The following is a 42764-nucleotide window of genomic DNA, read 5'->3' as shown; positions in this document are numbered from 1 at the left end:
CGCCCTGCTGCTCCCCGAGTTCGCCGAGCCTGCCGCGAATCTCCTCGATGGCAGCAGTCCGGGATGTCCAGGCGGCCGCAAGGTCACGGCATTGCTCGGCCAGAGCCTGCGCATCCTTGCCATGCTGGTCCCGCCACGTGGTGCACGGGCCATCCAGCAGCTCGCCCAGGCGCGCCAGCACGCCGTCACGTTCCGCCTCGGTCGCGCGCAGGCGTTCGGCGCAGCGCTCTGCCTCCAGGGCCAGTTCGCGCTCCTGCTCCGTCGACTGGTCGCTGGCAGCGGCGAGGCCGTCCAGCCGGTCGCGCCGCTCCGCCAGGGCCGATTGCGCCTGCCCGAGCCGGGTCTCGACCTCGGTCAGGCGCGCCAGTTGCGCCGAGGCCTCACGTGCGAGTTGCTCGATCTGGTCCAGGTGATGGGCGCCACTCTCGGCGGGTGGCGATGGGAGCAGGCCTTCGCTCTGCGTGGCGATGGTGGCCAGGGCAACGTCGTGGCGTTCCTGCCAGCGTGCCTGCTCGACCAGGGAAGCTGCCTGCTGGCGCTCCAGTTGCGGGCGCTGCTCGGTGCAGGCGCGCAGCAGGGTGGCCGCTTCGACCGAGCGGCGCTGCAGTGCCTGGAAAGCTTCCTCCAGCTCCGCGACCCGCTGCTGGTCCGCCAGAACGCGCGTGGCCAGGACCTGGTCGGCCGGGGCCGCGGCATGTTCGATGGCACCGCAGACCGGGCACGGCTGGCCGGGCTGGAGCTGCAGGCGCAGATGCCTGGCCGCATCGCCGGCAGCGGCCTCGGACAGGTCCAGGCCGCGCCGGGCCTCGTCCAGCCGGGCGCGTGCCGCCGGCAGCGCCGCCTCGGCCAGGGACTGCTCGCCGGCCGCATGGGTGGCGCTCGCTTCGAGTCTGGCCAGTTCATCGGCCAGCTCGGCCAGGGTCGCGGCGATCCGCTTGGCCTCGCCGTCGGCCTGATCCAGGGCCTCCATTGCCGAGCGGAGCTGGCGGCAGCGGTCCAGCCGTTCCTGCACCGCCGGGCGGTCGATGGCGGCAATCTCGGCCTGAAGGCCGGCGATCCCAGCCGTCTCAGCCTGAACCGCGCCGCGCAGTTCGGCGATCTCGGCGGTGCGCTGTGCGGCCGCCTCGGCCAGGACCTGGCGCTGCCTGGCCAGTTCCGCATTGCGTTCCGCCAGCAGGGCCAAGCGCCGGTCATGTTCCGTGGCGGCCGCCAGATCCTGCAGGACCGGCCCGATCCGGCTGGCCAGCAGATCGAGGCCGGGATGCGCGTCCAGCCAGGTGGTGTGCTCGGCCAGCGCGGCGGTCGCCTCGGCATGAGCGGCGTCCAGGCGCTGGAGCGCCGCTTCGGCCTCGGACCGCTCGGCCAGGCGGCGGGCCTGCTCGGCCTCCGCGGCAACGGCCGCCGCTTCCGCACGTTCCAGCCGCACGTCCATGGCGCGCGCCTCGGCCAGCAACGGTGCCAGCCGGTCGGCTTCGCGCTGGACGTCGGCCAGCAGTTCGGCGGCGTCCCTGCTGGACGCCCCGGCCGCTTCCGCCTCGGCGGTCGCGGCCTCGCATGCCCTGGCGGCTGCCAGCTCCCGTGCCGCCAGCTCGGCCAGCTCGCGGGTGCAGCGTGCCCGCTCATCGAACTGCGGTCGCACCGTCAGCGCGCGCTCGTGGAGTGCCAGGGCCGCCCGTGCGCCATCCTCGGCGGCATGAGCGGCCTCCGCCTGGGCGGCAGCCGCTTCCGCCTCGGCCAGATGCGCGGCGAGCTTTTGGTCCTGCTCGTGCCAGACACGCTCCCGCTCCAGCCCGGCGCGTGCCTGGTCGAGCTCATCCAGCACTGCCTTGGCCGCCGCCTCGGCTGCCTCGGCGGCCTGGCGCTCCTCGGGCGGCAGCGGCACGGCACCGGCGATCCGCTCGTCCAGCAGGGCCAGCGCCTGCTCCTCCTGCTTCTTGCGCCGGAACGCCGCCCTGGACAGCTCGGCATAGATGAAGGTGCCGGTGATCCGCTCCAGCAGCTCGGCGCGCTCCTTGGCATTCGCGCGGATGAAGGTGTCGAAGTCGCCCTGGGCCAGCAGGACCGCGCGGCGGAACTGGTCGAAGCTGAGCCCCACCCGGCGCTCGATCTCGGCCAGCGTCTCGAGCTTCTTGTCGCCGATGACCTGGCCGGTCGCGAGGTCGGTGAGCGTGATGCTCTGGGCTTGCAGCCGGCCGTCCGAGCGGCCCCGCGCCCGGCGGAGCTGCCAGCGCGAGCGGTAGTCGCGGCCATCCTGGCCGGTGAAGTCGACCTCGGCATAGGCCTCGGCCGCACCATGGCGCAGCACGTGGCGGACATCGTTGTACTGGACCTGCTCGCCCTCGCGCTCACCGACCTTCTCCCGGTCGGCATGGTCGAAGCGCGGCAGGCGGTCGAACAGGGCCAGGCACATCGCGTCCAGCAGGGTCGACTTGCCGGCCCCGGTCGGCCCGGAGATCGCGAAGATGCCGGCACTGCGCAGGGGCTCGGCCTCGAAGTCCAGCTCGAAGGGGCCGGCCAGGCTGGTCAGGTTCTGGCCGCGGATGGCGCGGATCCTCATCGCGGCGCTCCTTCCGCCTGCTGAACCTCGGCCAGCAGCTCCTTGAACGCCTGGAGCAGGTCGGGGGCCGGGTCCTGGCCGCCATGCTCGGCGCGGTGCAGCTCGGCGAACACATCGGTCTCGGCGAGTTCGGCCAGCTCGCGTGCCGCCGCCTCCTTCTGGCCCGCCGCGGCCGCAGGGGCTTCGCGGCCGATCCGGACCAGGCGCACCGGCTTGCCCTGGAGTGCCTGGTCGATCCGGCGGCGCAGGTCGGGCTGCGGCCCGTCCAGCCGGACCACCACCTCCAGGAATGGCCGGCGCTCACGGCCGGGATCATCCAGGGTCAGGGCCTGGAGCTCGGCCTCGATCGTCTCCAGAGGTGCGGCACCCTGGGCCGGTACGCGCAGGAACGGGACGAGGCGCGGGGCCTGGACCGGCTCGACCCGGGAGCGACCGTCCGCGTCCAGCTCGACCAGCAGGATGCCGTGCCGGTAGTGGCGCTCGGTGACCGACAGGGGAAAGGGGGAGCCGGCATAGCGGATCTCCGTCGGGCCTTTCAGCCGCTGCGGCCGGTGGAGATGGCCGAGTGCCACATAGGCTGCGTGCGGCGGATAGATCGAGACCGGCACGGTTTCCTCGCCGCCGATCACCACCCGCCGCTCGCTAAGCTCGGAGATCTCGCCGCCGGTGACGTGCAGATGGCCGGTGACGACCAGGGGCAGGTTGCCGCGCTGTGCGTCGGCATGGGCCACCGCCAGACGGTGCAGCCGGGCGATGCCGCTCTCGCCGTCGGCCGGCTCCGGCAGGTCGCCCGGGCGCAGATAGGGGACCGCCACGCACCAGGCGGCCGGCGTGCCGTCGCGGCGGCGCAGCGGAACCGACAGGGCGGCGGGGTCGGGCCTGCCGTCCCTGCGCGGCACGGCGCCGATGATGGTGATCCGCGTGCTGTCCAGGAGGGGGCATGGCAGCTCCAGGCGCGCGGCGGAATCGTGGTTGCCGCCGGTCAGCACGATCTGCAGGCCGGGCACGTCGCGGAGCAGCGAGGCCAGGAACTCGTAGAGCCGCCCTTGCGCGGCGGTGGACGGGTTGACCGTATCGTAGAGGTCGCCCGTCACCAGCAGCACGTCGGCCGCCAGTGCGGTGACCTGCCCCTTCAGCCAGGCGAGGAAATGATCGTGCTCGGGACCGCGGTCGAAGCCCAGGATCTCGTGGCCGAGATGCCAGTCGGACGTGTGGATCAGACGCATGCGCTGCCGGTGGCTGGAGGGATCGGCACTGTCCTAGCGGGATGGCCGGGGACATGGCCAGGGCCCTCCGGAAACGGCAAGGGAGGCACCCGCTTGGCGCAGGTGCCTCCCCCCTTGGTTTTCCGGATCGGTCGCTTCAGTCCGCCGCGGCGAACGCCAGGATGGCCTGGTTGACCTCGGCCGACTTCTCCATGTGGATCAGATGGCCGGCATCGTCGAAGGTCGTGACCTTGACCGAGCCCGGCAGGCCCTCGCCGTGCCTGGCCGGCACGATCTTGTCCTGGGTGCCCCAGATCACCTGGACCGGCACCTTCACCGAGCCCAGCTGGTCACGCAGCGAGAGCGCCTGCTTGCCGCCGGCGAACACCGCGTCGCGCACCTTCTTGAGCGCGGCGTCGACCCCGTCCAGGCGCTTGAACTTCAGGACGTCCTCGACCATGTCGCCGGTCACCATCTCGGGCTTGGCGACCAGCATCTGCAGGATCGGCTCCAGCTTCTTGCGCCGCGACGCCTCGATGAAGCCGTTGATGTACTCCATCGAGATGTCGGGGCCGAGCCCGGCCGGGGCCAGCAGGGTCGCCGAGGCGACCCGGTCCGGGTGGTGCGTCGCCAGGTAGAGCGACACGCCACCGCCCATCGAATGGCCGACCAGATGCGCCTTCTGGATGCTCTTGGCATCCAGGAAGCCCAAAACGGTCTTGGCCTGGCCGGCGATGTCGGCCTCGCCCACGTCCTTGGTCGAGCCGCCATGACCCGGGAGGTCGATGGCGTAGGTCGTGTGCTTCTCCGCCAGGGCCGGCTGGTTGAACAGGAAGTTGTTCAGGTCGCCGCCATAGCCGTGGATCAGCACGATCGGGGCACCCGAGCCATCGCCGATCTGCAGGTAGCGGATGCGCTGGCCGCCCACCTCGACGGTCTCGGGCTCCGGCCCCTTCTCCGATGCCGAGGCAGCGAGCTGCTCGGCGAACTTCGCCTGGAAGTCATCGACGAAGCTGCTGATCTCGGCGTCGCTCACCGAGTCGTCGGCAACCACCCCGAGCAGGGCGCCGACGGGGACAGTCTCCCCGCCGGTGACGAGGATCCTGCGCAGCTTGCCGGCAACCGGGCTCTCGAAGGCGTTGGCGATCTTCGAGGTCTCGATGTCGGCGATCTCCTGGCCCTTGGAGACGGTAGCGCCCTCCTCCACGTGCCAGGCAGCGAGCATTCCTTCCTGCATCGCGAGGCCCCATTTGGGCATCACGATCGTCTGGATCTCTGACATCAGTGCGACTTCCCCGTGACCGAGCGCACGGCCGCCTCGATCTTGTCCATGCTCGGAATGTAGAGGTCTTCCAGCGCCGCCGAGAACGGCACCGGCGCGTGCGGGGCCGTGACCATCTTGATCGGCGCCTTCAGCTTGTCGAAGGCTTCCTGGCAGATCAGCGCCGAGATGTCGGTCGCCATGTTGCAGCGCGGATGGGCCTCGTCGACCACGACCACGCGGCCGGTCTCGGCGGCGGTCTCCAGGATCGTCTCGGTGTCGAGCGGCGAGGTGGTGCGCGGGTCGACCACCGTGCAGGAGATCCCGTCCTTGCTGAGCTTGTCCGCCACGGTGTTGGCGAAGTTCACCATCCGGCCGAACGCGATGATCGTCGCGTCGTCGCCCTCGCGGGTCACGTTGGCCTGGCCGAACGGGATGGCATAGGTCTCGTCGGGGACCTCGCCCTCCATGTCGTACATGGCCTTGTGCTCGAAGAAGATCACCGGATCGTCGTCGCGGATCGCCTGGATCAGCAGGCCCTTGGCCTCGTACGGGTTGGAGGGGAGCGCCACCTTCAGCCCGGGGATGTGGGTGAACATGTTGTAGAGGCACTGGCTGTGCTGCGAGGCAGCCCGGAAGCCGGCGCCGTACATGGTGCGGATCACCACCGGCGTCTTGGCCTTGCCGCCGAACATGTACTTGAACTTCGCCGCCTGGTTGAAGATCTGGTCGAAGCAGACCCCCATGAAGTCGACGAACATCAGCTCGGCCACCGGGCGCAGGCCGGACGCGGCGGCACCCACCGCGGCACCGATGAACCCGCTCTCGGTGATCGGCGTGTCGAGCACGCGATCCGGACCGAACTTGGTGTAGAGGCCCTTGGTGACGCCCAGGGGCCCGCCCCAGGCATCATGCTCGCCGTCACCGCCGGCACCACCGGCGATGTCCTCGCCCATGATGACGATGGTCGGGTCGCGCTCCATCTCCTGCGTCAGCGCCTCGCTGATCGCCTGCCGATAGCTCTTCTTGGCCATGTTGTTCGCTGCCGCTCAAAAGGATCAGTAGGAGATGTAGACGTCGGTGAGCAGATCGGCCTCGGTGGGCTCGGGCGCCGACTTGGCCTGGACCACGCACTGCGCGATCCGGTCCTTCACGCTCCGGTCGATCTCGTCGAGCGCGGAACCCTCGAGCAGCCCGGCCTCGGTCACCCGGCGGCGGAACAGCATGAGCGGGTCCTTGTTGGCCCGGTAGTTCGCCACCTCGTCGGCCGGGCGATAGGTCATCGCGTCGCCTTCGAAGTGACCGTAGTAGCGCAGCACCCGGCTGTGGATGAGCGACGGACCGCCGCCATTGCGGGCACGCTCGACCGCCTCGCGGGCCGCTTCCCAGACCGCGAAGAAGTCGCTGCCGTCGACCTCGACCGCCGGGATGTCGAACGCCTTGCCGCGGTTCACCTGGCTGCCGGCCACCGAGTACTTCGACGAGGTCGCCTCGGCATAGCCGTTGTCCTCGACCACGAAGATCGCGGGCAGGTTCCAGACCTTGGCCAGGTTGTAGCTCTCGAACACGGTGCCCTGGTTGGACGCGCCGTCACCGACGAAGGCCACGGCCACGCCGCCGTTCTTCAGCGTCTTGGCGGTGAGCGCAGCACCGCAGATCAGCGGCGGGCCGCCGCCGACGATGCCGTTGGCACCCATCATGCCCTTGGACAGGTCGGCGATGTGCATCGACCCGCCCTTGCCGCCGCAGAGCCCGTCCTTCTTGCCGAAGATCTCGAGCATCATCGCGTGCTCGTCACAGTCCTTGGCCAGGCAGTGGCCGTGGCCGCGGTGCGTGGACGCGATGTAGTCGTTGTCGTTCAGGTGCATGCACACGCCGACACCCGAGGCTTCCTCACCCGCATAGAGATGGACGAAGCCCGGAATGCTGCCGGCCGAGAACTCCTCGTGCACGGCCTCCTCGAACTCACGGATCATCACCATCCGGCGATATGCCTTGAGCAGATCCTCACGACTTAGCTGCACTTCTTACCTCCCAGGTCCGCCCCAATCGTCAGGCGAACCGTTTCACCGACCAACGCCGGCTTTTCCGGTCGTTGCGTCAAGCCTTCCCAGACTGCGGCTAGTGCCGTTCCCCCCGCGCCGTTCTTCGACGGTCAGAACAGGGCCACGCCGTCGTCTTTACCGAACAGGTGCCACCTCCCCCGGTCCAGGGTCAAGTAGCATGGGCCGTCCATCCTACCCTCGAAGTCGGGGCGGGTCTTGACCAGCACCTTGTCCTTGCCGAGCGAGACATCGACCAGCATGTCGCCACCGATCGGCTCGGTCACCAGGATCCGGCCACCGAAGGAATCCGGGCTCTGCGTCGTGCTGATCGCGACCTGGTCCGGGCGGATGCCCATGCGCACCTCGTCCTGAGCGTAGCGCCCGCGCACGATCGCGGCCTGCTCCGGGCGGAGTGCCAGATTGAAGCCCGGATGGACCAGGCGCAGTTCGCCGTTCTCCTCGACGATCCGGCAGTCCAGGAAGTTGATCGGCGGCTCCCCGACGAAGCCCGCGACCCAGGCATTGACCGGGTGGTCGTAGATCTGCCTGGGCGTGCCCAGCTGCTGGAGCACGCCGTCGTTCATCACCGCGATCCGGTCGGCCATCGACAGGGCTTCGAGCTGGTCGTGGGTGACGTAGATCATGGTGGTGCCGAGCCGGCGCTGCATCAGCTTCAATTCGCCGCGCATATGGGCGCGCAGCTTGGCATCCAGATGGGCGATCGGCTCGTCGAACAGGAACAAGGCCGGCTCGCGCACGATCGCCCGGCCGATCGCGGTGCGCTGCTTCTGCCCGCCGGACAGCTCGCCCGGCCGACGCTCCAGCAGGTGTCCGATCTCCAGGATCGCGGCCGCCTTGCGGACGCGCTCCTCGATCACGCTGCGCTCGACACCGCGCAGCTTCAACGGGTTCGCCATGTTGTCGAACACGGTCTTGTGCGGGTAGAGCGCGTAGTTTTCGAACACCATGGCGATGTCGCGGTCACGCGGCGGCAGGTCGTTGACCCGCTTGGGCCCGAAGCGGATCTCGCCGGCACTGATATGCTCCAGACCCGCCAGCATCCGCAGCGTCGAGGACTTGCCGCAGCCCGAAGGCCCCAGCACCGCCACGAACTCGCCGTCCGCCACCTCCAGGTGCAGTTCCTTCACCGCGGCCGTCTGGCCGTAGTACTTCCAGACCTTGTCGATGCTCACCGAAGCCATAGAGAAATCCTCAACCCTGCCCTGCTGGGGCGATCGTTCTTGTTGCGGGCGCTCTTGCTGCCGGGGCCGGTCATTCGCGCACCGCCCCCATGGTCAGCCCGGTCACCAGGTAGCGCCGGATCAGCAGGCCCAGGAACATCATCGGCAGGGTGGTCACCACGCCGGCCGCCATGATGCTGCCCCACTGGATGTTCTGCGGCTGGACCAGTTCCTTGGTGGCGACCGGCAGGGTCTTGGCACCGCCGGAGCCGATGATCGAGGCGAACAGGAAGTCGTTCCAGGCGAACAGTACGCACAGGACCAGGAACGCGCCGATCCCGGGCGCCACCAGCGGCAGGATCGAGCGGAACGCCTGCAGCCTGGTGGCACCGTCCACCATCTGCGCCTCCTCGATCGCGTAGGGCACGTTGTCGAAGAAGCCCTTGAGGATCCAGATGGCGAACGGCAGGTTGAAGGTGGTGTAGGCCAGGATCAGGCCCCACAGCGATCCCACCAGCTCCAGCGAGCGGAAGATCGCGTAGAGCGGCACCATCACCGCCACCACCGGCGCCATGCGCGTGCTGATGATCCAGAAGAACAGGTCCTTCTTGCCGCGGAACTCGGTGCGCGAGAGCGCATAGGCACAAGTCGCCCCCAGCGTGACCGAGACCACCGCCGAGCCCAGCGCCGCGGCGACGCTGTTGAAGAAGTAGACGCCGAAGTTCAGGTTCACGAACAGGTTGGCGTAGTGCTTGAACGTCGGCTGGAAGTCGAAGAACAGCGCGATGCCGCTCCAGTCGCCCACCGCCGGGATCCTGAAGGCCTCCAACAGGTCCTTCAGGGAGGAAACGAACATCACGAAGATCGGCAGGACCGTCCAGAGCAGGTAGACGGCCAGGAAGATCACCACCGCCACGTTGGCGATGCGCCGCGCCGGCGACGCATATTCGACCACATCCTTGGAAGCCATGGCTCAGCCCTCCGTCCGGCCGACATTGCGCGCAGCGGGACTGTCGAAGATCTTCACCAGGAACATGCCCAGGATGATCGTCACCACCAGCAGCGTCAGCGCGATCGCGGCACCGCGGCCGAGCTTGAAGTACTGGAAGGACACGTCGAACAGATAGACCGGCAGGATGTTGGTGGCGTCCGCCGGCCCGCCGCCGGTCAGGATCAGCACCGAGTCGATGAAGCGGAAATTGTCCATGAAGCGCAGCAGAATGCCGATCAGCAGGAACGGGTAGAGGTTCGGCAGGACGACCTGGAAGAAGTTGCGAATCTCCCCTGCCCCGTCGACCATGTTGGCTTCGAGCTGGTCGCGCGGCACCCGCTTGAGGCCGGCCAGCGTGATCAGGACGATCAAGGGCGTCCACTGCCAGATGTCGACCAAGACCAGGCCGATCATCGCGGTGCTGGGCGAGCCCAGGATCGAGGTCTCGCCCAAGAGGCCCACGCTCTGCATGAACCAGTGATACCAGCCGAACGTGCCGTTATAGAGATAGTACCAGACCAGACCCGCGATCGCCGGCGCCATCATCATCGGCATCAGGAACACGGTCACCAGGACCTTCTCCCAGCGCGACCGGTTGAGCAGGACGGCGATCAGCACGCCCAGGACCACCTCGAAGAACAGGCACAGGGCGCTGTACTGGATCAGCAGCAGCCAGCCGTTCGAGAACTTGGTGTCACGGGTAAACAGCCGCTCGAAGTTCTTCAGCCCGATCCACTTGTCGCCCGCCATGACGTCCACGTCATGGAGGCTCATCCAGATCAGCCAGAAGAACGGGTAGAGTGAGATCGCTGCCAGCGTGATGATCGCCGGGGCCATCATGTAGAAGTAGTAGCGGCGCGACGGCTCGGGATTGCGGACGGCGGGCTCGCGCTCCAGCACGGTCACGCCGTCACGGGTGACGAAACCCGGCATGATGCCGACCGGGTTGATGCCGCCTGGGGCATCGCCACGCAGTGCACCGCCGGAAAGAACTTGGGTGGCCATGCCTGCTCCAAGAGCGATCCGCCGGCCATGAGCGGCCGGCGGACACCAACATTGCTCAGATGTCGTTCAAGTCATCGACCTGGTCGCGGATCGATTCACAGGTCGCGGCCGGGTCCTGCTGGCCGGAGAGGCACTTCTGCACCTCGGTCAGGATGATCTGATAGTACTCGTTCGCCTCGGGGATCTTCGGACCCAGCACGAAATGCGGGTCCTTGATGCCGTAGTCGTAGACCGCGTCGAAGGTCAGCGCGTTCGGCATGTCGGTCGGCCGCTGGCGCGCCTCCTTCACCCCCGGCATGTCCATCACCGCCTTGCGGGTCGGCGTGCCGCCGACACCCTTGAGCACGTTGTACTGGGTGTCCTTGGAGGTCGACCACACGGAGAACAGGTAGGCGGCGCGCTTGAGGTCGTCGGAGGCATTGTTGTTGATGCCGATGCCGCCGATGCCGCAATTGGTGCCGTTGACCGCCTGGCCGCCATTCTTGATCCAGCTGGCCTCGCCCTTCGGGCAGGCGGCGTATGCAGTCTTGCCCCCGGCCGCGCGGCTGGTCTTCTCGTCCTCGATCGACGCCGCGAACTCGTGGTACTGGACCTGCATCGCGATCTGGCCGGCCTGGTAGACCGTGTTGAGCTGCAGCGTGTCGTTGGCGAGGTTGTCCGGATGGGCGACGTCGGCCAGCTCCTTCCACTTCTCCATCAGGAAGACCGAGGCCTCGTCACCCCAGCGGGTCGGGCCCGGCTCCTTGGAGCCCAGCTTGTCGTCGACGTCGAACTCGGTCCACTGACCGTGCGCGAACATCAGGCGCTGGATGTCGAGCTGCGCGGTCCAGGCGAACGAGCCCTGGTGCTGAGCATAGCCATACGGCACGTCCTGGCCGGCCGCGCGCAGCTTCTTGAAGAACTCGGCGAACTCGTAGACGTTCTTCCAGGTGGTGTCGTTCGTGAACTCCATCCGGTAGCCGTACTCCTTCTCGAAGTCCGGGCTGTGCTGCTCGAACAGGTCCTGCCGGTAGAAGGTGCAGGCCACCGCCGAGTCGTACGGGAACGCGATCAGCCGATCGCGCGTATACATGGTCCCGCAGGCATCGAGGAAGTTCTCGAACCAGGCGTCCGCCCCCATCCCGTCCGGGTCCTGGGGCAGCGTGTCGTCGTTGATGAAGTCGTTAAGGTTCGCGAAGTAATCAGCGAAGGGCGCGCCGATCGGCTTGTCCTGCACGTAGTTCAGGTGAAAGTCGGCCTTGCCGCTACGCAGGTCGATGCCGACCTTCTGCTGCACCACCGGCAGGTCGTCGGTCAGGATCTCCACCTCGATGCCGGTCAGGTCGTAGAACGGCTTCAGGTTCTCGCGGATCGCGAAGGAGGGCGGCGTGTTCTCGCTCATGAACACGAGCTTGGTGCCCGAATACTGCTTCCACTTGGCGTCGTCGGAGGACGCCGCCTGGACGGGGTTGCGCGTCACCACCGAGCTCAGGCCCACCGCGATCGAGCCGGCACCCAGCGCGGTCGCGACCCCGCCGCCCAGCTCCAGGAACTTGCGCCGGGGAATCCGCTTATAGATCGCGTTCTTCGGAACATAGAACATCGAACAGCCTCCCTGCTTTCGGAACGGCGTGCAGGGCCGCCTCGTCCCGAACACCGGACCAGGCTCTCTGAGCGCCGCTCCTGCCGGACCTTTGCCGGTCCGTGCATCCCCAATCGACGGCCCGTCGTGCAGGCCGCACCTTTGTTGTCCCGGCGCAGCTAACGGGACCGATTTCTTCTCGTCAAGCGACGCCGCTGGCTCAGCCCTTCACGGCCCCCATGGTCAGCCCCCGGACGATGTAGCGCTGTGCTATCAGCGCAATCAGCACGGGCGGAATCACCGCCACCATCGCCCGCACGCCCATGAACCAGAACTGCACGCCGCGCGTGTCGACGGCCCCCGCGATATGCACCGGAATGGTGATCACGTTCTGGCTGCTGATCGCGACCGCGAACAGGAACTCGTTCCAGCTGAACGCGAAGATAATCAGTCCCGTGGCCGCCATGCTGGGGGCGGCCAGCGGCAGCGCCACCCGCCAGAACGCGGTCCAGTAGCTCGCACCGTCGACCAGCGCCGATTCCTCCAGCTCCACCGGCAGCTCCAGGAAGGTCTGGCGCAGGATCACCACCACGAACGGCAGGACGAAGGTGGCGTTGATCAGGATCAGCGCCAGATGGGTGTCCAGCAGGTTGAAGGTGCGCATGATCAGGTAGAACGGGATCACGGTCGCCACCGGCGGCAGGATCCGCTGCGACAGGAACCAGATGGTGATGTCCTGGTTCTTCCAGGTCCGGAACTGGAACCGGGCCACCGCATAAGCGGCGGGCACGCCCAGGACCAGCGCCAGGACCGCGGCCGAGATCGAGATCACCGTGCTGTTGTAGAGGGCGCGCATCGTCTCAGGGGTGCCGACCTGGTCGATCCAGTTCCCCAGCGTCGGCTCGAAGTTCACCCAGGGGATGCCGAAGCCCGCGACGGTGAACGTGTCCAGCGGGTTGCGCAGCGACTGGGAGAACGACCAGTAGATCGGGAACAAGAAGGCCATCGTGACCGCGATCGCCAGGATCGAGAACACGGCCCAGCGCAGCTGTGCTGCGGCTCCACGCTCACCCATAGCTCTGTCGCAGCCTCCGGAAGAACAGCAGGACGACCACCATGACCACGGCCAGCAGCCCATAGGCCATCGCACTGGCATAGCCCAAGTCGAAGAATCGCAGCCCCGTCCTGAAGGCCAGGAAGGAATAGGACTGGGTCGCGGTGCCGGGGCCGCCGCCGGTGAGCGCGAAGGGGATGTCGAACAGCTTGACCGCCTCGGCGATCCGCAGGAGCAGCACGATGATGATGGTCGGCTGCAGGAGCGGCAGCAGCACCCTGAACAGGATGTCCGGGCCGGACGCACCATCGATCCTGGCCGCTTCCAGGAGCTCGTCCGGCACGCCCTGCAGGGCTGCCAGGAAGACCAGGAAGCAGAACGGCGTCCATTGCCAGATGTCGACCAGGGCCACGGAGAACAGGGCCCAGTTCGGGTTGGACAGCCAGGGGATGCCGGTGAACGCGAGCGGCCCCCCCTCCTCGTAGAAGATCGTGAAGAACGAGTAGCCCATCGCGATCGGCGTGGCGAAGATCGGCAGGATCATGATCGCGCGCAGCGTCGACCGGCCCATGAGCGGCCGGTTGAACAGGAGTGCGATCAGAAAGCCCAGGCACAGCTCGATCGGCACCGCGACCAGCACGAACACGAGCGTGACCTTGATCGCCTCGTGGAGCTGCGGATCGGTGAACAGCCGCTTGAAGTTGGTGAGCCCCACGAACTCGGTCGTGGTCACGGTGTTGCGGACCACCACGTTCTTGGTGCGCGGCTGGCCCTTGCTGTCCAGGACCGGCTGGCCCGCTTCATCCAGGACCGGCTCCTTGACGCGCTCGACCTGGGTGGCCTGGTCGATCTTGTTGAAGGCGATGAACAGCGAATAGCCAAGCGGGAAGATGGTGAAGAGAAGCACCCACACGACCGCGGGTGCGAGGAACAGGAACCGTACCCGGCTCGTCCAGCGCATGCGTCCGCTCCAGTCGTCGATCCGAGCCCGAAAGTCCCGCCGGGGCCGTGACGGCCCCGGCGGAAGTGCAGAACCGGATCAGTCCTGGTAGCCGATCGCCGCCCTGTAATCGGCCAGCTGCTTGTCGCGGCCGATCCGGTCGGTCACCTGTTCCCAGGCGGCCGCGGTGTCGTCGAGCGCCTGCTGCGCAGTCTTCGAGCCGGCCATGGTCGAGGACAGGTTCTTGTCCAGGATGTCCCAGTATTCGAACGTACCGGGAATGCGCAGGTAGGGCAGGCTCACCGGTGCGAAGAAGGTCTGGTGATAGGCGTGGGTGTAGGCCTTGGCGTCGTCCGCGTTCCAGCCGGCCTTCTCGTAGTCCTCGATGCTGGCCGTGCCGCCGTCCTCGGGCAGGAACTGGTAGCTGAAGCCAGGGTCGACGCCGTCCCAGCCATACATCGCCATCATCTTGCTGACCGGCGGCATCGCCATCAGCGAGAGGAAGGAATAGGTCGCCTCGGGATTGGCCGAGAAGTTCGAGATGATGCCGTGCCAGGAGCCGCCGGTGGTGTTGCCGATCGGCTGCGGGTTGTCGGTCTTCACGAACTCCTTCTTCTCCATGTCATAATATTCGTTCGACGAGGGCAGCATCGCCGACGCGCAGTCGCCCTGGACCTTGGAGCGGGCCTCGTCCTGGCAGAGCGCGCCGAGATCGCCCCAGGAATAGGCGAACACCGCCTTGCCGCGCAGGAAATAGTCCCAGGCCTCGCCCAGCGACCAGCCGACCTGGGCGGCCGGGCCGGTCTTGTGCAGCTCCTGCAGATATTCCAGCGCCTTCACATGCCCGGGCATGTTGATCAGCGCCTTCATGTCGGTCGGATCGAACCAGTACACGTTGTGGTACTGGTCGAGTTTCTCGCCGGGCGTCATGGCGAACGAGGCCGACAGGGTCTGGAAGTGGTAGTGGCCCTGCTCGCCGACCTTGAGGTGCAGAACCGCGCCGTTGTCGGGCTCGGGGTCGCTGTCGTCCCAGTTCTTGCCGTTGAAGAACTTGGCGATGTCCAGGAGCTGCTGCCAGGTCTTCGGCGGCGACGGCAGGTCGTAGCCGTACTCGGCCTTGAAGGCCTGCTGGTGCTCCGGGTTCTCCAGCACGCTCTTGCGGTAGTAGAGGACCTGGCCGTCTGCGTCGTTCAGCACGCCGTAGGACTTGCCTTCCCATTGGTGCAGCGTTTTGAGCGATGGCGGCATCGCGTCATAGGACCATTGCGGATACTCGCCGGACGCCATCAGGTCGTCGATCTGGAAGAGCAGGCCGACCGGCGCCACGTCGCCATACCAGAACGCACCGGCCATGAACGCATCGTACTGGCCGGTGCCGTTGCGCAGGTCGAGCATCATCTTGGTGTAATGCTCGCCGAACGGCAGCTCGACGATGTTGACCTTGCCGCCCGACAGTTCCTCCCAGATCGGCCGGAACGAGTACAGGGGCCCGGAAATGCCGCCCTTGGGCCCGCCACTGTTCACGGTGACCGTGATCTCGACACCCTCGAAGGGCTTCTCGTCGGGGCCGAAGATCGAGCCCAGCTCCTCACGGCTGACGGTGATGACCTGGTTGTCGTATTCCGGCCCCATCTGGAGCGAGACGGTGTCGTCGTCGTTCCATGTGACCTGCCCCTCGGCGGCCGCCTGGCCCACCGAAAGCGCAAGGAGAGCGGTCGCGCCCAGCAGCGCGCACGTCATGCGCATGATCAGTCACTCCCTGAACCGCGGCCTGTATCGTTTTATCGGCCGTTAGCAAAAGTATGCGCAGGTGCGGCCGGCTTGAAAAGTCCGATCTAATCCGCCGGGAGGCCGCCTCGCCCGGCTGCCGTGCGTCCCGGTGCCTTCCTGCCCGGGCGATCCGCCACCGGCACGGCCACAGCGACATATACGTAGAATATGTTCCCTGAAATCGATAAGAGACTAGGCTCGTCTTTTCGAGGCAATTCCATTCCTGTGAACGGGCATATCATGAAGCGCCATTATTTGATCTTATTATGCGCTGCGGGCCTGCTCGCTGCCGGGTCGGCAGCGGACGCAGCCGAGGACGTGTTCACGCCGCTGACCGCGGTGCCGTTCAACCCGGCCACCACGCCTGTCCCGGGCACGGATGGCAGGTGGCACTTCGTCTATGAACTGGAGCTGACCAACACCCGCAGCGTGCCGGCGACGCTGGAACAGGTGGAGGTCGTGGGCGTGCCGCCGCCTGGCAAGGGCACCAGGCAGGCTCCCCCGCCCCGGCAGCCCGAGACGTCCGAGGTCCTGGCGACCTTCGATTCGCCGTCCTTCACGACCAGGCTGAAGCAGCTCGACAACCGGCCGGCGGAGAATGCCGAGCTCGAGCTGAACGCCACCCGCCTGTTCCTGGTCAACCTCGCCGTGGCGCGGCAGGACATCCCGGCAGAGCTCAGCCACATGCTGGATCTGACCGGTGCCGGCCTGGACGTGACCGACCCGAAGCCGGCGGAGCAGCGCTATCAGGCCGCCACCCTGGACGTGACCCGCAGCCTGCCGAAGATCCACCCGCCGCTGGCGGGCAAGGGCTGGCTCGCCATCAACGGCTGCTGCGCGCCGGGCGTCCACCGCTCGACCGCACTGCCGGTCAACGGCAAGCTCCATTTCGCCCAGCGCTTCGCCATCGACTGGGTGCGCCTGGACGAGCACGGGCGCCTGCGCAACGGGCCGCTCGACCAGGTCGAGAGCTATACCGCCTATGGTGCGCGGATCTATGCGGTGGCGGACGGCACGGTCGTCTCGACGCTGGACGGGCTGCCCGACCAGGTGCCGCCGCGGCTGCCCGATCCCAGCACCATCACGCTGGCCAATGTCGACGGCAACCACGTCGTGCTGGACATCGGCAACGGTCACTACGCCTTCTATGCGCACATGCAGGCCGGTTCCGTGCGGGTCCGGGTCGGGCAGAAGGTGCGCGCCGGCACCGTGCTGGGCCGGCTCGGCAACAGCGGCAACACCTCCGCACCCCATCTGCACTTCCACATCATGGACGGCAAATCGGTGCTGGGCTCGGAAGGCGTGCCCTACGTGATCGACCGCTTCAAGCTGGCCGGCAACATCCCGGACGCCGCCGTTCCCGCCGACATGGGCGGGAACTTCCGCCGCTTCCTGCGGCCGACGCCGCAGTTCCGCACCGAACAGTTCCCGCTCGACACGGATGTGATCGACTTCTGGCAGTGACCGCACCCGGCGGCGAGCGGGTCCCGCCGCCGGCTCAAGGCTCCAGCTCGCTGTCCCAGTAGAGGAAGTCGCGCCAGCTCTCGTGCAGATAGCCCGGCGGGAACTGCCGGCCGTTCTGGCGGAGCTGGTGGGTGCTGGGCTGCTGCGGAGGGCTCAGCGGGTGCATGCCGCATTCCCGCGGCAGGCGGCTGCCCTTGCGCAGGTTGCAGCGGGTGCAGGCAGTGGTGATGTTGTCCCAGGACGTACGGCCACCGCGCGAGCGCGGCACCACATGGTCGAAGGTCAGCTCCTGGATGGGCGCGGTGATGCCGCAATACTGGCAGGAGAAGCGGTCGCGCAGGAACAGATTGAAGCGGGTAAACGGCGGGCGCCGCTCCTGCGGCACATACTGCTTGAGCGCCACCACGCTGGGGAGCCGCAGCTCCTGGCCGGGCGAGCGGATCACCCGGTCGTAGTGGGAGAGCACCGCAATCCGGTCGAGGAACATGGCCCGGACCGTGTCCTGCCAGCTCCAGACCGAGAGCGGATACCAGCTGAGTGGCTGGAAATCGGCGTTGAGAACCAGCGCCGGGAAGGCCGACGCGGACAGGTGGGCATTCGCCGAGATCGAGGCGAAACGTCGTTGGCTGAAGGTCTGCGTGGTTGCGGCACGCCCCCTTTGGCTCGGGTTTCCTCGTCTACCTCGATCTGCCTAGACCCGTACCGCGACGGTTTCAAGACAGGGCTAGCGCGCCCCCTTCTTCCGCCGCAGCGCCATGCCGCCCATTCACGCGAAATCCGCCGCTGTCAGGGCCGCTACGCCGTAGAGGGTGATGGTGCCGGAGAACTCGAACGCGGAGGCTTGCTTCAGGGCATCGAACTTCCCGATGTCAATGGTCAGGCTGGGCTGCCGATCACCCATGAACGAGGCGAAGTCGCTCGAGATCGCATCATCGGTTCGGGTCAGGACACCGTCTTTGTTCGTGTCCAGGGCGGCGAAGTCGAACCTGTACCTGCCGTCGGGACCCTCGATCTGCCGATCCACCCGCCCTGCAATGTGCAGCTTGTCCTCCCCGGCGGTGAAGTCGCTGATCAGGTGGGAAACCTTGTACAGCAGGAAGAAGCCATCATCGATCAGCCACGAGTCGACATAGTGAAAGCTGAAGTCGAACGTGTCGGTGCCCGCACCCGCGGTCAGGACTGATTGCTTGGCTGCCGATTCGTTGTGGCCGGCGTGCAGAACATCGTCGCCGTCGCCGCCGAGCAGACGATCAGCTCCTTCTCCACCATAGAGCTGGTCATTCCCGGCACCTCCATCGAGCCGGTCGTCGCCCCAGGCCCCCTGCAAGGAATCGCTCCCGGTCTCGCCACGCAGGTTGTCAGCGCCTGAGCCACCCCAGGCCGTGTCATTCTCGTCGCCGGCGAGCAAGGTCATGATGTCGATCCTGTCCGGCTCCTGCAGGCGCGGCATCTCGATGCGATCATGGCCACTGCCGGCACGGACGAAGTTCGTCCCGGCACCCGGGTGGATCACATCATTCGCGCCGTTGCCGTCGATCCGATCGTCACCAGCATCGCCCCACAGGCTGTTCCGGCCGGGACCACCTTGGAGCAGGTCATTGCCGTCGCCACCGATGACCCGGTCGTCGCCCCACTGGCCGAACAGCCGGTCATGGCCGCTGCCACCGATGATCAGGTCGTCGCCGTTCTCTCCGTAGATCTGGTCGTCGCCCTCCTCACCCAGCAGGGTGTCGTCGCCCTCCTCGCCATGCAGGACATCGTCGGCAAGGTTGCCCAGCAGCAGGTCGTTGCCTGCCCTGCCAAGGATCGTGTCCTCGAAGGGGTTGCCTGACAGGCGATCGTCATGGGACGTGCCGGTGATCTTCGGCATGCTGCTTCCTCCCATTGGCTACCATTTGACCCGCAGGTCGAACGAAGCCAGGGTCGATCAGCCAACGGGGATGGTCTTGTCGCTGAACCGCAGGAACTCGATGTTCCGGAAGAGGTCGGTGCCGTCATCGACGGCAACGCCAGTGTACTGGATCATCCAGCCGCCATCCGGTTGCCTTTCATAGCGGTAGGCAGCCGAATGATCCCCGTAGGCCGCGGTATCAGTGCCCCCGCCGCCATCCAGCCGGTCGTTGCCCCCACCGCCCGAGAGAATGTCGGCGCCGGCATCCCCATGGACCTCATCCCTGCCAGCGTCTCCGGCAACAGTGTCGGCACCAGCGCCCCCGGAGATCTGGTCGTCACCCTCACTGCCCATCAGGCGGTCATTGCCGGCATCCCCTGTGAGGATGTCCTCGCCTTCGCCTCCCACGAAATTGTCGGCACCATTGCCACCGGACAGCCGGTCGTTGCCAGCGCCCCCGTTGGCGCCGTCGTCGCCCTCTCCGCCGGACAGCCGGTCATGGCCGCCTCCTCCATCGAGGCCATCTACGCCATCGCCCCCGAAGATCCGGTCGTTGCCGTCTTCGCCGGAAAGATAGTCGCTGCCAGCGTCTCCATGGAGCATATCGTCGCCGGTGCGCCCGAAGACGCCGAGGTCGTCACCGTCGCCGGCCCGGATCTCGTCGTCGCCATCGCCGCCGTCGAGACTGTCGTCGCCGGCCCCGCTCCAGAGCTTGTCGTCGCCACGCCCGCCATCCAGCCGGTCATTGCCCGTCCCGCCATGGAGCCAGTCGTCACCTACACCACCCGAGAAAGTGTCGTCGCCGCCTTCGGTGGCAAAGTGGAGGACGAGGGGATCACCGGGATCGACGGTGAGTCCGATCCGGTCGTTGCCATCGCCGCCGTGAAGTCGGTCGTTCTGGCCGCCGCCGAAGATGGTGTCGTTCCCGTCGTCTCCCCAAAGCTGGTCGACGCCGTTGCCGCCCTGGATGCGGTCGGCACCGCCGCCACCTCGGATCCAGTCCCAGCCTTCCTGGCCGTAGAGCCGATCGTCGCCGTCCTCGCCGAGGATCACGTCATCGCCAAGGCCGCCAAACCCCAGGTCGTTGCCGCTACCTCCGCGGATCCGGTCAGCACCGGCACCGCCGCGGATGCGGTCGTGCCCGGCCTCACCATGAAGCAGGTCGTCCCCGGCCTCCCCATTGATCGTATCGCCGCCGCCGCGACCATAGATCCCGTCCAGCAACGGCGTGCCGGTCAGCGTGTCCCTGTCGGCCGTGCCGATGATCGTAGCCATGTCGGGCTCCTGTTCAGGAGGTGAAATCGGACGCGGTGAGCCGGGTGATGCCGAACAGGGTGAGGGTGTCGCCGGCGAAGAATGGGGCATTGAAGCCGGTGGCGTCGCCCGCGTGGATCACCAGCGAGTCGCGCGTTGCGCCGTCGAGCGTCACCTTCTCGATATCCACATAGGCATCGCGCCCGTCGAGGCGACCGTTCTCGTCGCTGTCGAGTTCGGCAAAGGCGACGGTTCTGATTTCGAACGACTGGCCGATATCGGAGGCGATGGTGAACCGCATCGCCCGGAGCTTATCCTCGCCGCGGGTAAAGTCGGCGACGAGGTCATCGTCCGGGCTGATGAAGTCAGCCCGGCGTGCCGAGGAGTAGGTGCCACCAAAGTAATTGCCGTCGAAGACGACCGTGTCGCTGCCACCGTCCAGCCGGATCAGGTCGTGGCCGTCCTCTCCCTCGACCAAGTCATTGCCGCTGCCTCCGATCAGCAGGTCGTCGCCCGGCCAGCCGACCAGGGTGTCGTTGCCTGTGCCGCCGTCGAGGCGGTCGTTGCCGAAATTGCCGACCAGCAGGTCGTTGCCGCTGCCGCCATCAATGATGTCGCTCTGGCTATTGTCACCGTCGAAAGCCCACAGCTCCTGTACGGTCCCGTAGAGAACGTCATCGCCGGTACCACCGGACAGCCAGTCTGTACCGGCACCACCTTCGAAATAGTCATTGCCGCTACCACCGTGCAGTTCGTCGTCTTCCCCACCGCCGTCGAGCCGATCCGCGCCATCCTGGCCGAACAATCGGTCCGAGCCGATGCCGCCGTGCAGGCGATCATTGCCGTTCTGGCCGTAGAGCCGGTCATTCCCCTCCTTGCCCCAGAGCGTGTCGTTGCCCGTCTCGCCGAAGACCACGTCGTTCCCGAGCCCGCCGACGGCCGTATCGTTGCCGCCCCGGCCGTAGATCGTGTCCTTGGAGACCGTGCCGGTCAGCCATTCGCTCTGCACGGTGCCAGTGATCGTAGCCATGCTCTTCCTCCCTTCGGGAAAGAACTCCGGCACGGGTCAACCAGAACAAGGATACGGAAATACTTCCTATTGTCGCATGACACCGGCTGCCGGGGCAAGGGGCACCGGCTGGACGTCCGCTGATTCCATCCGCATCTTCCCGCCATGACCTCCCCCACCCGCCGCACCGTCCTGTCCAGCCTGGCGAGCGCACCGCTCCTCCTGGCCGGTTGCGGCGGCGGCCAAAGCGAATCGAGACAGCTTCCCGACATGCCCTGGCACCATCTGGACGGCGGCTTCCGCAACCCACCCGGCAGCCCCGTACGCGGTGGCGAGCGCAGCGAATGGTGGGCGTTCATGTGGCGCGGCTTCACCCGCCGCCAGCCGGTCGAGCTGCAGGACGGCCATGTGCTGGAGCCGGGTGCGGCCAGGGCGGCGCTGGCGGCAGCCGCAGACGGCGACATCGTCACCTGGCTGGGCCATGCCGGGTTTCTGCTCCGGCTGAACGGCAGATGGATCGCCATCGACCCGTTCCTGTCCGAGTATGCCTCGCCGATCCCGCCGTTCGGGCCCAAGCGCTTCTCGCCCGTGGCACTCGCCGCGGCCGACCTGCCGCCGATCGACCTCGTGCTCCTGTCGCACAACCATTACGACCATCTGGATCGCCCGACCCTGGAACGGCTGCCGCTGGCGGCGGACGCGACCCTGCTCTGCCCGCTGCAGGTCGCGGGCTATGTCGAGACCGGCCGGTTCGCCCGTGTGGCGGAGCTCGACTGGCACCAGTCCTGGGACGGCCCGGACCTGTCGGTCACCTGCCTGCCGGCGATCCATTTCTCGGCCCGCACGCTCTGGGACCGTAACCGCTCGCTCTGGGGCGGCTTCCTCCTGACCACGCCCGGCAAGCGGGTCTACTTCTCCGGCGACACGGCGTCCGGCCCGGTGTTCCAGGAGCTGGGTGCCGGCTATGGCGGCGTCGACCTGGCGCTGCTGCCGATCGGCGCCTACGAGCCGCGCGAGCTGATGCAGGCATCGCACTGCACGCCGGAGGAAGCGGTCGAGATCGGCCGGCTGTTCCGCGCCCGCCACGTGCTGGGCATGCACTGGGGCGTGGTGCGCCTGACCGACGAGCCGCCCTTCGAGCCGCCGGTGCGCTTTCGCCAGGCGATCGGCAGCGCCGGGCTGAACGAGAACTGGGGCTGGGTGATGGCGGTGGGCGAGACCCGCCCGCTCGACTGATGTGCTAGCCGCTCTGCCCGAGAAAGGTGCCGATCGCGGCTGCCACCTCGTCCGGATGCTCCTCGTGCGGTGCCAGCGCGCCCGGCACGGTGGCCGTGACGACCCGGCCGGTCGCGGCCAGTGCGTCCATCTCGGCCGCCGAACGCCGGGGTGCCGCGGCCGGCCGCAACATCAGGACCGGCGGCAGGGGAGCGGCGAACAGATCGAGAAAGGCTGCGCGGGAAGCGACCGGATCGAGGCCGCCGGTGACGAAGGCGGCGGTGCCGAAGCGGGCGTCGGGCTGACTGGCGACGTGCAGCTTCGCGGCCACCAGGGCATCGGTGACCCTGGCCGGATCGGCATAGACATGGGCGCGCATCATCCGGCCGATCATCCGCCGGTTGACGTTCAGGCGGTACAGGCCCTGGCCCAGGACGGGCAGCTCGATCGCCCGACGGATCCGGGCGAACAGGGGACGCCGCGCCTCGCCCAGCACGGTCGGCAGCGGACCGCGCCAGGTGGGGGCGATCAGCACGAGCCGCTCGAACCGGTCGGGCCGGCGCCGGGCCGCCTGGACCAGGTAGGTCGCGGCATGGCCGGCGGCGATGCCGATGGCCGGTGGGACGACGCCGGTGCCGATCAGCTCGTCCAGGAAGGCACGCAGCGCGTCGGGCGTGAGCGATGGCCGGCCGCGCGGGCGGTCGCCGAAGCCCGGCCAGTCGATCGTGGTGCAGTGCAGCCGGGGCGCCAGCCGCATCGCCAGCGGCGCCAGCTCGGCAGCGGCCGAGATCGACGACAGGGCCGGCAGGAGGAGCGCGGTGCGGGCAGCCTCATGGCCGCCATCGGTGCCGGCCTCCCTGGCGGCGGTGCCGGTCGATCCTGTTCCTTCCCTGCGCGGCATCGCTGCTTCTCCTTGAATGCAGGACAGGCCCCCGGATACCAGCCCGCTGCCGGCGCTGCCCTCCAGAAAATCACGTGATCCACCGGCACGGGCCGCGGCAACAGGCGAATAGATAGCCTACCGCTCAACCCCAAGATGACCAATACTGCATCAGAATAAGCTCCCGGCGATCGGTTCGAGTGCGGCCATTACCGCAGTTTCACCGTCGAACAGGTGGGGATTGCTCAATTATGGGTACACGGCCATTAACCACCACCCATGGCCGGCTGTACAATCCTCGGCACATCATGTACATTGCTTTAGGCATATACTCTCGAACTTATTATCTGACACCATAGTATGCGTGTTTCCATTCGCGAGGAAACAACACATGCCTTTTCATCCCGAAAAGAGCAATTGGTTTCGCATTTACCTGGCTTTGGTCGTTCTTAATATTGTTGTCATTGGTGGCGGAGTGTACTTGAGCCGTTCGATCAAGTACAATTACAGCCAATCGGTCGAGGACAATCATCGCTGGGTGGATCGGCTGTCCCGCTATGCCGAGCTGACCAGGCTCGCGGGGTCGGTCAATGCGCCGGGGAACGACGTGTTCGACTCGGGCAGCATCGACACCGAGATCGCGCTGCGTGACAGCGCGCTGGCCGCCTTCTCCATGGGGATGGAAGAGGCGCGGGCGGAGCTCACGGCCAATGTCGGCCCGGCCGAGGCCGGGCCGCTGATCGCCTGGCTCGACATCAGCCTGGTCGTGATGGACCAGATGATCGCCCAGTCGAACCTGATCTTCGAGAACCTGCGCCGGGGCGACACGCGCGAGGCCGCGGCGCAGATGGCGGCCATGGACCGCCAGTATGCCCAGCTCGCCGGCAGCATGGCGGCGCTCAGCCGCCAGGTCGGCCGGCTGCAGACCCATGAGTTCGAGGAGCAGATCGAGGCGATCCAGCAATTGGAGCGGATCGAGCTGCTGGTCGGCGGCCTCCTGGTGCTCATGGTCACCGGCATGACGTTCTACGGCTACAAGATCGTGCGCAAGCTCTACGCGGACGAGGTGCGGCTGGCGCGCTACTCGGCGAGCCTGGCCGAGGCGCGGGATGCGGCCAATGCGTCCAACAAGGCCAAGTCCGACTTCCTGGCCTTCATGAGCCACGAGATCCGCACCCCGCTGACCACCGTGCTCGGCATGGCCGACCTGATCGCGGCCGGCGACCTGCCGGAGGAGAGCCGCCAGCACGCCCAGGCGATCCAGAGCTCCGGCCGTCATCTGCTGGAAATCGTCAACGACGTGCTCGACCTGTCCCGGATCGAGGCGGACGCGCTGGCCCTGGACCGCACGAACTTCCAGCTGGGCGCGGTGCTGGAGCATGTCGAGTGGCTGATGGTCCCGGCGGCGGACCAGCGCGGCATCAGCCTCGACTTCGACGTACGGGTCGATCGCGGCACGGTACTGCGGGGCGATCCGACCCGGCTGCGCCAGATCCTCTTGAACCTGGTCGGCAACGCGGTGAAGTTCACCTCCGAGGGCGGCGTCCTGGTCGAGGTGACGGCGAGCCCGGCCGGTGACGCGCTGCGGCTGCAGGTGGCGGTGGTCGACACCGGCATCGGCATCTCCGAGGAGTGCCAGGCCAGCCTGTTCCAGCCCTTCCGTCAGGCCGGGCAGGAAACCACCCGCCTCTATGGCGGCACCGGCCTGGGGCTCGCGATCTGCCGCCGGCTCACCGAAGCGATGGGCGGCAGCATCGGGCTGGTCAGCAAGCTCGGCCAGGGCAGCCGGTTCTGGTTCGAGATCCCGTTCGAGCTGGGCGACCGGAACGCCGTGCGCGACGAGCTCGCCATGGGACCGGCCCCCACGCACGGCACGCCGCTGCGGATCCTGATCGTCGATGACGCCGTGCTGAACCGCCAGCTCCTGGCCAGTGTGCTCGCCCGGCACGGCCATCTCGTGATGGAGGCGGTGGACGGTGCGCAGGCGGTCGAGTTCGCCCGGAGCCAGCCGTACGACGTGATCCTGATGGACGTGCAGATGCCGGTGCTGGACGGGATTGCCGCTACCGGCCTCCTGCGCCGGCTGCCGCCGCCCGCCCGCGACATCCCGGTGATCGGCCTGTCGGCCGGGATGCACGAGGAGGAGCGCCGCCGCTGCTTTGCCGGCGGCATGCAGCGCTGCCTGTCCAAGCCGTTCGTCTGGAACGAGCTGTTTACCGCGATCGCACAGGTCACTGCGCCGACCGAGCCCTCGCCGGTGCTCGCGCCGGACACGGCGAGCCGGCCGCTGTTCGACCGGTTCGCCGTCAGCCTGACGGCGGACGTCGAGGCCGCGGCGCTGATGCAGCAGGTGATCGAGGATGCCGAGCGCAGCTGCAACCGGCTGCGCGCTGCCCTCCCGCATACGGAGGAGGTGCAGCAGGAGGCACACAAGCTGAAGGGCATCTCCGGCATGTTCGGCCTACCCCGCATTCTGCATGCGGCCGAGCGCCTGCAGGCGGCGGCCCAGAGCGGCCAGAGCGTGGCCGGCATGATCGACGGCCTGGTGCTGGCGGTCGCGGCGACGCGGGAGGAACTGCACGGCTCGGGCCTGATCGGCGCCACCCCGCCGCCGGCCAACACCGACGAGGCTCCGGACGAACAGCCGCAGCCGCTCGTCCATGCCGGTGGGGGCTAGGGGGATGTATCCGGGTAGCGTTGCCCGCCGGCCGGCCGACGCCCGCGCCAGTCATTGTGCCATGATGTCGATACTGGCCGCTCCATTGTCCCCCGGCAGTGGCCGGGACGATCGCCCGGCCCATCGGTGCGGATGCCAGACCTATCAGAGAAATGAGCCTCACGTGGAACAGCAAACCGGCCCCCAACCTCCGCCCCGGCCCGGCACGATCATGACCACGCGAATCGTGGTGGCCGACGACCATCCGGTGGTCCTCCAGGGCGTGAACTGGCTGCTCGAGCGCGAGGGGGACCTGGAGGTGGTCGCGCGTTGCCAGAGTGGCGAGGCAGCCCTTGCGGCGGTGCGTGAGCATCGCCCCGATCTCTTGGTGCTGGACCTCAACATGCCCGGCCTGAGCGGCATGGACGTGCTGCGCGGCATCGCCGAGGAGCGGCTGGCGCTGCGCGTGGTGCTGCTGACTGCCGACCTGCGCGACGACGACCTGTTCGAGGCGGTGCGGCTGGGCGTACGCGGCGTGATCCTCAAGGACATGGCGCCGGAGCTGCTGGTGCGCTGCATCCGCGCCGTCCATGCCGGCGGACAGTGGCTGGAGCAGCACCTGACCGGCTGGACGCTGGATCGCCTGCTGGCGCGGGAATCCGCCAAGCAGCAGGCGACCAAGGCGCTGACCCAGCGCGAGATCGAGCTGGTGCGCCTGGTCGCCGAGGGGCTGCGCAACAAGGAGATCGCGTTCCGGCTCGGCATCACCGAGGGCACGGTCAAGATCCACCTGCACCGGATCTACGACAAGCTCCAGGTGACCAGCCGGATCGAGCTCGCCAACTATATCCGCCGTCAGCTCGGCTGATCCTCCGGCCGATCCGGCCCGGTCCCCGCCTCGAACCGAAGCTGGCAAAACCGCGCACGCACCTCGCGCTGGCGGCTGCCGGGCGCAACGGGCCGTACCAGCAGCACCTCCGCCCCGTAGCGGACCACCGTGTCCAGCCGGTCGATCTCCCTAAAGCGCAGCTGGCCGGTGATCCACTCACCTGGCCGCAGCGGCGTGCCGGTCACGAACCACACTTCCTCGCGGCTGACCATCCGGGTCCGGCCGCTGCCGGTGGCAAAGCTGATCGGCAGCTCGACTGCATAGCTGGCGGAGCTGGTCTGGAGCTTGTCCAGGCGGGCGCGGAATGCGTTCATGACAGCTTCGTAATGCGGAAAGTCGATCCGGACAATTCATCGAGCGATAGGCATGCAGCTATAACTTTCGTCAGAACATAAACCGATCGTTAATCAATGGCCGCTAAGATATCCAGGTAAGCATAAAGCCGGATGACGCTCGTACTGCTCTACCTTTCGTTATATGACCGTCTCCTTCCATCCGCATCGGAGATATAACCAAGCAACCGTCCCCGTATAACCACCGTATCTACAGTTACATTGATTATAGTTCAGCAACAATAATAGTATCTGCAAACGTGATCGAGGTGCTCTCCTGCTGCGCAGGCTGCGGAGCAGATGATCGCCGCCCCCCCCGCGGCAGTGGATGGCCACGACCCGACGAGCCCTATTTTCGAGGGTTGGAGCATGCAGCGCAGAATGTTGTTCCTGGGTGGAGCCGGCATCGTCGCCGGCACTGGGGCCGGCATGGCCCATGGGGCCGGACCGGGCAGCCGCCCGCCCCATCCGCAGATCCCGAACACGCGCGTGCTCGATCAGGACAGCCAGGAATACCGGTTCTATGACGACCTGATCCGCGACCGGGTGGTGCTGATCAACTTCTTCTTCCAGAGCTGCGGCGAGGTCTGCCCGCTGGTCACCGAGAACCTGCGCGCCGTGCAGGATATGCTCGGCGACCGGATGGGCCAGGACATCTTCATGTACTCGATCACGCTGCAGCCACAGTTCGACCGGCCGCACATCCTCAAGGACTATGCCGAGCTCTGGGACGTTAAGCCCGGGTGGAAGTTCCTGACCGGCGAGCCCGACGACATCGAGCGGCTGCGCCGGGCGCTGGGCTTCGCCAGCAGCGATCCACTCTACGACCTCCAGCTCGACAACCACACCGGCATGCTGCGCTACGGCAACGCGCGGCTCGACCGCTGGGCCGGCACGCCGGCGCTGTCGCGGGCGGCCTGGATCGTCAAGGCGGTCACGTCTCTGACCGACCGGCCGATCGCCTGAGCCGCGCCAGCCATGAATATCCGAGGAAAATCCTTAGCCTGCCTATCATGAGGTCGGGATCATGTTCTCCAAGATACGTGCCGCCAGACGTGCGGTCGAACTGCGCAACCAGCTCCAGGCCGCCAGGTTCAGCCGGCGCGAGATCGCCAAGCTCGGCCTGATCGCGGGCGGCGCCTACTGGGCGCAAGGTGCCTCGCTGCGCCAGGCGCTGGCGGCCAGCACGGCCAGCCCCAGGACCACGCCCTGGCAGGAGCCTTTGCCGATCCCGGGTCCCGCGGACGAGGATGGCAGCGACGCCTACCCCTATAACGAGGCAGAGCACCAGTACTGCGCCAACCGCTTCAGGATGCAGCGCTGGATCCATCTGGAGGTCCGGGAGCGCAGCCACCGCTTCGCCAAGGAATATGGCGAGAGCAAGATCTGGACCTATGGCAAGGAGTTCGGCGGACCGCTGATCGACGTGCGCTACAACCAGCCGTTCTGCCTGCACATCGAGAACGACCTGGATTCGGTGGAGGATCACGAGGGCTTCGGCCATCCCGAGATCGCGCCACACCTGCACAATTTCCACACCGCCTCGGAGAGCGACGGCGGGCCCTGGAACTGGATCCATCCCGAAGACAACCCGAGCGGCAAGCCGAACATCCGCAACTTCCACTATGCCATGGCCCGGGCCGGCTTCGACAAGAAGAAGGGCATCCCGGCCAAGTGGGTGGACCCGGTCTCGGGCGGCGACCTGCGCGAAACGCTGACCACCATGTTCATCCACGACCACCGGCCGGAGTTCACGGCGGCGAACGTGTACAAGGGCATGGTCGCGATGGTCCGGGCGTTCGACGACGACGATACCGGCGACGAGACCACCGGCTGGCGGCTGCCGAGCGGCAAGTACGACGTGCCGCTGATCCTGGCCGACAAGAAGTTCGACCCGGACGGGGAGCTCGAATTCAACCAGTTCTCGATCGACGGCTGGCTGGGCGACAAGCTGACCGTGAACGGCAAGATCCAACCCTACATGGACGTGGAGCGCCGCAAGTACCGGTTCCGGGTCCTGAACGGCGGGCCGTCGCGCTTCTACAACCTCGTGCTGCGCAAGGACGGAGCCGACCAGCCTTTCCACCAGATCAGCCAGAGCGGCAACCTCCTGCCGAGGTCGCGCAAGGACATCACCAGCATCCAGCTCTGGGTGGCGGAGCGCTCGGACATCATCATCGATTTCAAGAAGTTCAAGAAGGGCGACAAGCTCTACTTGAGCAACAACCTGGTGATGATGGCGGACGGCCGCGGCATCGACCGGGGCAAGACCACCAATCCGGATTCGCCGTCCAACCAGATCCTGGAGTTCCGGGTCGGCGGCCTGCCCGAGACGGCGGACGAGAGCGTCGTCCCGAACGCCTTCAGGCCGCTGCCCTCGGTCAACCTGAACGAGGTGGTCAAGGTCCGGGAATGGGAACTCGGCCGGCTGAACGGCATGTGGCACATCAACGGCAAGTTCTGGGATCCGGACATCGACCACAGCCCGGAGTTCCTGATGAACCCGCCCAACCAGGTGCGACGCAATTCGGCGGAGATCTGGAAGATTCGCAGCACCTCGGGTGGCTGGGACCATCCCATGCACATCCATTTCGAGGAGGGCATCATCACCTCGATCAACCGGCGGGCGGTGGCCGAGGAGGACCGCTACCGGACCGACATTTATCGGTTCGGCGGCAACGAGCGGGTCGACGAGATGGAGATCTTCCTCCGCTTCCGCGATTTCCCTGATCCTGAGTACAGCTACAAGTCCAAGGACAGTGGCCGCTATGTCATGCACTGCCACAACACGATGCACGAAGACCACGCCATGATGGCGACCTGGAACATCGTCGACTGAGCGGCCAGCTCCGTCAGGAAGATTTTATCTCGAGAGCGTCAGAAACGGCCCGGCACCCAGGGTGCCGGGCGAAGGGATACTCACGCCCTAAAGGAGGCGACGTCATGCTACGCAATCTGATGTTCGGCACGGCGGCCCTGGCCCTCGTCGCCTTCACCAACCCGGTGGACGCACAGGTCCCCCCCGGCGATGTGGTCATTGAGGGGCCCATCACCGCAGTTTCCGCCACGCCCCCTTACCCGCTGCCGTCCGACCCTGGCCCGGTGATCGGCACGATGACGGTGATGGGCATCCAGGTGCGGATCCTTGAGGATGCTCTGTTTCATACCCCTACGAAGACCTCGCTCGATGAAAGCAACCCGCTGACCATCGAAAGCTTCGCCTATGAGCGGTTTCCGGGCCGGCGCGAGGACGGCTTCATCGGCGGCACGGCGATCATTACGGGCGACAGCATCGGTGGTCAGGTCTACGCGACCGACGTCTTCAGCGACCTTTTCGAAAACGTCGTGGTCGGCGAGGCAACTGGCACGGTCCAGACCCCCGCCGGCGTCGATCGCGCTACCATCAATGGCATGAAGATCCGCCGCTCCACCGACAAACGGATGCCGGCGGGACCGGCGATCAATAGCTTCGGCCTTCGGGTCAAAGAGGCCGAAATCACCTCTGGCAGCCTGGTCTCCGCTGAAGGCTATTACTCCTCCAACCAGGACACCTTGTTCTACCACACGATCGAGGCGGACGGTGCCCCACTGCTGCGCACAGATACCACCCAAGTTGGCATCCTGCGCGCTTCCTGCCGCATCCGCGGCGGCGGGCGCGACGAGGTCGAAGTGCGCGGCGGCGCGGTCAACCCTGCTGACGCGACCGTGCAGATCCGGCTCCCGGATCCGACCCCGAACAATCCGAACCGCTTCACCAGCATCGGCATCGTCCAGGCAGTGCCGCAGGCGGCACCGGTTCCTACCGATCCGCCCCAGGGTCTGTTCCGCGCGGACTTCCGCAACCTGACCATCCCAGGCGGCGTCTGCCCGACCCGGGTCCGCGCCGTGATCCTCACCACCTCTCCGGGTGCGCTCAATCAGGCCACCGCTACGGCCAACATGACCGGCCGCTGAGTCCCAGGGGCCGCGGGGGCGCTGCCAGCCAGGAGGACGGCAGCGCCTCTGCACATGCAAGCAGGATATATACGGTGACCAAGTCATTTTCACGCATCCGGGCAGCAACCCTGCTCGCAGCCATGGCGCTTGCCTTCCTTCCGCCTGCAGCCGGTCCAGCTCAGGAAATCGAGGAGGAGCACGAGGAATTCGAGGAAGAAGAGGACGAACACGAGGAGGCGCATGAGGAAGGGGAGGAGGACATCGAGGCGCCCCTGACCTCGCTGCGCGGGATCAAGCCGCCGGCGCCGCCGGCCACCCAGTACAACGCGCTGGTCAAGGACAAGAACTGGCTGGTGGCGCTGGGCAAGGCGCTCTTCTGGGACGCCTCGGTGGGCGCCGATGGCCAGGCCTGCGCGTCCTGCCACTTCCATGCCGGTGCGGACCCGCGCACGGTCAACCAGCTCGATCCGGGCCTGCTGGGCCAGCCTTACGCCGACGACAAGTTCGGCGGGATTGGGGCGGGCGCCGGCCTGACCCGCGACGGCTTGCTCAACGGCACGGGCAAGAAGGCCCAGCCGAACATTCAGCTGGAGGCGACGGACTTCCCGCTGCACCAACTGGGCAACATCCGCAACCGCAACTCGGCGATCCTCTACGAGACCAACGACGTGGTCGGCTCGCAGGGCTCGTTCGAGGGCACGCCGCTGAGCGTGCCGCGCCAGCTCAAGTTCCGCACCCGCACCCGCGACTTCTGCACCAAGGGGTCGGACGACATCTTCCACACCATGATCAACGGGGTGGCGCGCGCCGTGCGCAAGGTGGCGCCGCGCAACGCGCCGACCGCGATCAACGCCGCCTACAACTACCGCAACTTCTGGGACGGGCGCGCCAACAACGTGTTCAACGGCGTGGGCGTGTTCGGCCGCCGCCAGATCCAGGCCGACCCCAAGGCCCGGATCCTGGTGCTGGACGAGCAGGGCCGGCCGATGCCGCAGGCGCTGGAGCTCAAGAACATGAGCCTGGCCTCGCAGGCGCTGGGCCCGCCCGGCAGCGACGTGGAGATGATCTGCGGTGTCCACAGCTTCGCCAATCTCGGCCGCAAGCTCCTGACCCAGGCGGCCCTGGTCGGCCAGGCGATCGATCCCACCGACAGCGTGTTCGGCAACCTGTCGGCGGTCGGCAACCAGATCCGGGCCAACGGCAAGGGCCTGAAGCAGAGCTACCGGATGCTGGTGCAGCGGGCGTTCCAGGACAAGCTCTGGGCCGGCAGCGGCAGGTACCAGTTCTCCGGCACAGGAGCCCTGCTGCCCGACGACGCCGCCGGCTACACCCAGGACGAGCTGAACTTCGCCCTGTTCTTCGGCCTAGCGCTCGACGCCTACGAGCGGACCCTGATCTCCGACCAGACCCCGTTCGACCGCTACATGGAGGGCAAGGTCAACGCGCTCAATGCCAAGCAGAAGGAAGGTCTGGCCCTGTTCGAGGGCAAGGCCAAGTGCGCCAACTGCCATAGCGGCCCGCTGCTCACCAACGCCGCGGTCCCGCCCCGGCAGCGCAAGGAGCTGGTCGAGTTCATGCCGATGCCCGATGGCGGCATGGCCCTTTATGACGGCGGCTTCTACAATATCGGCGTGCGGCCGACCCATGAGGACGTGGGCGTCGGCGGCAGCGCCATGGGTGCGCCCCTGTCCTTCACCCGGCAATACACCGACGGCAACCGCGTCGATGCCTTCCCGGTGCCGGACGCGAAGCGCAACGAGCGGGTCGCGGTGGACGGCGCCTTCAAGACACCCACCCTGCGCAACGTCGCCCTCACCGCTCCCTATTTCCACAATGGCGGCGAGGCGACCCTCAGGGGCGTGGTCGAGTTCTACAATCGCGGCGGCAACCGGCGCGACCTGGCAGGCGGCGACACGACCGGTACCGGCCCCAAGGGCCGCACCACGCCGATCGTGCCGAACATGGGCGGCAGCAACCTGGCGCCGGACATCACCGAGCTGGGGCTCACCAATGCCGAGGTGAACGCACTGGTGGCCTTCATGAAGGCGCTGACCGACCAGCGGGTCGCCTGCCATGCCGCCCCCTTCGACCATCCGGAACTGATCGTGCCGAACGGCCATGTGGCGGCCCTGGAGCGTGGCCGGGCCAAGGATGCCAAGCTCCGCCTCCTGCCGGTCGGCCGGGGCGGCTATTCCAGCGAGCTGTGCGACCCGAACACCGGCGACCTGTTCGACCGCAACCTGATCGGGGGGATGCTGGTCCCCGTGCAGTAGCCCAGGGGGTAGCACCACGCCACAGCCGCCCGGCGAGCCACCGCTCGCTGGGCGAGCTCGCGCCCCCGCCGGCCTTCATGCGTTGCCCATGCAGCGCCGAGGTTCCCTTGGTCTGACCATTTCCCCGTCATGTTGCAGTTGCGAAACAGGTGGTGGCAAACCGTGCCGGCACCGGTGGCATTCTGCGACGCGGCGGAAATCCGCCTGCTAGGCTCCTGCCGACCTACCACGACAGAGGACCTTGGCATGGCCGGTATCGATGCTGCTGAGCTGGCGAAGATCGCGCACTTCCAGGCGATCGCGGCGCGCGAGGCCACGCGCTGCATCACGGCTGCCCTGGCCGAAGCCGGTGGCGCCCAGCTGCGCAGCAGCCTGCACCGCAAGTTCCTGCTGGCGGCTTCCGGCCTGGACCCGGCGAGCCCGGTGATCAGCGAGCACCTGCGGGAGCTGGCCGACCTGGTCGAGACCATCGGCGCCTGCTTCGGCGACCAGATCGAGGGGCCGCTGGAGCTGGGCGCGCTGACCGGCGCGCCGGCCGCGGCCACCGACTGACCGCACCGGCAAGGATCAGATGCGCCCTGCCCGCAGGCGCAGGGCATTGGCGATCACGCTGACCGACGAGAGTGCCATGGCGGCCGCCGCCACGACCGGCGACAGGAGCAGGCCGGTGAACGGATAGAGCAGCCCGGCCGCGACCGGGATGCCCGCCACGTTGTAGACGAAGGCGAAGACCAGGTTCTGGCGGATGTTCGCCATGATCGCCCTGGACAGGCGCCGCGCCTTGACGATGCCGGTCAGCTCGCCTTTCAGCAGGGTGACGGCAGCACTCTCGATCGCCACGTCGGTGCCGGAGCCCATGGCGATGCCGACATCGGCCGCGGCCAGGGCCGGCGCGTCGTTCACTCCGTCCCCGGCCATGGCGACCACCCGCCCCTCGCCCTTCAGCCGTGTCACGACGGCACTCTTGCCCTCGGGCAACACGTCCGCCTCGACCTCGTCGATCCCAAGCCGGCGTGCCACTGCCTGGGCGGTGGTGCGGTTGTCGCCGGTCAGCATCAGGATGCGGATGCCCTCGGCATGCAGCGCCTGGAGGGCCGGTGCGGTGGACGGCTTGACCGGGTCGGCGATGGCGAAGATGCCGACGGCCCGGCCATCGACGCCCAGGTAGATCGCCGTGGCGCCGTCATGGCGCAGCGCCTCGGCCTGGCCGGCCAGGGCCGCAGGCTCGATCCCGCTCTCCTGCAGGAAGGCCGCGTTGCCGATCACGACCGGCCGGCCCTCGACCGTGCCGGTGGCCCCCTTGCCGGCCGGCGCATCGAAGTCGGCCACGGCCGGGATGGGCAGCCGCCGCGCCTCTGCCGCGGCCACGATCGCATGGGCCAGCGGATGCTCCGACGCCCGCTCCACGCCGGCGGCCAGCCGCAGGAGCTCGGCCTCCGCCATGCCGCCGGCCGTGATGATTCCCGTCACGCCGGGCCGGCCCTCGGTGAGCGTGCCGGTCTTGTCGAGCACCAGCGTGTCGACCTTCTCCAGCCGCTCCAGCGCCTCGGCGTTCCTGATCAGCACGCCCAGCCCGGCACCCTTGCCGACCCCGACCATGATCGACATCGGCGTGGCCAGCCCCAGCGCGCAGGGGCAGGCGATGATCAGCACCGACACCGCGGCGACGAGGCCGTGGGCCAGGCTCGGCGCCGGCCCCCAGATCGCCCAGACGACAAAGGCCAGGACCGCCACGAGGACCACCAGCGGGACGAACCAGCCCGCCACCTGGTCCGCCAGCCGCTGGATCGGCGCGCGCGAGCGCTGGGCATCGGCCACCATCTGCACGATGCGCGCCAGCATGGTCTCGCGGCCGACCTTCTCGGCGCGCAGCACGAGCGTGCCGGTCTGGTTGAGGGTGCCGCCGATGACCCGGTCGCCCGTGCCACGGGTGACCGGCATGGATTCGCCGGTGACCATCGATTCGTCGATCGCGGAGCGGCCATCCTCGACCGCGCCATCCACCGGGACTTTCTCGCCCGGGCGCACCCGGAGCCGGTCACCCGGCACCACCGCGTCGAGCGGCACCTCGGCCTCGGTACCGTCCGGCGCGATCCGGCGCGCGGTCCTGGGCGTCAGGTCGAGCAACGCCCGCAGCGCGCCGGATGTCCGCTCCCGCGCTCGCAGCTCCAGCACCTGACCCAGCAGGACCAGGACGGTGATCACCGCCGCCGATTCGAAATACACGGCGACCGTGCCGTCCGGTGCGCGGAAGGCGTCGGGGAAGATCCCGGGTGCCAGAGCCGCGACGAAGCTGTAGCCCCAGGCGACGCCGGTGCCCAGGGCGATCAGGGTGAACATGTTGAGGTTGCCGGTCCTGACCGAGGCCCAGCCGCGCTGGAAGAACGGCCAGCCGGCCCACAGCACCACCGGGGTCGCGAGCACGAGCTGGATCCAGACGGAGATTGCCGGCGGCACCAGATGATGGACCGCCGGCAGCAGATGGCCGCCCATCTCCAGGAGGAACACCGGCAGGGTCAGGATCAGACCGATCCAGAACCGGCGGGTCATGTCGGCCAGTTCCGGATTGGGCCCGCTCACAGTGCTCGCCATGAGCGGTTCCAGCGCCATGCCGCAGATCGGGCAGCTGCCGGGAGTATCCTGCCGGATCTCGGGATGCATCGGGCAGGTATAGACCGTGCCGGCCGGTTGCGGCGGCGCCTGGGCATGGCCGGCATCGCCTGCCAGGTAACGGTCCGGATCCGCCACGAATCTCGTCCGGCATCCGGCAGAGCAGAAATGATAAAGATGGCCGCGATGCTGGACGGTTCCGGCAGCCGTGCCCGGCTCGATCAGCATGTGGCAGACCGGGTCCTGTACCCGACCATCGTCCCGCCCGGCCCCGGCAGCCGTGCGATGTCCCACATGACGATGGCCATGAGCGGTGTGGCCGTCGCCGTGCCGAGCCTGACCTGCCATTCCTGCCCTCCCAGAGCCGGCGGCTCTCGAGCCGCCGCTGTGCCTTGCCCAGCCTGAGGATAGGGCCGTCGGGTGCCAATCAAAGCGCGGCCGGGATCGGCTCGGACCAGACGAGCCGGCCCAGCCATGTGGAACGGAGGGAGACGGAGGGACGTAGGCCGCGCACGACGCAAGACCGGCGCCTGAAGCGGGCACGGGTTCGTCAGCGCATATGGCCGGTCCCCGCGGGTTCGGCCCACCTCAGCAAGATCCGGAAATTTCGACGGACGGCCGGGCTCAGCAGTGCTCGCGGACCGTCCTGCGGAAGCTGGCCGGTCCTACTGGCTGGCCCAGACGATCCGGGCGATCCAGGCAACCTCGTCGATCGCGAAGTTCACCTCCTGCCCATCCGGCCGGTCGACCACCACGCGTTGCGCGGTGCGCCGGGACAGGCAGCCCAGATGGAGCGTGCCCTTGCGGTCGGCCAGCACGATCCGGTCGCCGCGACGGGTCGAGGAGGAAGGCGACACCACCAGTAGGTCGCCGCGCCGCCAGGCCGGAGAGACGTCCTCGGTCAGTTCCAGCGCGAAGGCGTGGCCATCCTCCAGGCCGGGGAAATCGACATCTTCCCAGGCATCGCCCTGCGGGAAGCCCGACGCGTCGAACACCTGGCCGCCCTGGGCGCGGTCCAGCGGCACGGAGCGCAGCTGCCGCGACACGGGCGGCACCACCGTGCCGTCACTGCCGTCCATGAGCGCCACGAACTCGGCCATGGTGGTGTTGGTCGCCTCAAGGATCTTGGCGATGCTTTCCGTGGAGGGCCAACGGGCCTTGCCCTGCTTGGTGGCGCGCTTGCTCTTGTTGAAGGTGGTGGGGTCGAGCCCCGCCCGCTTGGCCAGCCCGGAGGCCGAATAGTTGTTCTTCGCGGCCAGGCGGTCGATCCCCACCCAGACATCGCCATGCGTCATCATAGGAACCAGCTCCGAGAAGGCAAATATAAGATCCCACTGAACTAGGAACATCATCTTGACGATGAGCGATCCTGTCACTAGGCTCATGGTCCTAATTCTAAAGAGCCGATACCCATGGCAGAGCCCGGGTCAGCCCCCGCGATCGTCGTGTTCGAAGATCGGTCCGACTGCCGCTGGCTCGCCTGGCTGAAGCCGGGCTTTCGCCATTGCTACTGCCTGATCCGGGCCGAACGGGGCTGGATCCTCCTGGATCCGCTACTGCAGGAACTCCGACTCGCTTGGCTAGACCTGCCGGAAGAATTCGATCCCGTCGAGTATTATATCCACACTGGTCGCATTGTCCTCAGCGGCCGGACCCGCGAGTTGCCGCCCGGCTCACCGTGCGCACGACCGATTACTTGCGTGGAAATCGTCAAGCGCGCGCTCGGGTTGGGAGGACGATCAGCTTGGACACCTTACCAGTTACATCGCCTGCTGTTGCGCGAAGGCTGGACCAGCCACACCTATTGACGTTGGGCAAAATATAGGAATATAAGCTTATTAGTGACCTGTACGCGGATCGGCCCCCCAGCACGGAGCCCAAGCGATGCCCCCCGTCGACCTCGAACTCGACCTGCGTTATCGCCGGGCGCGCGAACGGCGTCGGCCCTTCGAGCCGGTCTGGCGCGACTGCCTGGCCTTCACCATGCCGCAGCGCATGCCGGGCCTGGAGACGGCACCCGGGCGCGGCAGCGACCGCCTGTTCGATGCCACCGCCGCCGATGCGGTCGAACAGCTCGCCGCCTCGCTGCTGGGCGAACTCACCCCGCCGGGCTCGCCCTGGTTCGGCCTGCGCGCCGGTCCGGAGGTGGCCGTGGCCGAGCGGCCGGTGGTCACCGAGGCGCTGGAGACCGTGGCCGCCCGGCTGCAGGGCGGCTTCGACCATGCCAACTTCACCGTGGAAATCCACCAGGCCTTCCTCGACCTGGTGACGCTGGGCACCGCGACCATGCTGTTCGCCGAGGCACCGGCCGGCCGGCCCTCACCCTTCCGCTTCTCCGCCATCCCGGCGGCCGAGATCGCGATCGAGGAGGATGTGGATGGTGCCGTCGCCGGCCATTTCCGCACGAGTTCCCTGCCGCTGGCCGCCTTGCGCAGCCGCTGGCCGGACGCGGTGCTGCCGCCCGACCTCGCCGTTGGCAATGGCGAACAGCCCTGCCGCGTGATCGAGGCCGTGTTGCCCGGCGGCACGGGCTTCGACTACCGGGCCTGGCTCACCGACGACGACCAGTCCGGCCGCCCCCTCGCCCTGCTGGCGGACGGCCGCTTCGAGCATTCACCGTTCATCACCTTCCGCTGGGTGAAGACCGCGGGCGAGGTCTATGGCCGCTCGCCGATGATGACCGCCCTGCCCGACGTGCGCACCGCCAACAAGGTGGTCGAGCTGATCCTCAAGAACGCGTCGATCGCGGTGACCGGCATCTGGCTGGCGGAGGACGACGGTGTCCTGAACCCGGCCAACGTCAAGCTGGTGCCGGGCAGCATCATCCCCAAGGCGGTGGGCTCCGAAGGGCTGAAGCCGCTCGAGATGCCCGGCCGGTTCGACGTCAGCCAGCTCATCCTGGACGATCTGCGCGCCCGGATCCGCCACACCCTCCTGGTGGACCGGCTGGGCCCCGTCCAGAACGCGCGGATGACCGCGACCGAGGTCCTGGAGCGCTCGGCCGAGACCACCCGCCTGCTGGCCGCCGTGTTCGGCCGGCTGCAGGCGGAGCTGCTCACGCCGCTGGTGACGCGCGGCCTGGCCATCCTGGCAAGGCGCGGCGAGATCCCCGACGTCCGGCTGGACGGGCGCACCGTGGAACTGCGCTACCAGTCGCCGCTCGCCCGCCGCCAGTCCCGCCAGGACGTGCAGAACACCCTGCTCTGGCTGGAGAGCGTACGCCAGATGGGCGACCACGCCGCCAGCGTCGTCGACCTGCCCGGTGCCGCCCGCTGGCTCGGCCACACGCTGGGTGTGCCGGCCGAGCTGATCCGCGAGCAGGGCCTGCTCGATGCCTTCGAGGCCGAGTTCCTCCGCGAGGTGCTGTCATGAGCGAGCCTGCGGCAATGTCAGGCGGTCCGGGTGACGAGCTGGCCCGCTGCGTGGCCAAGGTGTTCGCCTCGCCCGAGGGCCGGCGGCTGCTCGACCATCTGGAGCGTACCTATCTCCTGCGCCGCATGCCGCCCCAGGCGAGCGACCAGGAGCTCCGTCACCTCGAGGGCCAGCGCTGCCTGGTGGCCCACCTCCAGTCCCTCGCAGCCCGCGGCCTCGGCCGCTGACCGCCCTTCCCACCGACCAGATCCCCGACCAGATCGAGGCCTACCGCCATGGAACAGGACCAGATCGAGAACGAGCCGGCGCAGGACGTCCCGGCATCTGCATCCGGCGAGCCGACGCTGGACCTGCCGGCCGAGCCCCAGCTCCAGTCCCAGCCCCTGCCGGTGGCGGCCGAGCCCGGGATCCCGGAGAAGTTCCGCGGTCCGGACGGCCAGCTGCGCGCCGATGTCCTCCTGAAGAGCTACCTGGCGCTGGAGCGCAAGATCGGCTCGATGCTGCCGGCCCCGGACGACCCGGATGATCCGGCAGCGCGCGACCGGCTGCTCACCGTGCTGGGCCGGCCCAAGGATCCCGCGGACTACCAGATCGAGCGCAGGGCCGAGTGGCTGGAGCAGGACCGGGAGCTCGACGCCCGGCTGCACGAGGCGGGCTTCACCAACCGGCAGGCCCAGCTCGTCTACGACCTGGCCGCCGAGCGGATCGCACCTCTGGTGGAGGCGACGCTCGCCGAGGTCGAGGGGCTGCGTGCGGCCGAGGCCGCCAGGGCCCGCCTGGCGGAGCAGTTCGGCGGGTCGGAGCGGTACGCCGCGGTGGCCCAGCAGCTCAAGGCGTTCGGCGAGCGCCACCTGGACCGGGCGACCTACGAGACGCTGTCCCGCTCCTATGACGGGGTGATGGCGCTGCACGCGATGATGCGCGCCAGGGAGCCGGAGATCATCGCCGGCGGCGACCCGGCCACCGGGGCACCCGACCCCGACCGGCTGGCCCAGATGATGCGCGATCCGCGCTACTGGCGCGACCGCGATAAGGATTTCGTGGCGCGGGTGACCGACGGCTACCGCCGCCTCTACGGCGGCTGACCGAAAGCAGCGCATCCCGCGCCCGGGACCACGGCGGCGGCCGGGCGGACAACCCCGCAAGCGGGGCCCGCCTGCCCGCCATGGCTTCAACCAGCGACGGCTCTTTCGCCAAGGCCCGGTCCTATGCGGTCCGGACAACCCGCGCGCACGGCCAACAGGCGACCAACGACAAGGAAGGACCACCAATGTCCACCTCGATCGACCAGGCCTTCGTCAAGCAGTTCGAACGCGAAGTGCACGAGGCCTATCAGCGGCAGGGCAGCAAGCTCCGCCACACCATCCGGGTCAAGAACGGCGTCGTCGGCAGCTCGACCGTCTTCCAGAAGGTCGGGCGCGGCACCGCCACCACCAAGGGGCGCAACAGCGTCGTGCCGGTGATGAACGTGGAGTTCGCCACCGTCGAGGCGCGCCTGTTCGACTATTATGCCGGCGAATGGGTGGACCAGCTCGACGAGCTCAAGACCAACATCGACGAGCGCAGCGTGCTCGCCAATGCCGGCGCCTTCGCGCTCGGCCGCAAGACCGACGAGCTGATCATCGACGCGCTCAAGACCTCCTCCCAGGTGGCCGGCACGGATGCCGACGGCCTGACCAAGGCCAAGGTCCTCAAGGCCTTCGAGATGCTGGGCGCCAACGACGTGCCGGACGATGGCCAGCGCTTCGCCGTGGTCGGCTGGAAGCAGTGGTCCGAGCTCTTGAACCTGGCCGAGTTCGCCAATTCCGAGTTCATCGGCGATGCCGAGCTGCCCTGGAAGGGCACCCAGGCGAAGATGTGGCTCGGCACCACCTGGATCCCGCATTCGGGCCTGCCGCTCGAGGGCACCAAGCGTAGCTGCTTCTGGTACCACAAGTCGGCGATGGGCCATGCCATCGGCCAGGACGTGAAGACCGACATCAGTTGGCACGGCGACCGGGCCGCCCATTTCGTCGCTTCCTCGATGTCCCAGGGTGCCGTGCTGATCGAGACCGCGGGCGTCGTGACGATGCCGTGCCTGGAGGACTGAGCCGATGGCCTATCAATCCGAGAACCTGAGCGTCCTGTCCTACGCCAATGGCTTCACGCTCTGGCACTACCGCACGGCGGACGCCGCGACGGCGGTGGACAATGCCGGCTACTTCAACCAGGCGGCCAAGATGCTGCGGGTCGGCGACTTCATCATGCTGAATGCCGGCCTGGGTACCTCACCCACCCACGGCATGATGGTGGTCGTCGCGAATGCGTCCGGCATCGTCGACATCTCCAACATGGTCCAGCTCGGCGTGCTGAACTCCGACTGACCGGCCAAGGCGGCTGCGATCGACCCGGGAGGCCGGCCCGCCCGCCTCCCGGGCCACCGCCATCCCGAGGACAAGCTCATGGCGTACAGCGACGTCGATCTCTGCTCGCAGGCCCTGGTACGGCTGGGTGCCGCCCCCATCGGCTCGTTCGCCGACGGCAGTGCGGAGGCCACGGTGGCGTTCCGCCTCTACGGCCTGGTGCGCGACGGGCTGGTCAGCGCCCATCCCTGGAGCTTCTCGATCGCCCAAGCGACCCTGAGCGAGCCCGCCGCGGCGGGATCCGCCGACTTCGCCTGGCGGCACACGCTGCCGACGGACTGCCTCCGGGTCATCTCCGCGGGCTCCGAGCGCCGGGGCCGCGGTGCCGAGTACCGGGTGCTCGGCACCGCGCTGTTCACCGACGAGCCTGCCGTCACGCTGACCTACCAGCGCCGCACGCCCGAGAGCGACTATCCGGCCTTCTTCGCCGCGGCGCTGGTGGCCCGGCTGGCCGCCGAGTTCTGCCTGCCGGTGACGGAGAGTGCCAGCCGCGCCGAGATCCTGCGCCGTGCCGCCGAGCTGGAGCTGCGCCAGGCGCGGCTGGTCGACAGCCAGCAGAGCACGCCCCGGCGCTTCGAGGACTTCACCCTGATCGAGGCCCGCCTAGGATGAGTGCGGTCACCCTGATCAAGACCGGCTTCGCGGCGGGCGAGCTCGACCCGCGCCTGATCGGGCGCTCCGACCTCGACGCGCTGGCCAAGGGTGCTGCCCTGCTGGAGAACGTGGTGGTGCAGGTCACCGGCGGGGTCACCCGCCGGCCGGGCATGCGCCGGTCCACCGATGTGCCGGGTGGGATGCGCCTCGTCCCTTTCGATGGAGCGGATGGCGGTGCCGTCCTGGCGTTCGGCCCGTTCAAGGTCGACGTGATCATCGGCGATGCGATCGCCGCCACTCCCTCGACACCGGCCGCAGCCAACTGGAGCAACCTCCAGGTGCCGCAGCTGTCGTTCGCCCGGCTGGGCGAGAGCCTGCTGATCTGCCATCCCGAGCTGGAGCCGCGCCAGCTCGTCC

General features: G+C 67.8%; 36 protein-coding genes and 1 pseudogene. 17 read left to right on the top strand and 20 right to left on the bottom strand.

Annotated features, from left to right (window positions below; genetic code table 11):
* From VNS22_RS04805 to VNS22_RS04750, 12 genes are all read right to left on the bottom strand, one after another.
* The coding region (locus VNS22_RS04805; RefSeq protein ID WP_325730149.1) for an AAA family ATPase at positions 1–2557 on the bottom strand (2557 nt) is incomplete at its 3' end.
* Entirely contained in the window at positions 2554–3783 is a 1230-nt protein-coding gene (locus tag VNS22_RS04800) for an exonuclease SbcCD subunit D C-terminal domain-containing protein (RefSeq protein ID WP_325730147.1), read from the bottom strand. The genes VNS22_RS04805 and VNS22_RS04800, both read right to left, overlap by 4 nt.
* Before the next feature lie 136 nt (positions 3784–3919).
* The gene (locus VNS22_RS04795; protein ID WP_325730145.1) at positions 3920–5044 is read right to left on the bottom strand and encodes an acetoin dehydrogenase dihydrolipoyllysine-residue acetyltransferase subunit; all 1125 of its coding nucleotides are present in this window, start codon (positions 5042–5044) and stop codon (positions 3920–3922) included.
* Entirely contained in the window at positions 5044–6057 is a 1014-nt protein-coding gene (locus VNS22_RS04790) for an alpha-ketoacid dehydrogenase subunit beta (protein WP_325730143.1), read from the bottom strand. The genes VNS22_RS04795 and VNS22_RS04790 overlap by 1 nt, the downstream gene beginning before the upstream one ends.
* A gap of 24 nt (positions 6058–6081) precedes the next feature.
* Positions 6082–7047, bottom strand: a complete 966-nt coding sequence (locus tag VNS22_RS04785) for a thiamine pyrophosphate-dependent dehydrogenase E1 component subunit alpha (protein ID WP_325730141.1) — start codon at positions 7045–7047, stop codon at positions 6082–6084.
* 131 nt (positions 7048–7178) lie between these two features.
* Entirely contained in the window at positions 7179–8270 is a 1092-nt protein-coding gene (locus VNS22_RS04780) for an ABC transporter ATP-binding protein (protein WP_325730139.1), read from the bottom strand.
* Between the two features lie 70 nt (positions 8271–8340).
* Positions 8341–9219, bottom strand: a complete 879-nt coding sequence (locus VNS22_RS04775; RefSeq protein WP_325730137.1) for a carbohydrate ABC transporter permease — start codon at positions 9217–9219, stop codon at positions 8341–8343.
* A 3-nt stretch (positions 9220–9222) separates the two neighbouring features.
* Complete coding sequence (locus VNS22_RS04770) at positions 9223–10245, bottom strand: sugar ABC transporter permease (RefSeq protein WP_325730135.1); 1023 nt, start codon at positions 10243–10245, stop codon at positions 9223–9225.
* Between the two features lie 55 nt (positions 10246–10300).
* Positions 10301–11827 carry an ABC transporter substrate-binding protein gene (locus VNS22_RS04765; protein ID WP_325730133.1) on the bottom strand — a complete coding sequence of 509 codons (1527 nt, stop codon included), beginning with the start codon at positions 11825–11827 and terminating at the stop codon, positions 10301–10303.
* 199 nt (positions 11828–12026) lie between these two features.
* On the bottom strand, positions 12027–12881 hold the full coding sequence (locus tag VNS22_RS04760; RefSeq protein WP_325730131.1) for a carbohydrate ABC transporter permease: 855 nt from the start codon (positions 12879–12881) through the stop codon (positions 12027–12029).
* The gene (locus VNS22_RS04755) at positions 12874–13821 is read right to left on the bottom strand and encodes a sugar ABC transporter permease (protein WP_325730130.1); all 948 of its coding nucleotides are present in this window, start codon (positions 13819–13821) and stop codon (positions 12874–12876) included. The genes VNS22_RS04760 and VNS22_RS04755 overlap by 8 nt, the downstream gene beginning before the upstream one ends.
* Positions 13822–13899: 78 nt before the next feature.
* The gene (locus VNS22_RS04750) at positions 13900–15546 is read right to left on the bottom strand and encodes an extracellular solute-binding protein (protein ID WP_325730129.1); all 1647 of its coding nucleotides are present in this window, start codon (positions 15544–15546) and stop codon (positions 13900–13902) included.
* Between the two features lie 264 nt (positions 15547–15810).
* On the opposite strand from VNS22_RS04750, the gene VNS22_RS04745 reads away from it, so the two are divergent.
* Positions 15811–17034, top strand: coding sequence for a M23 family metallopeptidase (locus VNS22_RS04745; protein ID WP_325730127.1), 1224 nt, complete (start codon positions 15811–15813; stop codon positions 17032–17034).
* A gap of 34 nt (positions 17035–17068) precedes the next feature.
* Here the strand turns inward: VNS22_RS04745 and VNS22_RS04740 are convergent, their stop codons facing one another.
* From VNS22_RS04740 to VNS22_RS04725, 4 genes are all read right to left on the bottom strand, one after another.
* Complete coding sequence (locus VNS22_RS04740; RefSeq protein ID WP_370467481.1) at positions 17069–17641, bottom strand: HNH endonuclease; 573 nt, start codon at positions 17639–17641, stop codon at positions 17069–17071.
* A 159-nt stretch (positions 17642–17800) separates the two neighbouring features.
* Positions 17801–18904 (bottom strand): hypothetical protein, encoded by a 1104-nt coding sequence (locus VNS22_RS04735; RefSeq protein WP_325730123.1) that lies wholly within the window; start codon positions 18902–18904, stop codon positions 17801–17803.
* A gap of 57 nt (positions 18905–18961) precedes the next feature.
* Positions 18962–20200, bottom strand: a complete 1239-nt coding sequence (locus VNS22_RS04730; RefSeq protein ID WP_325730121.1) for a calcium-binding protein — start codon at positions 20198–20200, stop codon at positions 18962–18964.
* 13 nt (positions 20201–20213) lie between these two features.
* Complete coding sequence (locus VNS22_RS04725) at positions 20214–21209, bottom strand: calcium-binding protein (RefSeq protein WP_325730119.1); 996 nt, start codon at positions 21207–21209, stop codon at positions 20214–20216.
* 144 nt (positions 21210–21353) lie between these two features.
* On the opposite strand from VNS22_RS04725, the gene VNS22_RS04720 reads away from it, so the two are divergent.
* A complete protein-coding gene (locus VNS22_RS04720) occupies positions 21354–22424 on the top strand; it encodes an MBL fold metallo-hydrolase (protein ID WP_325730117.1) in 1071 nt (356 codons plus the stop codon).
* A gap of 4 nt (positions 22425–22428) precedes the next feature.
* On the opposite strand, the gene VNS22_RS04715 is transcribed toward VNS22_RS04720, so the two are convergent.
* Positions 22429–23304, bottom strand: coding sequence for an alpha/beta hydrolase (locus VNS22_RS04715; protein WP_325730115.1), 876 nt, complete (start codon positions 23302–23304; stop codon positions 22429–22431).
* A 460-nt stretch (positions 23305–23764) separates the two neighbouring features.
* Between VNS22_RS04715 and VNS22_RS04710 the strand changes: the two genes are divergently transcribed.
* Together VNS22_RS04710 and VNS22_RS04705 are read left to right on the top strand one after the other, a co-directional pair.
* On the top strand, positions 23765–25960 hold the full coding sequence (locus VNS22_RS04710) for an ATP-binding protein (protein ID WP_325730113.1): 2196 nt from the start codon (positions 23765–23767) through the stop codon (positions 25958–25960).
* A gap of 211 nt (positions 25961–26171) precedes the next feature.
* Positions 26172–26807: a response regulator transcription factor gene (locus VNS22_RS04705; protein ID WP_325730111.1), complete on the top strand. Its 636-nt coding sequence runs from the start codon at positions 26172–26174 to the stop codon at positions 26805–26807.
* On the opposite strand, the gene VNS22_RS04700 is transcribed toward VNS22_RS04705, so the two are convergent.
* Positions 26795–27142, bottom strand: coding sequence for a hypothetical protein (locus VNS22_RS04700; protein ID WP_325730109.1), 348 nt, complete (start codon positions 27140–27142; stop codon positions 26795–26797). The genes VNS22_RS04705 and VNS22_RS04700 overlap by 13 nt on opposite strands.
* A gap of 387 nt (positions 27143–27529) precedes the next feature.
* Here VNS22_RS04700 and VNS22_RS04695 point away from each other — a divergent pair, with 387 nt between their 5' ends.
* The 5 genes from VNS22_RS04695 to VNS22_RS04675 all read left to right on the top strand — a co-directional run bounded on the left by VNS22_RS04695 (position 27530) and on the right by VNS22_RS04675 (position 33921).
* Positions 27530–28126 carry an SCO family protein gene (locus VNS22_RS04695; RefSeq protein WP_325730107.1) on the top strand — a complete coding sequence of 199 codons (597 nt, stop codon included), beginning with the start codon at positions 27530–27532 and terminating at the stop codon, positions 28124–28126.
* A 61-nt stretch (positions 28127–28187) separates the two neighbouring features.
* Positions 28188–29999, top strand: a complete 1812-nt coding sequence (locus VNS22_RS04690) for a hypothetical protein (RefSeq protein ID WP_325730105.1) — start codon at positions 28188–28190, stop codon at positions 29997–29999.
* 104 nt (positions 30000–30103) lie between these two features.
* Positions 30104–31114 (top strand): hypothetical protein, encoded by a 1011-nt coding sequence (locus VNS22_RS04685; protein WP_325730103.1) that lies wholly within the window; start codon positions 30104–30106, stop codon positions 31112–31114.
* A gap of 74 nt (positions 31115–31188) precedes the next feature.
* Positions 31189–33369, top strand: coding sequence for a cytochrome-c peroxidase (locus tag VNS22_RS04680; protein WP_325730101.1), 2181 nt, complete (start codon positions 31189–31191; stop codon positions 33367–33369).
* A gap of 246 nt (positions 33370–33615) precedes the next feature.
* Positions 33616–33921 carry a hypothetical protein gene (locus tag VNS22_RS04675; protein ID WP_325730099.1) on the top strand — a complete coding sequence of 102 codons (306 nt, stop codon included), beginning with the start codon at positions 33616–33618 and terminating at the stop codon, positions 33919–33921.
* A 15-nt stretch (positions 33922–33936) separates the two neighbouring features.
* Here the strand turns inward: VNS22_RS04675 and VNS22_RS04670 are convergent, their stop codons facing one another.
* Together VNS22_RS04670 and VNS22_RS04665 are read right to left on the bottom strand one after the other, a co-directional pair.
* Positions 33937–36327: a heavy metal translocating P-type ATPase gene (locus VNS22_RS04670; RefSeq protein ID WP_325730097.1), complete on the bottom strand. Its 2391-nt coding sequence runs from the start codon at positions 36325–36327 to the stop codon at positions 33937–33939.
* A gap of 317 nt (positions 36328–36644) precedes the next feature.
* The gene (locus VNS22_RS04665; protein WP_325730095.1) at positions 36645–37277 is read right to left on the bottom strand and encodes a helix-turn-helix transcriptional regulator; all 633 of its coding nucleotides are present in this window, start codon (positions 37275–37277) and stop codon (positions 36645–36647) included.
* 114 nt (positions 37278–37391) lie between these two features.
* Here VNS22_RS04665 and VNS22_RS04660 point away from each other — a divergent pair, with 114 nt between their 5' ends.
* The 8 genes and pseudogenes from VNS22_RS04660 to VNS22_RS04625 all read left to right on the top strand — a co-directional run.
* Entirely contained in the window at positions 37392–37787 is a 396-nt protein-coding gene (locus tag VNS22_RS04660; RefSeq protein WP_325730093.1) for a hypothetical protein, read from the top strand.
* A 76-nt stretch (positions 37788–37863) separates the two neighbouring features.
* Positions 37864–39351 carry a portal protein gene (locus VNS22_RS04655; RefSeq protein ID WP_325730091.1) on the top strand — a complete coding sequence of 496 codons (1488 nt, stop codon included), beginning with the start codon at positions 37864–37866 and terminating at the stop codon, positions 39349–39351.
* Entirely contained in the window at positions 39348–39578 is a 231-nt protein-coding gene (locus tag VNS22_RS04650; RefSeq protein WP_325730089.1) for a hypothetical protein, read from the top strand. The genes VNS22_RS04655 and VNS22_RS04650 overlap by 4 nt, the downstream gene beginning before the upstream one ends.
* A gap of 48 nt (positions 39579–39626) precedes the next feature.
* On the top strand, positions 39627–40436 hold the full coding sequence (locus tag VNS22_RS04645) for a capsid assembly protein (RefSeq protein ID WP_325730087.1): 810 nt from the start codon (positions 39627–39629) through the stop codon (positions 40434–40436).
* Positions 40437–40621: 185 nt separating this feature from the next.
* On the top strand, positions 40622–41440 hold the full coding sequence (locus VNS22_RS04640; protein ID WP_325730085.1) for a phage capsid protein: 819 nt from the start codon (positions 40622–40624) through the stop codon (positions 41438–41440).
* 4 nt (positions 41441–41444) lie between these two features.
* Positions 41445–41714: a hypothetical protein gene (locus VNS22_RS04635; protein WP_325730084.1), complete on the top strand. Its 270-nt coding sequence runs from the start codon at positions 41445–41447 to the stop codon at positions 41712–41714.
* 78 nt (positions 41715–41792) lie between these two features.
* A complete protein-coding gene (locus VNS22_RS04630; RefSeq protein ID WP_325730083.1) occupies positions 41793–42365 on the top strand; it encodes a hypothetical protein in 573 nt (190 codons plus the stop codon).
* A pseudogene (locus tag VNS22_RS04625) lies at positions 42362–42764 on the top strand (hypothetical protein); the annotation flags it as partial. The gene VNS22_RS04630 and the pseudogene VNS22_RS04625, both read left to right, overlap by 4 nt.

This window comes from Geminicoccus sp. (assembly GCF_035556675.1).
In the GTDB taxonomy this organism is placed as follows: domain Bacteria; phylum Pseudomonadota; class Alphaproteobacteria; order Geminicoccales; family Geminicoccaceae; genus Geminicoccus.
The sequence above is the reverse complement of the archived record's forward strand: the minus strand, read 5'-3'. Positions and strand labels throughout refer to the sequence as shown.

Coding starts and splice junctions, on each gene's coding strand:
- VNS22_RS04800 (WP_325730147.1), bottom strand. CDS start 3,783: ATGCGTCTGATCCACACGTCCGACTGGCATCTCGGCCACGAGATCCTG.
- VNS22_RS04795 (WP_325730145.1), bottom strand. CDS start 5,044: ATGTCAGAGATCCAGACGATCGTGATGCCCAAATGGGGCCTCGCGATG.
- VNS22_RS04790 (WP_325730143.1), bottom strand. CDS start 6,057: ATGGCCAAGAAGAGCTATCGGCAGGCGATCAGCGAGGCGCTGACGCAG.
- VNS22_RS04780 (WP_325730139.1), bottom strand. CDS start 8,270: ATGGCTTCGGTGAGCATCGACAAGGTCTGGAAGTACTACGGCCAGACG.
- VNS22_RS04775 (WP_325730137.1), bottom strand. CDS start 9,219: ATGGCTTCCAAGGATGTGGTCGAATATGCGTCGCCGGCGCGGCGCATC.
- VNS22_RS04770 (WP_325730135.1), bottom strand. CDS start 10,245: ATGGCCACCCAAGTTCTTTCCGGCGGTGCACTGCGTGGCGATGCCCCA.
- VNS22_RS04765 (WP_325730133.1), bottom strand. CDS start 11,827: ATGTTCTATGTTCCGAAGAACGCGATCTATAAGCGGATTCCCCGGCGC.
- VNS22_RS04760 (WP_325730131.1), bottom strand. CDS start 12,881: ATGGGTGAGCGTGGAGCCGCAGCACAGCTGCGCTGGGCCGTGTTCTCG.
- VNS22_RS04755 (WP_325730130.1), bottom strand. CDS start 13,821: ATGCGCTGGACGAGCCGGGTACGGTTCCTGTTCCTCGCACCCGCGGTC.
- VNS22_RS04750 (WP_325730129.1), bottom strand. CDS start 15,546: ATGCGCATGACGTGCGCGCTGCTGGGCGCGACCGCTCTCCTTGCGCTT.
- VNS22_RS04745 (WP_325730127.1), top strand. CDS start 15,811: ATGAAGCGCCATTATTTGATCTTATTATGCGCTGCGGGCCTGCTCGCT.
- VNS22_RS04735 (WP_325730123.1), bottom strand. CDS start 18,904: ATGCCGAAGATCACCGGCACGTCCCATGACGATCGCCTGTCAGGCAAC.
- VNS22_RS04730 (WP_325730121.1), bottom strand. CDS start 20,200: ATGGCTACGATCATCGGCACGGCCGACAGGGACACGCTGACCGGCACG.
- VNS22_RS04725 (WP_325730119.1), bottom strand. CDS start 21,209: ATGGCTACGATCACTGGCACCGTGCAGAGCGAATGGCTGACCGGCACG.
- VNS22_RS04720 (WP_325730117.1), top strand. CDS start 21,354: ATGACCTCCCCCACCCGCCGCACCGTCCTGTCCAGCCTGGCGAGCGCA.
- VNS22_RS04715 (WP_325730115.1), bottom strand. CDS start 23,304: ATGCCGCGCAGGGAAGGAACAGGATCGACCGGCACCGCCGCCAGGGAG.
- VNS22_RS04705 (WP_325730111.1), top strand. CDS start 26,172: ATGACCACGCGAATCGTGGTGGCCGACGACCATCCGGTGGTCCTCCAG.
- VNS22_RS04700 (WP_325730109.1), bottom strand. CDS start 27,142: ATGAACGCATTCCGCGCCCGCCTGGACAAGCTCCAGACCAGCTCCGCC.
- VNS22_RS04695 (WP_325730107.1), top strand. CDS start 27,530: ATGCAGCGCAGAATGTTGTTCCTGGGTGGAGCCGGCATCGTCGCCGGC.
- VNS22_RS04690 (WP_325730105.1), top strand. CDS start 28,188: ATGTTCTCCAAGATACGTGCCGCCAGACGTGCGGTCGAACTGCGCAAC.
- VNS22_RS04685 (WP_325730103.1), top strand. CDS start 30,104: ATGCTACGCAATCTGATGTTCGGCACGGCGGCCCTGGCCCTCGTCGCC.
- VNS22_RS04675 (WP_325730099.1), top strand. CDS start 33,616: ATGGCCGGTATCGATGCTGCTGAGCTGGCGAAGATCGCGCACTTCCAG.
- VNS22_RS04670 (WP_325730097.1), bottom strand. CDS start 36,327: ATGGCAGGTCAGGCTCGGCACGGCGACGGCCACACCGCTCATGGCCAT.
- VNS22_RS04665 (WP_325730095.1), bottom strand. CDS start 37,277: ATGATGACGCATGGCGATGTCTGGGTGGGGATCGACCGCCTGGCCGCG.
- VNS22_RS04660 (WP_325730093.1), top strand. CDS start 37,392: ATGGCAGAGCCCGGGTCAGCCCCCGCGATCGTCGTGTTCGAAGATCGG.
- VNS22_RS04655 (WP_325730091.1), top strand. CDS start 37,864: ATGCCCCCCGTCGACCTCGAACTCGACCTGCGTTATCGCCGGGCGCGC.
- VNS22_RS04650 (WP_325730089.1), top strand. CDS start 39,348: ATGAGCGAGCCTGCGGCAATGTCAGGCGGTCCGGGTGACGAGCTGGCC.
- VNS22_RS04645 (WP_325730087.1), top strand. CDS start 39,627: ATGGAACAGGACCAGATCGAGAACGAGCCGGCGCAGGACGTCCCGGCA.
- VNS22_RS04640 (WP_325730085.1), top strand. CDS start 40,622: ATGTCCACCTCGATCGACCAGGCCTTCGTCAAGCAGTTCGAACGCGAA.
- VNS22_RS04635 (WP_325730084.1), top strand. CDS start 41,445: ATGGCCTATCAATCCGAGAACCTGAGCGTCCTGTCCTACGCCAATGGC.
- VNS22_RS04630 (WP_325730083.1), top strand. CDS start 41,793: ATGGCGTACAGCGACGTCGATCTCTGCTCGCAGGCCCTGGTACGGCTG.